This is a genomic window from Nocardioides sp. GY 10127 (assembly GCF_004919085.1).
In the GTDB taxonomy this organism is placed as follows: Bacteria; Actinomycetota; Actinomycetes; order Propionibacteriales; family Nocardioidaceae; genus Nocardioides.
In genome coordinates this window covers 227,456-285,126 of the sequence record NZ_STGL01000007.1, presented here as the reverse complement: position 1 = coordinate 285,126, position 57,671 = coordinate 227,456, and the positions used below count along the sequence as shown (strand labels likewise).

Annotated in this window: 50 protein-coding genes (1 of these 50 cut by a window edge); 14 read left to right on the top strand and 36 right to left on the bottom strand. The window is 73.7% G+C overall.

The genetic code is table 11. From position 1 onward, the window contains the following. Positions 1-535 carry the 5' end (the start) of a phosphoenolpyruvate--protein phosphotransferase gene (ptsP, locus tag E8D37_RS13745; protein ID WP_136570333.1) on the bottom strand. 1,133 nt of this gene lie to the left of the window's left edge, so only the first 535 of its 1,668 coding nucleotides appear in the window; its start codon is at positions 533-535; its stop codon lies off the left edge, out of view. Positions 536-685: 150 nt separating this feature from the next. Here ptsP and E8D37_RS13740 point away from each other — a divergent pair, with 150 nt between their 5' ends. The 4 genes from E8D37_RS13740 (at position 686) to E8D37_RS13725 (ending at position 4,852) form a co-directional block, all read left to right on the top strand. Continuing rightward, complete coding sequence (locus E8D37_RS13740) at positions 686-1,483, top strand: DeoR/GlpR family DNA-binding transcription regulator (RefSeq protein ID WP_240770421.1); 798 nt, start codon at positions 686-688, stop codon at positions 1,481-1,483. Continuing rightward, a complete protein-coding gene (locus E8D37_RS13735) occupies positions 1,480-2,448 on the top strand; it encodes a 1-phosphofructokinase family hexose kinase (RefSeq protein ID WP_136570332.1) in 969 nt (322 codons plus the stop codon). The genes E8D37_RS13740 and E8D37_RS13735 overlap by 4 nt, the downstream gene beginning before the upstream one ends. Then, positions 2,441-4,483, top strand: coding sequence for a fructose-specific PTS transporter subunit EIIC (locus tag E8D37_RS13730; RefSeq protein ID WP_136570331.1), 2,043 nt, complete (start codon positions 2,441-2,443; stop codon positions 4,481-4,483). The genes E8D37_RS13735 and E8D37_RS13730 overlap by 8 nt, the downstream gene beginning before the upstream one ends. Positions 4,484-4,594: 111 nt before the next feature. Then, the gene (locus E8D37_RS13725) at positions 4,595-4,852 is read left to right on the top strand and encodes an HPr family phosphocarrier protein (protein WP_136570330.1); all 258 of its coding nucleotides are present in this window, start codon (positions 4,595-4,597) and stop codon (positions 4,850-4,852) included. A 116-nt stretch (positions 4,853-4,968) separates the two neighbouring features. On the opposite strand, the gene E8D37_RS20125 is transcribed toward E8D37_RS13725, so the two are convergent. From E8D37_RS20125 to rimP, 11 genes are all read right to left on the bottom strand, one after another. Then, complete coding sequence (locus E8D37_RS20125; RefSeq protein ID WP_206055748.1) at positions 4,969-6,840, bottom strand: hypothetical protein; 1,872 nt, start codon at positions 6,838-6,840, stop codon at positions 4,969-4,971. After that, positions 6,837-7,796: a bifunctional riboflavin kinase/FAD synthetase gene (locus tag E8D37_RS13710; RefSeq protein ID WP_136570329.1), complete on the bottom strand. Its 960-nt coding sequence runs from the start codon at positions 7,794-7,796 to the stop codon at positions 6,837-6,839. Before E8D37_RS13710 ends, E8D37_RS20125 begins: the two co-directional genes overlap by 4 nt. Before the next feature lie 67 nt (positions 7,797-7,863). Beyond that, positions 7,864-8,043, bottom strand: a complete 180-nt coding sequence (locus E8D37_RS13705; protein ID WP_136570328.1) for a DUF1059 domain-containing protein — start codon at positions 8,041-8,043, stop codon at positions 7,864-7,866. Between the two features lie 41 nt (positions 8,044-8,084). Further along, entirely contained in the window at positions 8,085-8,984 is a 900-nt protein-coding gene (locus tag E8D37_RS13700; protein ID WP_136570327.1) for a HAMP domain-containing sensor histidine kinase, read from the bottom strand. A gap of 165 nt (positions 8,985-9,149) precedes the next feature. Continuing rightward, positions 9,150-10,055, bottom strand: a complete 906-nt coding sequence (gene truB / locus E8D37_RS13695) for a tRNA pseudouridine(55) synthase TruB (RefSeq protein ID WP_136570542.1) — start codon at positions 10,053-10,055, stop codon at positions 9,150-9,152. Positions 10,056-10,092: 37 nt separating this feature from the next. Beyond that, entirely contained in the window at positions 10,093-10,620 is a 528-nt protein-coding gene (gene rbfA, locus E8D37_RS13690; RefSeq protein ID WP_136570326.1) for a 30S ribosome-binding factor RbfA, read from the bottom strand. A 110-nt stretch (positions 10,621-10,730) separates the two neighbouring features. Further along, positions 10,731-13,703, bottom strand: a complete 2,973-nt coding sequence (gene infB, locus E8D37_RS13685) for a translation initiation factor IF-2 (RefSeq protein ID WP_136570325.1) — start codon at positions 13,701-13,703, stop codon at positions 10,731-10,733. 95 nt (positions 13,704-13,798) lie between these two features. Next, complete coding sequence (locus tag E8D37_RS13680) at positions 13,799-14,176, bottom strand: YlxR family protein (RefSeq protein ID WP_136570324.1); 378 nt, start codon at positions 14,174-14,176, stop codon at positions 13,799-13,801. A 221-nt stretch (positions 14,177-14,397) separates the two neighbouring features. After that, on the bottom strand, positions 14,398-16,062 hold the full coding sequence (locus E8D37_RS20580) for a trypsin-like peptidase domain-containing protein (protein WP_136570323.1): 1,665 nt from the start codon (positions 16,060-16,062) through the stop codon (positions 14,398-14,400). A 157-nt stretch (positions 16,063-16,219) separates the two neighbouring features. Then, positions 16,220-17,197 carry a transcription termination factor NusA gene (gene nusA / locus E8D37_RS13670; protein ID WP_136570322.1) on the bottom strand — a complete coding sequence of 326 codons (978 nt, stop codon included), beginning with the start codon at positions 17,195-17,197 and terminating at the stop codon, positions 16,220-16,222. Next, complete coding sequence (gene rimP / locus E8D37_RS13665) at positions 17,197-17,682, bottom strand: ribosome maturation factor RimP (protein WP_346763593.1); 486 nt, start codon at positions 17,680-17,682, stop codon at positions 17,197-17,199. The genes nusA and rimP overlap by 1 nt, the downstream gene beginning before the upstream one ends. A 154-nt stretch (positions 17,683-17,836) precedes the next feature. Here rimP and E8D37_RS13660 point away from each other — a divergent pair, with 154 nt between their 5' ends. Then, positions 17,837-18,895 (top strand): DUF4439 domain-containing protein, encoded by a 1,059-nt coding sequence (locus E8D37_RS13660; protein ID WP_136570321.1) that lies wholly within the window; start codon positions 17,837-17,839, stop codon positions 18,893-18,895. Between the two features lie 202 nt (positions 18,896-19,097). On the opposite strand, the gene E8D37_RS13655 is transcribed toward E8D37_RS13660, so the two are convergent. From E8D37_RS13655 to E8D37_RS13595, 13 genes are all read right to left on the bottom strand, one after another. After that, positions 19,098-19,841: an HAD family hydrolase gene (locus tag E8D37_RS13655; protein ID WP_136570320.1), complete on the bottom strand. Its 744-nt coding sequence runs from the start codon at positions 19,839-19,841 to the stop codon at positions 19,098-19,100. Continuing rightward, entirely contained in the window at positions 19,838-21,352 is a 1,515-nt protein-coding gene (locus E8D37_RS13650) for an acetyl-CoA hydrolase/transferase family protein (RefSeq protein WP_206055765.1), read from the bottom strand. Before E8D37_RS13650 ends, E8D37_RS13655 begins: the two co-directional genes overlap by 4 nt. A gap of 274 nt (positions 21,353-21,626) precedes the next feature. After that, a complete protein-coding gene (locus tag E8D37_RS13645; RefSeq protein ID WP_136570318.1) occupies positions 21,627-23,417 on the bottom strand; it encodes a proline--tRNA ligase in 1,791 nt (596 codons plus the stop codon). Positions 23,418-23,501: 84 nt separating this feature from the next. Further along, positions 23,502-23,873 carry a DoxX family protein gene (locus E8D37_RS13640; RefSeq protein WP_136570317.1) on the bottom strand — a complete coding sequence of 124 codons (372 nt, stop codon included), beginning with the start codon at positions 23,871-23,873 and terminating at the stop codon, positions 23,502-23,504. 76 nt (positions 23,874-23,949) lie between these two features. Next, the gene (locus E8D37_RS13635) at positions 23,950-24,795 is read right to left on the bottom strand and encodes a GNAT family N-acetyltransferase (RefSeq protein WP_136570316.1); all 846 of its coding nucleotides are present in this window, start codon (positions 24,793-24,795) and stop codon (positions 23,950-23,952) included. 137 nt (positions 24,796-24,932) lie between these two features. Next, on the bottom strand, positions 24,933-26,084 hold the full coding sequence (gene ispG / locus E8D37_RS13630) for a flavodoxin-dependent (E)-4-hydroxy-3-methylbut-2-enyl-diphosphate synthase (RefSeq protein ID WP_136570315.1): 1,152 nt from the start codon (positions 26,082-26,084) through the stop codon (positions 24,933-24,935). A 310-nt stretch (positions 26,085-26,394) separates the two neighbouring features. Then, positions 26,395-26,841 (bottom strand): DUF559 domain-containing protein, encoded by a 447-nt coding sequence (locus E8D37_RS19900; protein WP_240770460.1) that lies wholly within the window; start codon positions 26,839-26,841, stop codon positions 26,395-26,397. A 782-nt stretch (positions 26,842-27,623) separates the two neighbouring features. Continuing rightward, positions 27,624-29,003 (bottom strand): site-2 protease family protein, encoded by a 1,380-nt coding sequence (locus tag E8D37_RS13620; RefSeq protein ID WP_136570313.1) that lies wholly within the window; start codon positions 29,001-29,003, stop codon positions 27,624-27,626. After that, positions 29,003-30,115: a 1-deoxy-D-xylulose-5-phosphate reductoisomerase gene (locus E8D37_RS13615; protein WP_136570540.1), complete on the bottom strand. Its 1,113-nt coding sequence runs from the start codon at positions 30,113-30,115 to the stop codon at positions 29,003-29,005. The genes E8D37_RS13620 and E8D37_RS13615 overlap by 1 nt, the downstream gene beginning before the upstream one ends. Before the next feature lie 78 nt (positions 30,116-30,193). After that, a complete protein-coding gene (locus tag E8D37_RS13610) occupies positions 30,194-31,006 on the bottom strand; it encodes an ABC transporter permease (RefSeq protein WP_136570312.1) in 813 nt (270 codons plus the stop codon). Further along, positions 31,003-31,857: an ABC transporter permease gene (locus E8D37_RS13605; protein ID WP_276606495.1), complete on the bottom strand. Its 855-nt coding sequence runs from the start codon at positions 31,855-31,857 to the stop codon at positions 31,003-31,005. Before E8D37_RS13605 ends, E8D37_RS13610 begins: the two co-directional genes overlap by 4 nt. 2 nt (positions 31,858-31,859) lie before the next feature. Then, the gene (locus tag E8D37_RS13600) at positions 31,860-33,095 is read right to left on the bottom strand and encodes an ABC transporter substrate-binding protein (RefSeq protein ID WP_136570311.1); all 1,236 of its coding nucleotides are present in this window, start codon (positions 33,093-33,095) and stop codon (positions 31,860-31,862) included. Then, complete coding sequence (locus E8D37_RS13595; RefSeq protein WP_136570310.1) at positions 33,092-34,207, bottom strand: ABC transporter ATP-binding protein; 1,116 nt, start codon at positions 34,205-34,207, stop codon at positions 33,092-33,094. Before E8D37_RS13595 ends, E8D37_RS13600 begins: the two co-directional genes overlap by 4 nt. Before the next feature lie 273 nt (positions 34,208-34,480). Here E8D37_RS13595 and E8D37_RS13590 point away from each other — a divergent pair, with 273 nt between their 5' ends. From E8D37_RS13590 to E8D37_RS13580, 3 genes are all read left to right on the top strand, one after another. Further along, positions 34,481-35,227 (top strand): FCD domain-containing protein, encoded by a 747-nt coding sequence (locus E8D37_RS13590; protein ID WP_168929754.1) that lies wholly within the window; start codon positions 34,481-34,483, stop codon positions 35,225-35,227. Continuing rightward, complete coding sequence (locus E8D37_RS13585) at positions 35,224-35,943, top strand: cache domain-containing protein (RefSeq protein ID WP_136570308.1); 720 nt, start codon at positions 35,224-35,226, stop codon at positions 35,941-35,943. Before E8D37_RS13590 ends, E8D37_RS13585 begins: the two co-directional genes overlap by 4 nt. 80 nt (positions 35,944-36,023) lie before the next feature. Further along, positions 36,024-37,724, top strand: coding sequence for a cation:proton antiporter (locus E8D37_RS13580; RefSeq protein WP_168929753.1), 1,701 nt, complete (start codon positions 36,024-36,026; stop codon positions 37,722-37,724). Positions 37,725-37,800: 76 nt separating this feature from the next. Here E8D37_RS13580 and E8D37_RS13575 read toward each other — a convergent pair whose 3' ends face one another. Then, complete coding sequence (locus tag E8D37_RS13575) at positions 37,801-39,237, bottom strand: gamma-aminobutyraldehyde dehydrogenase (RefSeq protein ID WP_136570306.1); 1,437 nt, start codon at positions 39,235-39,237, stop codon at positions 37,801-37,803. A 110-nt stretch (positions 39,238-39,347) separates the two neighbouring features. Further along, on the bottom strand, positions 39,348-40,976 hold the full coding sequence (locus tag E8D37_RS13570) for an amidohydrolase (RefSeq protein ID WP_136570305.1): 1,629 nt from the start codon (positions 40,974-40,976) through the stop codon (positions 39,348-39,350). 167 nt (positions 40,977-41,143) lie between these two features. Here E8D37_RS13570 and E8D37_RS13565 point away from each other — a divergent pair, with 167 nt between their 5' ends. The 6 genes from E8D37_RS13565 to E8D37_RS13540 all read left to right on the top strand — a co-directional run bounded on the left by E8D37_RS13565 (position 41,144) and on the right by E8D37_RS13540 (position 47,822). Next, positions 41,144-42,532: an aspartate aminotransferase family protein gene (locus E8D37_RS13565; protein ID WP_136570304.1), complete on the top strand. Its 1,389-nt coding sequence runs from the start codon at positions 41,144-41,146 to the stop codon at positions 42,530-42,532. Positions 42,533-42,760: 228 nt separating this feature from the next. Continuing rightward, positions 42,761-43,249: an Lrp/AsnC family transcriptional regulator gene (locus E8D37_RS13560; protein WP_136570303.1), complete on the top strand. Its 489-nt coding sequence runs from the start codon at positions 42,761-42,763 to the stop codon at positions 43,247-43,249. Further along, entirely contained in the window at positions 43,246-44,637 is a 1,392-nt protein-coding gene (locus E8D37_RS13555; RefSeq protein WP_206055747.1) for an FAD-binding oxidoreductase, read from the top strand. The genes E8D37_RS13560 and E8D37_RS13555 overlap by 4 nt, the downstream gene beginning before the upstream one ends. A gap of 73 nt (positions 44,638-44,710) precedes the next feature. Beyond that, the gene (ddaH, locus tag E8D37_RS13550; RefSeq protein WP_136570302.1) at positions 44,711-45,475 is read left to right on the top strand and encodes a dimethylargininase; all 765 of its coding nucleotides are present in this window, start codon (positions 44,711-44,713) and stop codon (positions 45,473-45,475) included. A gap of 168 nt (positions 45,476-45,643) precedes the next feature. Next, the gene (locus tag E8D37_RS13545; protein ID WP_136570301.1) at positions 45,644-46,582 is read left to right on the top strand and encodes an RIO1 family regulatory kinase/ATPase; all 939 of its coding nucleotides are present in this window, start codon (positions 45,644-45,646) and stop codon (positions 46,580-46,582) included. A 64-nt stretch (positions 46,583-46,646) separates the two neighbouring features. After that, entirely contained in the window at positions 46,647-47,822 is a 1,176-nt protein-coding gene (locus tag E8D37_RS13540) for a Rossmann fold nucleotide-binding protein (protein ID WP_136570300.1), read from the top strand. On the opposite strand, the gene E8D37_RS13535 is transcribed toward E8D37_RS13540, so the two are convergent. The 9 genes from E8D37_RS13535 to pyrH all read right to left on the bottom strand — a co-directional run bounded on the left by E8D37_RS13535 (position 47,819) and on the right by pyrH (position 57,526). Next, complete coding sequence (locus E8D37_RS13535; RefSeq protein WP_136570299.1) at positions 47,819-49,057, bottom strand: glycosyltransferase family 1 protein; 1,239 nt, start codon at positions 49,055-49,057, stop codon at positions 47,819-47,821. The genes E8D37_RS13540 and E8D37_RS13535 overlap by 4 nt on opposite strands. A gap of 133 nt (positions 49,058-49,190) precedes the next feature. Beyond that, complete coding sequence (gene rlmN, locus E8D37_RS13530; protein ID WP_240770419.1) at positions 49,191-50,501, bottom strand: 23S rRNA (adenine(2503)-C(2))-methyltransferase RlmN; 1,311 nt, start codon at positions 50,499-50,501, stop codon at positions 49,191-49,193. A 67-nt stretch (positions 50,502-50,568) separates the two neighbouring features. Then, positions 50,569-52,287: a glycerol-3-phosphate dehydrogenase/oxidase gene (locus E8D37_RS13525; protein WP_136570298.1), complete on the bottom strand. Its 1,719-nt coding sequence runs from the start codon at positions 52,285-52,287 to the stop codon at positions 50,569-50,571. Positions 52,288-52,332: 45 nt separating this feature from the next. Then, complete coding sequence (glpK, locus tag E8D37_RS13520; protein WP_136570297.1) at positions 52,333-53,853, bottom strand: glycerol kinase GlpK; 1,521 nt, start codon at positions 53,851-53,853, stop codon at positions 52,333-52,335. Between the two features lie 165 nt (positions 53,854-54,018). Continuing rightward, positions 54,019-54,564: a hypothetical protein gene (locus tag E8D37_RS20120; RefSeq protein WP_206055746.1), complete on the bottom strand. Its 546-nt coding sequence runs from the start codon at positions 54,562-54,564 to the stop codon at positions 54,019-54,021. A 148-nt stretch (positions 54,565-54,712) separates the two neighbouring features. Then, the gene (locus E8D37_RS13510; RefSeq protein ID WP_168929752.1) at positions 54,713-55,249 is read right to left on the bottom strand and encodes a histidine phosphatase family protein; all 537 of its coding nucleotides are present in this window, start codon (positions 55,247-55,249) and stop codon (positions 54,713-54,715) included. A 17-nt stretch (positions 55,250-55,266) separates the two neighbouring features. Next, positions 55,267-56,142, bottom strand: coding sequence for a phosphatidate cytidylyltransferase (locus tag E8D37_RS13505; protein WP_240770418.1), 876 nt, complete (start codon positions 56,140-56,142; stop codon positions 55,267-55,269). Between the two features lie 21 nt (positions 56,143-56,163). After that, a complete protein-coding gene (gene frr, locus E8D37_RS13500; RefSeq protein ID WP_206055763.1) occupies positions 56,164-56,718 on the bottom strand; it encodes a ribosome recycling factor in 555 nt (184 codons plus the stop codon). A 94-nt stretch (positions 56,719-56,812) separates the two neighbouring features. Continuing rightward, positions 56,813-57,526, bottom strand: a complete 714-nt coding sequence (gene pyrH / locus E8D37_RS13495) for a UMP kinase (protein ID WP_136570293.1) — start codon at positions 57,524-57,526, stop codon at positions 56,813-56,815. Between the last annotated feature and the right edge of the window lie 145 nt (positions 57,527-57,671).

The following is a 57,671-nucleotide window of genomic DNA, read 5'->3' as shown; positions in this document are numbered from 1 at the left end:
CGAGGGCCACGACCAGGCGCGGGTCCAGGCCCGCGGTGTCGGCGGGCGCGAGGTCCTCGGCGACGAGCACCGAGGGCACGTCCGGCACGGGGACGCCGGGCTCCGACTCCCCCACCAGGCGGGCGGTCACGCGGCGCTCGATGTCGCGCAGGTCGGTGACCCGCTCGGCCATCAGCCCGCCCATCTGCTCGAAGACGCTGGCGAACTGCTCGATGGCGGCGTGGACGGCGGGGAGCAGCGACGTGCCGGCGCGCAGCTGCTTGCGGACGGCACCGCGCAGGCCCTTGTCGCGGGCCAGGCCGGCGCTCGCGGTGAGCACCTCGGCAGCAGCGCCCGAGCCCTCGGCCGCGCGCTTCTCGAACCCCTCGGCGACGAGGGAGGCGGCCTGGTCGTAGGCGGCCAGGGCGTCCTCCGGGTCGAGGGCGGGGGCCGCCTCGAAGGCGGCGACGGCAGCGGCGCTGATCTCCGTGCGGACGAGCAGGACCGGGCCGTGCGCCAGGCCGGGGACGACCGGGGTTCCGGTGACGGTGAGCATGCTCACAAGGTAGACCGCTCAGCACTTGACAGTCAAACAGACTCGGGCATAAAACAACACAAACACAGATGGTGACCGCGGCCACAGCAACCGGGTCCTCATCATCCCCCGGCCACGACCGGGGAACCCCGCCCGCACGTGCTCCGGCGCGTGCCCACACCGAACGAGGAGGAGACCGTCGTGTACGCCGAGGAGCGCCAGCAGGCCATGGCGCAGCTGGTCGCCGAACGCGGTCGGCTGTCCGTCGCGGCCCTTGCCGAGGCCTACGACGTGACCACGGAGACCGTCCGCCGCGACCTGTCCGCGCTCGAGCGCATGGGCCTGGTCCGACGGGTCCACGGGGGCGCCGTCCCGGCGACCTCGCTGGCGGTGATCGAGGCCGCGCTCTCGGAGCGCGACAACGCCAGCACCGACGAGAAGGACCGGATCGCCGCGGCGGCCGTGGACCTCCTGCCGCCCCCGGGCGGCACCGTCCTCGTCGACGCCGGCTCGACCACGGCCCGGATCGTCCAGCACATCCCCCGCGACCTGCCGATCTCCGTGTTCACGCACTCGGTCTCCGTCGCCTCGCGCCTCGCGAGCCACCCCTCGGTGGAGCTCCACCTCCTCCCGGGGCGCGTCCGCGGCACGACGCAGGCGGCCGTCGGCCCCGACACCGTGAGCTCCCTGGAGCGGCTGCGCGTCGACGTCGCCTTCATCGGCACCAACGGCCTCACCGTCGACCACGGTCTCTCCACCCCCGACCCGGAGGAGGCTGCGGCGAAGCGTGCGCTGGTCGCCGCGGCCCGCCGGGTCGTCGTCCTGGCCGACGCCAGCAAGCTCGGCGTCGAGGCCACCGTCCGGTTCGCGTCCCTCGAGGACGTGGACACCCTCGTCACCGACCAGGCAGCATCGGAGTCGTTCCTCGCGACCCTGGCGGAGACCGGCCTCGAGGTGGTGCGCGCATGATCGTGACCCTGACCCCCAACCCCAGCACCGACCGGACCGTGGTCCTGGCCGGCGAGCTCGAGCGCGGCGCCGTCCTGCGCCTGACCGGCTCCTCGTCCCAGGCCGGCGGCAAGGGCGTGAACATCTCCCGGGCCTGTGTGAGCGCCCAGGTGCCGACGGTCGCGGTGTTCCCGGCCCCGGCCGAGGACGCGTTCGTCACCGAGCTCCTGGCGGCCGGCATCGACGCCCGCCCGGTGCCCGGCCCGAGCCCGCGCGTGAACATCACCGTCACGGAGCCGGACGGGACCACCACCAAGCTCAACAGCCCCGGCTCGGCGTCCACCCCGGCGCTGCTCGAGGCGCTCGCCGCCCGGCTGGAGGAGGTCGCCGACCCCGCCGGCTGGGTGGTGCTGGCCGGTTCCCTGCCGCCGGGCACGCCCGCCGAGTGGTACGTCGGGCTCGTCGCCCGGCTGCACGCCGCCGGGCTGCGCGTCGCGGTCGACACCTCCGACGCGCCGCTCGTGGCGCTCGTCGAGGGGCTGGGCGCGACGACGGCCCCGGACCTGATGAAGCCCAACGGCGACGAGCTCGCCCAGTTCACCGGCGGCGACGCCGAGGAGCTCGAGGCCGACCCGGAGGCCGCCGCCAAGGCGGCCCGCACCCTGCTGGACGGCGGCGTGCACGCCGTCCTCGCGACGCTCGGCGGGAACGGCGCGGTGCTCGTCACCGGCGACGGCGCCTGGCACGCCTCTCCCCCGCCCACGACTGTCGTCTCGACGGTCGGTGCGGGAGACTCCAGCCTGTTCGGCTACCTGCTGGGCGACCTCCGCGGTCTCGACCCGGCCCACCGACTCGCGCTCGCCGTGGCCTACGGCAGCGCGGCAGCCGGCCTGCCCGGCACCACCATCCCGCGGCCGGACCAGGTCCATCCGGACCTGGTCGCCGTCCGCGAGCTGTCCCCCACCCAGGAGGGTGAAAATGTCTGACCTGATCACCCCGGCCCTGGTACGGCTCGACGCCGACCTGGGCTCGGACAAGACCGAAGTGATCCGGGCCCTGGCCCGCATCGTCGGTGAGGCCGGACGCGCGGTCGACGTGGACCAGCTGGCGGAGGACGCGCTGGCCCGGGAGTCGACCTCGCCGACGGGTCTCAACGGCGGGATCGCGATCCCCCACTGCCGGACCACCGGCGTCTCCGAGCCCACGCTCGCCTTCGCCCGCCTCTCCCCCACGGTGGAGTTCGGTGCCAAGGACGGCGCGGCCCAGCTCGTCTTCCTGATCAGCGCGCCGGACGGTGGCGAGGCCACCCACCTGCAGCTGCTCACCAAGCTCGCGCGCGCCCTGGTCCGCCCGGAGTTCACCGCCGCCCTGCGCGACGCCGCGACCCCCGAGGCCGCTGCCGCCGCGATCATGGACGTCGTCTCGCCCGCCCCGGCCGGTGGCGCTCCCGCCGCGGCCGCTGCTGCCGCCCCGGCCGCCCCGCGCAGCCTGGTCGCCGTGACGGCCTGCCCGACGGGCATCGCCCACACCTACATGGCGGCCGAGGCCCTCGAGGCGGCCGCCAAGAAGGCCGGCGTCCCGCTCGTGGTCGAGACCCAGGGCTCCGCCGGCACCACGCCGCTGGACCCGCAGGTCATCGAGCAGGCCTCCGCCGTCATCTTCGCCGTGGACGTCGGGGTGCGCGACCGCGCCCGCTTCGCCGGCAAGCCGGTCGTCTCCGCGGGCGTCAAGCGCGCGATCGACGACGCGGACGGCATGGTGGCCGAGGCGCTGCGCAACGCCGCCGACCCGCACGCCCCGCGCGTCGAGGGCTCCGTGGCGACCGGCTCGAGCTCGGCCGGCACCGACAACGAGACCTGGGGCCAGCGCACCCGCCGCGTCCTCATGACCGGCGTGTCCTACATGATCCCGTTCGTCTCCGCGGGCGGTCTCCTCATCGCGCTGGGCTTCCTGCTCGGCGGCTACGACATCACCAACGCCTACGGCACGATCATGGTGGACAACACCATCTTCAACCTGCCGGACCCGGCGTCCCTGGGCCTGACCCACGTCCTCTTCGACTCCGGCCTCATGGCCTACCTGGGCGCGATCTTCTTCGTCCTGGGCAAGACGGCGTTCGTCTTCTTCATCCCGGCCCTCGGCGGCTACATCGCCTACGCGATCGCCGACCGCCCGGGCATCGCCCCCGGCTTCGTCGCCGGCGGCCTGGCCATCAACGTCTTCGGCGTCGCCAACGCCGACGGCGTCTCGGCCCCGGCCTCGGGCTACCTCGGCGCCATCGTCGGCGGCGTGCTCGCCGGTGTGCTCGCCCTGTGGCTGGCCAACCTGCGCACCCCGAACTGGCTGCGCGGCCTCATGCCGGTCCTCATCATCCCGCTGGTCACCAGCCTGGTCATCGGCTTCGTGATGGTCGCGGTCGTGAACCGTCCGCTCGGCTGGGTCATGGACCGTCTCACCGACGGCCTCAACTCCATGGGCACCGGCTCCGCCGTGATCCTCGGCGTCGTGGTCGGCCTCATGATGGCCTTCGACATGGGCGGCCCGCTCAACAAGGTGGCCTACTCCGTCGCCGTCGCCGGCATCGGCTCCGCCGCCACCCTGGCCTCCGACGCCCCCGAGCTGCGCCTCATGGCCGCCGTCATGATCGCCGGCATGGTCCCGCCGCTGGGCCTCGCGCTCGCCACCGTCGTCCGCAAGAGCCTCTTCACCGTGGCCGAGCGCGAGAACGGCAAGGCGGCCTGGCTGCTGGGCGCCTCCTTCATCACCGAGGGTGCCATCCCGTTCGCCGCGGCCGACCCGCTGCGCGTCATCCCCTCGATCATGCTGGGCTCCGCGGTCGCGGGTGGCCTGTCCGAGGCTCTCGGCGTCGGCGTCCGTGCCCCGCACGGCGGCATCTTCGTCCTCTTCGCGGTGACGAACGTGTTCGGCTACATCCTCGCCATCGTCGTCGGCGCGATCGTGGCGGCCGCCGCGGTCATCGCGCTGAAGACCCTCTGGAAGCGGCCCGAGCCCGTCGCCTGAGCGACCCGCTCCCCGGTGGGGCGCCGACCCGGCGCCCCACCACCGCTCCACGGCCGGGCTCGCACAGCCGGCCGCACCGCACCTGCACCAGACCCGTTCAAGGAGATACCCATGGCCAGCACCACCGTCACCGTCGGCTCCCGCGTCGGCCTCCACGCCCGCCCCGCCGGCCTCATCGCCGAGGCCGCCGGCGAGCTCGACTCCGAGGTCCTCATCGGCGTGCCGGGCGACGAGCCCGTCGACGCCAGCTCCGCTCTCCTGATCATGACGCTCGGCGCCTCGTGCGGCGACACCGTCGAGGTCTCCGGCGAGAACGAGGCCGACGTGGCCGCCATCGCCGCGATGGTCGCCAAGGACCTCGACGCCTGAACCACCCCGTGGGCCGTCCCGGCCCACCGCGGTGCCGCCCCGACCGGCCCCCGCAGCAGCACCCCTGAGCCACGCCGGCTCCCGAGGCGATCCCCCGGGAGTCGGCGTGCTGCGTCTCAGGCGAGGCCGGGCTCCGTGGGCGTCACGTCCGTGGACGACGCCGCGTCGCGGTCCGGCGCGGTGCCCCGCGCCCGCAGGGCCAGGTAGACCGCGCGCATGCCCACGGCACGCTCCAGCTCGCGCACCACGAGGCCCAGCAGCTGGCTGCGGTAGCTCTCGTCGGTCACCGTGGAGACCGCGAGGTAGAGGAACGAGAAGGCACCCAGGAAGAGGGACACCTTCACGAGCGGGACGCTGAGGTTGCTCAGCAGGGGGACCGCCGCGACGTCCGACTGGGTCCAGGCCGCCTGGACCGACGGGTCCATCGTGATCGCCCCGAAGAGGACGAAGAAGACGAAGACGAGCCCGGCCAGCAGCAGCAGCTGCCCCGCCTGGAGCACCACGAGGAACAGCACCAGGTTGGCCCGCTCGAAGCCGCTGACCTGGGCGTGCGCGACCGGGTCGCGCGGGCTGCCCGGCTCCCGCTCGGCGAGGAGCTCCGCGCACGGCTCGGCCAGGGGCGTCCCGGTGCAGGCCCGGGAGAGGAAGCGCTCGTCCACGGCGTCGTCCAGGCGGTCGACCTCCTCCGGGAGTCGGACCGCGAGGAAGCCCACTGCCAGGACGACGAAGAGCACCACCGTCAGCCACAGCGCACCCCCGGACAGGGCCGCCGAGAGCTGCCAGACCTCCGCGTTGATGAACAGGAACGTCACGAAGACGAGGAGCAGCGGGAGCGCGCGGGTCAGCTGCGGCAGCAGGTGCCGCACGTTGCCGACCGTCCGCCGTCCGGCCCAGCGCACGACCGGACCGGCGTGGAGCACGGTGAGCGTGTACCAGAGCGCCCCGGCGCCGACCCCGGCCACCAGCACCGCCGGGGCGGTGCTCGCCTGGTCGGTCAGGGACGCGAGGCCGACACCGACGACGGCCGAGACCAGGACGGCCACGACGAGCCGCAGCAGCACCGTGCGGCGCTGCAGCCCGGCCCGGACCTGGGCCCGCCGCTCCGGGACGAAGTAGGGCAGCCCGTGGGCCTCGAACCACCGGTCCGCGGCCGCCAGCGGTCCCTTGAGCGCCGGGTCGGTCCACGCGGGCTGCTCCGGGGCAGCGCCGGAGGTGCGGCGGCGGGCACCCGCGGCGGCGGCCGAGGTCGCCGCGGAGGCCGCCGCCGCGGCACGGCCCACGCCCTGCCCCACCCGCTCCTGGGAGTGCTTGAGGCCGGCGCGGACCGACTGCCACGCCGGGCCCACCGAGCCCGCCACCGAGCCGGCCACTGCGGCCGCGCCGGCGGCGGCACCGGCTGCGGCACCGGCTGCAGCGCCGGTGCCGGGCTCCGCGGCCCGGCGCCCGGAGGCTCCGGTGGGGCTCCCGGCCCGGGGCAGGTCCGGGACCGCCGGGGGGCCGCTCGGGGCGTCGGGCTGTGCGGGCGCCGGCTCGGGCGGCACCGCGCGCGGCGCGGCGCCCAGCGAGCTGACCGCGCCCGTCGTGGGCAGGGGCTCGGTGCGTCCCGCGTCGGGCATCGCGGCGGTGGTCGCCGCGGGGTCGCTGCGCGGATCAGTCAGCGGATCACTCAGGGGATCACTCAGCGGATCGCTCAGCGGATCACTCAGGGGCTCGGCCTGCGCTGCCGGCAGCGGGTCGGTGAGCGGGTCCGGGGTGGTGACGGTCTCCGTCGGCTCCTCGACGGCGACCGGCTCGTCGGAGCCGACCGGTTCGGCCGGGGTGACCGGCAGCTGGGCGGTCGGCGCCTCCTCGGCGGGCCGGTCGTCGGCCGTGTCGCTCGCCTCCTCCGGCTCGGGAGCCCGGTCGGGCAGGGGCCCGTCGAGGAGCTCGTCGAGGGAGGACAGGCCGCCGCGGTCGGGTCGGTCGTCGTGGGAAGGAGAGGGAGTCACCCCTCCTGCGTACCCAGGATCTGCCTCGTCCGAACCACGTCGTCACGCATCTGCTCGATCAGGGACTCGACCGTCGTGAACGCCACCATCCCCCGCAGGCGCTCCACGAAGCCCACCTCGACCTCGAGGCCGTACAGGTCCAGGTCGGTCCGGTCCAGGACGTAGGACTCCACACGTCGCTCGCGCACCCCGGCGAAGGTGGGGTTCGTCCCGACCGAGATCGCGACGGGCCAGGGCGCCCGGTCGCCGTCCAGGGCCCTCATCCAGCCCGCGTAGACCCCGTCCGGCGGCACCGCGATGGTGGCCGGCACGGGCACGTTCGCCGTGGGGAACCCGAGCTCGCGACCGCGCTGGTCGCCGCGCACCACGACGCCGCGGACGCCGTGCGGGCGGCCGAGGGCCTCCGCCGCGCCCGCCACGTCCCCCGCGGCCAGGCAGGTGCGCACGTACGTGGACGACCACACCTGCGGGCCGCCGTCCAGCGCGATGCCCTCGGCGGTGAACCGCGCGTCCGCCTCCAGCCCGGCCCCGTAGGCGGCGAGCAGGGCGACGTCGCCGGCGGCCCGCCTGCCGAAGCGGAAGTTGGCCCCCACCACGACCGCGGCCGCGCGCAGGGCGTCGACGAGGACCCGCTGCACGAACTCCTCGGGCGACCAGGACGCGGTGTCGCGGGTGAACGGCAGGGCCACCACGTCGTCGGCCCCGGCGGCCTCGAGGAGCTCGGCGCGCTGGGCGAGGTCCGTGAGGGCCACCGGCGTGTGCTCGGGCCTGAGGACGGCCATGGGGTGCGGGTCGAAGGTCAGGGCCACCAGGCGCAGGCCCCGTTCGTCCGCCACCCGCCGGGCACGCGCCAGCACCTGGCGGTGGCCCAGGTGGACCCCGTCGAAGTTGCCGATGACGACGGCGGTGCGCCCCAGGTCGGCGGGCAGGTCGTCAGGGGATCGCCACAGCGTCACGCCCGCCACCCTACTGCCCGTGCAGGTGGGGGCAGGTGTCGGCGGGTGTCGCCAGGGCGCCGGGGGCTCAGCCGGCGCGACGGACCTTCGCGCCCACGGCCTCGGCGACCTCCGGGGTGATGGTCGTGATCCCGTGGGCCGCGGCCGCGTGCGCGGCGACCTCACCGAGCAGCGCGTCCTCGGTCTCCTCGCTGAAGGTGGCGGGGCAGCCGGGCATGACGTCTCCGCAGGCGAGCTCGAACTTCATGGTGTCTCCTCGGTGGGGGTCGAGTGGGGTCCAGATGTCGGTCAGCTGTCGGTCCGCGCGCGGTGCCGCTGGGCGGCCGCGTCGTCCGTCCCTGCGACCGTAGGCCGCGCGGCGGGCAGGCGCACCCAGAACACGGCTCTTTCGTCGTCCTGCTCCAGACCCAGCGTGCCCCCGTGGACGACGGTGAGGGCGCGCGCGAGGTAGAGACCGACCGTGAGACCGGCCTCGCCGTGCCCGGTGCTGAACGGCTCGAAGAGGGATCGCGCGGTGTCGGGGTCGATGGGGTCGCCCGTGCGCACGACGCGCAGCTCGACCCAGCCCGCGGGCGTGCCCGACTCCAGGTGCACCCGGTCCGGGATCGGCTGGGTGGTGGCGGCCGCGGACCAGAGGTCACGCAGGACGCGCATCACCAGGACCGGGTCGCCGTGGACCCGGGGCCAGGGCCCCTCGCCGCCGACGTCGTCGGGGCGGGTCACGCAGGTGGCCAGGTGACCCACGGAGACCTCGCGCGGGTCGAGGTCCAGCCTGCCCAGCATCGCTGCGGTGAGGAGCTCGACCTCCGCCACCCGGTCGGCCAGCGCGTCGAGGGCCAGCTGGAGCCGTTCGACCGCACGCACCCGCGTCCCCGGGTCGACAGAGAGGTCGCCGAGCAGCCCGACCCACGCCTGCGCGACGGCCAGCGGCGAGCGCAGCCCGTGGGTGAAGACGGTGAGGAACCGGTCCCGCTGACGGGCGGCCTCGCCCTGCGGCCGGTTGGTGACCTGGGCGGTGCCGGCCTCGACGAACGCGGTGACCCACCGGTCGAGGAGCGCCCGCTCCACCCCGTACCGCTCGGCGACGTGCAGGCGAGGCTCACCCGCGAGGACCTCGAGGACGGCCTGGACGCGCGCGTCGACACCCACCGGCACCCCGGTGGGGACGGGCACTCCGCTCGCCGACATGGGACCTCCCTCTCCAGCCCCCGTCGCAATGTAGACAACGCGGGGCCCGTGTGGGGACACCTCGACGGAGGTCGCGCCGAGAAGCCCGGTCGGGTGGCCCGATCGGGCCACGGGCACCCGCCCGGACGCTCGATGCCGGCGCGGGCGGTGACGTGCCTGCTGGGCTCAGACGAACACGGCAGCGGCCCGGGCCGTCCCGGGCTCCCCCGAGGGCTCGTACAGCGCGAGGAACTGCCCGTCCGGGGCGAACACGGCCGTGAGGCCGCCCAGCTCCAGGGGCAGGCGCCGGCCCACACGCACCGAGGCCGCGGAGTCCTCGTCCAGGTCCCGCCCGGGGAAAGCGGCGCGGGCAGCCTCCGCGATGGGCAGGACGACGGCCGACGGGCCGCCCTCCTCGGCCGCTGCCGTGAGCTCCTCCAGCGTGCGTGCGCTCGCGAGGTCGTAGGGGCCGACCGCCGTGCGCCGCAGGGCGGTGAGGTGCCCGCCCACCCCGAGGGCACGGCCGGCGTCGCGGGCGATGGCCCGCACGTAGGTCCCCGACGAGCAGCGCAGCGCCACGTCGACGTCCAGCACCTCGGTGCCGTCCTCGGCCCGGGTGCGCACGGCGGGGCCGGTCGTGAGCTCGTGCACCGTCACCGGACGAGCCTTCAGCTCGACGTCCTCACCGTCGCGGACCCGCTGGTAGGCGCGCTTGCCGTCGACCTTGATGGCGGACACCGCAGTGGGCACCTGGAGCAGCTCGCCCTGCTGGGCCTCCAGGGCGGCCCGCGCCGCCGCCTCGTCGAGGCCGCCCGCGCCGGCCGCGTCGGTGACCTCGCCCTCGGCGTCGTCGGTCGTGGTGGCCACGCCGAGCCGCACGGTGGCCGTGTAGCCCTTCTCGGTCAGCATGAGGTGGCCGAGCAGGCGGGTGGCGCGGTCGACGCCGAGCACGAGCACCCCGGTCGCCATCGGGTCGAGCGTCCCGGCGTGCCCGACCTTGCGGGTGCCGACCAGTCGGCGCACCCGCGAGACGACCGCGTGGGAGGTGAGGCCTGCGGGCTTGTCGACCACGACGAGCCCGGGGACGGGCACGGGACGCCCGCCCGCGGCGGTGTGCGTCTCGGCCACGTCAGTCCTCGTCGTCCGACTCGTCCTCGTCGTCCCAGTCGTCGTCGTCCTCGTCGTCGAGGTCGTCGTCGAGGTCGTCGCCGTCCAGGTCCTCGTCCTCGAGGACCCGGGGCTTCTTGTACGGGTCCGACTCCCCCGCGTAGGTGTCGCCACGCAGGGCGGCGACCTCCTCGTCCTGCTGCTTGGCGCGCGCGAGGACCTCGTCGAGCTGGCGGGCGGTCTCGGGCAGCGCGTCGGCGACGAACGTCAGCGTCGGGACGTGACGGGTGCCGAGCTGCTTGCCGACCTCGGAGCGGATGAGGCCCTTCGCGGACTCCAGGGCCTGGGCGCTCGAGGCCATCTGGGCCTGCTGGTCCTCGGCGCTGCCGAGGACGGTGTAGAAGATCGTGGCCTGCTGGCTGTCACCGGAGACGCGGACGTCGGTCACGGTGACGAAGCCCAGGCGGGGGTCCTTGATGCGACGCTCCAGCATCTCGGCCACCACGACCTGGATGCGGTCGGCGATCCGGCGGACGCGGGGGTTGCTCATGGGTTCTTCCTCTCAGGGCGGTGACGCCGCATCGTCTCAGGGAGCGGTGCGGACGCGCCGGCGGCCCGACCCGTGGGGGCCGGGCCGCCGGACGCGGGGTGGTGCGTGGTTCAGCTGCGCGGGATCTCGCGCATCTCGAAGGCCTCGACGACGTCGCCTTCCTTGATGTCGCCGAAGTTCTTCAGGACGAGACCGCACTCGAAGCCCTCGCGGACCTCGGACGCGTCGTCCTTCTCGCGCCGCAGCGACGCCAGGTCGGTCGACTCGACCACGACGGCACCGTCGCGGATGAGGCGGACCTTGGCGTTGCGTCGGATGACACCGCTGGTGACCATGCAGCCGGCGATGTTGCCGATCTTGGAGCTGCGGAAGATCGCGCGGATCTCGGCCTGGCCGAGCGCGACCTCCTCGTACTCCGGCTTGAGCATGCCCTTGAGGGCCGCCTCGATCTCCTCGATCGCCTGGTAGATGACCGAGTAGTAGCGGATCTCCACGCCCTCCTTGTCGGCCATCTCCGTCACCTTGCCCTGCGGGCGGACGTTGAAGCCGATGATGATGGCGTCGGAGGCGCTCGCCAGGTCGACGTTGGTCTCGGTGATCGCGCCGACACCGCGGTCGATGACCCGGATGCCGACCTCGTCGCCGACGTCGATCTTGGCGAGGGCGTCCTCGAGGGCCTCGACCGAACCGGACACGTCGCCCTTGAGGATGAGGTTGAGCTCCTGGCTCTCGCCCTTCTCCATGGAGGCCATGAAGTCCTCGAGGGTGCGACGGACGCGACGCTTGGCCTGCATGGCCGCACGCTCGCGCGCCTCGCGCTTCTCGGCGATCTGGCGGGCCATGCGGTCGTCCTCGACCACGATGAAGTTCTGGCCGGCGCCGGGGACCGCGTTGAGGCCGAGCACCATCGCGGGGCGCGACGGGTCCGCTTCCTCGATGTTCTCGCCGTACTCGTCGAGCATGGCGCGGACGCGGCCGTGGGCCGGACCGGCGACGATCGAGTCGCCGACCCGCAGGGTGCCGCGCTGGACGAGGACGGTGGCCGTCGGACCACGACCGCGGTCGAGGTGCGCCTCGACCACGAGGCCCTGGGCGTCCTGCGTCGGGTTGGCGCGCAGGTCGAGCGAGGCGTCGGCCGTGAGGACGACGGCCTCGAGCAGCCCGTCGAGGTTCAGCTGGGACTTCGCGGAGACGTCGACGAACATCGTGTCGCCGCCGTACTCCTCGGGCACCAGGCCGTACTCGGTGAGCTGACCGCGGACCTTGGTCGGGTCCGCCTCGGGCTTGTCGATCTTGTTGACCGCGACCACGATCGGGACACCGGCGGCCTTGGCGTGGTTGAGCGCCTCGACCGTCTGCGGCATGACGCCGTCGTCCGCCGCGACCACGAGGATCGCGATGTCGGTCGCCTGGGCACCACGGGCACGCATGGCGGTGAACGCCTCGTGACCCGGGGTGTCGATGAAGGTGATGCGACGCTCGGAGCCGTCGACCTCGGTCGTGACCTGGTAGGCACCGATGTGCTGCGTGATGCCACCGGCCTCCTTGGCGACGACGTTGGCGTTGCGCAGCGCGTCGAGGAGCTTGGTCTTTCCGTGGTCGACGTGACCCATGACGGTGACGACCGGCGGGCGGACCACCAGGTCGTCCTCGTCGCCCTCGTCCTCGCCGAACTCGAGGTCGAACGACTCGAGCAGCTCGCGGTCCTCGTCCTCGGGGGAGACGACCTGGACGTTGTAGTTGAGCTCCTCACCGAGCAGCTCGAGGGTCTCGTCGTTGACGGACTCGGTCGCGGTGACCATCTCGCCCAGGCTGAAGAGCATCTGGACGAGCTGGGCGGCGTCGACGTTGATCTTCTCCGCGAAGTCGGTCAGCGAGGCGCCGCGGGCGAGACGCACGGTCTCCCCGTTGCCCTTGCGGACGCGCACGCCGCCGATCGTCGGGGCCTCCATGGCCTCGAACTCCTGACGACGCGCCCGCTTCGACTTGCGACCACGACGCGACGGACCACCGGGACGACCGAACGCACCCTGGGTCTGACCGCGACCGCCGGGACGGTTGCCACCGCCGCCGGGACGACCGGCGAAGCCACCGCGGGCCGGAGCACCGGCACCCGCGCCGGCACCGGCGCCGGGACGACCCGGGGCACCGCCGCGACCCGGGGCACCGCCGCGACCCGGGGCACCGCCACGGCCGGGGGCCGGACGGGCGCCGGGGCCGGAGCCGAAGGCAGCCGGGGACTTGGGCATCATCGCCGGGTTCGGGCGCGGCATGCCCGGGGCACCGCCCGGACGGGGCGCGGAGCCGTCACGACCGGCCGGCGGCCGCGGGGGACGCTGCTGGTCGCCGGCACCGGCGGAGCCGCCCGGGCGCGGGGCGGGCCGCTGGCCCATCCCCTGGCTCGAGGCGAAGGGGTTGTTGCCGGGGCGCGGAGCACCCGGGCGACCGACCGGACGCGGGGCCGGCTTGCCGGCACCGCCGGCGCTGCCGCCACCGCGCTGGGCGGGGGTGGACGGAGCCGGACGCGGGCCCGGACGGGGGCCACCGGGGCGCGGGGCGTCGCCGCCACGCGCGGCCGGGGCCTGGCCAGCCGAAGAACCGCTCTGAGCGGAACCGCCCTGGGCACCACCCGCGGGGCGGGGCGAGGCGGGGCGGGGACCCGCGCTGCGCGGGGCCGGGGACGCCGCGGGAGCGGCGGACGCGGCCGGGGCGGCGGGGGTCTCGGCAGCGGCCGGGGCGGGAGCCTCGGCAGCGGGCGCGCTGGTCTCAGCGGCGGGCGCGCTGGTCTCAGCGGCCGCGGGACGCGGAGCGGGCTTCGGCGCGGCCGGGGCCGGCGTCGAGGCAGCCGGCTTGGGGCCGGGCTTGGGCGCCGCCGGGCGGGCGGCGGGGGCGGACGAGGCCGCCGGGGCGGAACCGCCCTTCAGCTTGTCGCCGAACTCCTTGCGGAAGCGCATCTCGGCGGGGAGCTCGACGGTCGAGCTCGCCGACTTGACGAACTCACCCATCTCCTTGAACTTCTCGAGAACGAACTTGCTCTCGACTCCGAACTCCTTGGCGAGCTCGTGAACTCGGGTCTTGGCCACGTTTCTCCTCCTGGCCTCGAGCCCGGGTTCTCCGGAGGTTCTGCTCGAGACCGTCAGTGGGTGTGCAAACTCATCGTGAGGTACTCATCGAGTGCTCATGAGCTGCTGCTCCAGTTCCTGGTCGTGCGACCGGCCTGGTCGGCCGTGTCGGTGTCGGTCGGGACACGCTCGAGGTACTCCCCCACCGCACCCGCGCTCAGCGCTCCCCCGGCTGCGTGTCGCAGCGCTCGGGGGAAGGCCTTGCGGCGGACGGCGAGCTCGTAGCACGCGGTCGTGGGGTGCAGGTGCGCCCCTCGGCCGGCTGCGGAGCCGCGGGGGTCGGGGACCACGGCCGGCATGCCGGCGTCGTCCTTGCCCACCACGGTGCGCAGCAAGTCGCGTCTCGGTGCCCGCGCCCGGCAGCCAATGCAGGTCCTGACCGGGCCGTCGGTGGACGGGCCGGCCGGATCAGCAGGGACGACTGAGCGGGACACCGTCGATCACCTTACCCCTTGCCCCCACGAGGAAACGAACCGGTGAGGTCCTCGCCACGGTGGGGAGCGGCGCGGGACGGCGGGTGCCCCACAAGCACGACACGCCCGACGTCGGGGGCGTCGGGCGTGCGATGCCGCCGCGCGCCCCCGGGGGACCGGTCCGGGGGCTGCGCGACGGGGCTGGTGAGCGCCTCGCGCGCGACGTGCGCGAGGCGGTCGGGTCAGTTGATGGGCGAGGAGCCGAGCGTCACGGTGGCGCTGTGCTGCTTGCCGTTGGCGTCGGTCCACACGACCTTCACCGAGTCGCCCGGGTCGAGGGAGTCCATGACCTTGGCCAGGGCGTCGTAGCTGCCGACCTTGGTGCCGTCGACCTTGGTGATCGTGGACCCGGCGGTGATGCCGGCCTTGGAGGCCGCGGTGTCGTCCTCGACCTCGGCGACGTAGGCGCCACCGGAGACGCTGGAGTCGATCGAGACGCCGAGGTAGGCCGACGCGCCGATCTGCACCGACCCGGACTCCTGGCCCGACTCGATGACGCTCACGACGGACAGGGCGTCGGCGATCGGGATGTAGTAGGAGTCGGCCTCGGTGTCGCTGCTGCTGGCGGCGGTCGTCATGCCCACGACCTCGCCGTCGGAGTCGAGCATGGCGCCGCCGGAGTAGCCCCCGACCACCGCGACGTCGGTCTCGGTGAGCCCGGTGAGGTCCTCGGCCGAGATGCCGTACTCGCTGGAGGTGGTGATCTCCTGGTCGGTGGCGGTGACCGTGCCCTCGCTGGCCGAGAGGTAGCCCTGGCCCTCGGCGTTGCCGACCGCGGTGACGTCGTCGCCGACGGACGCCTCGTCGGTGGAGTCGATGTCGGCCACGGTGAGGCCCGAGGCGTCCTTCAGCTGAAGGAGCGCCACGTCGGCCTCGGCGTCGTGGCCCACGACGGTCGCGGTGTAGGTGTCGCCGGTGCTGGCGATCTCGACCTTGATCGAGGTCGAGTCCTCGACCACGTGGTAGTTCGTGAGGATGAGACCGTCCGAGGAGAGGACCATGCCGGTGCCGGCCGCCTCACCGTCGGTGAGGGTGGTCTCGATGATGACGAGGCCCTGGGACTGGGCGTCGGTCGCGTCGTTGGCGGTGGCCTCGGCCTCCACCGACGAGCTCGACCCGCTGCTGCCGTTGCTGTCCGAGCTCGACCCGTCCGAGCCCGGCATCTCGCCGTACCCGAACTGGGAGCCGTCGCTGCTGGAGCCGTCTCCGTAGCCGTACTCGCTGGAGCCGTCCGAGGTCGAGCCGTCCGAGGTCGAGCCGTCGGTGCTCGAGCCGCTGTCGGTGCTGGAGTCGCCCGGCGTGGCGCTGGAGGCGGCGGCCGTCGTGTCGCTGTTGTCCGAGACGACGCGACCGGCGGCGAAGCCGAGGCCGGCCGCGACCACGCCCGCGACGGCGAGGGCCGCGATGGCCTGGCGTGCGCGGCGCTTGCGGGGGCGCGGCTGAGGTGCGACGGCGACCGGGGCGCCCCAGACGTTGCTGGTGGCCATGTCGATGTGGGGGGCGCCGGCCGGCTGCTGCGCGCCCTGCGGGGCCTGCGCGAAGGGAGCCTGGCCGTACTGGCCGTAGGGCGCCTGCCCGTACGGCGCCTGCCCGTACGGCGCCTGGCCGTACTGGCCGGCCTGCCCGTAAGGAGCCTGGCCGTAGGGAGCCTGGCCGTACGGCGCCTGGCCGTACGGCTCCTGGCCGTAGGGGGCCTGCCCGTACTGGCCGGCCTGGCCGTACGGGTTCTGCTGGGGGTGGCCGGCCGCCGAGGCGTCCTGGCCCGGGGTGGCGGAGCCCTGCGACTCGCCGGTGGTGTGGTCCCCGCCCGCGTCGCCGCTCGGCGTGGTGTTCCGCTCGTTGTCCATGGCCCCAAGGAAACGCGAGGCGTCTGCGCTTCTGCTGCGTGGTGCCTAGGAGAATCCTGTGTTCCTCGCGGACGGCGTTCCTCGCCGCCCGGGAGGGAGAGGCCGAGCCACGGCGACCCCGGCGGCGGGGCCGGGGTCACCGTGGCTCAGCGCCCGCTCACTCGCCCGCGGGCGTCTCGTCCGAGCGGATGTCGATGCGCCAGCCGGTGAGACGGGCGGCCAGGCGGGCGTTCTGCCCCTCCTTGCCGATCGCCAGCGACAGCTGGAAGTCCGGCACCACGACGCGGGCGGACTTGGTCGCGGCGTCCACGACCTCCACCGACGTCACGCGCGCCGGGGAGAGGGCGGAGGCCACGAACCGTGCGGGGTCGGCGGAGTGGTCGACGATGTCGATCTTCTCCCCGCCGAGCTCCGCCATCACGTTGCGCACGCGCTGGCCCATGGGGCCGATGCAGGCGCCCTTGGGGTTGACGCCGGAGACCTCGCTGCTGACGGCGATCTTCGTCCGGTGGCCGGCCTCCCGGGCGATCGCGGCGATCTCGACGGTGCCGTCGGCGATCTCGGGCACCTCGAGGGCGAACAGCTTCTTGACCAGGTTCGGGTGCGAGCGCGACAGGGTGACCTGCGGGCCCCGCATGCCCTTGCGGACGCTCACCACGAGGCACTTGATGCGGTCGCCGTGGCGGTAGGTCTCGCCGGGCACCCGCTCACCCAGGGGGAGGACGGCCTCGAGGCGGCCGAGGTCGACCATCACGTCGTCGGGGTTGCGTCCCTGCTGGATGATGCCCGAGACGATGTCGCCCTCCTTGCCGGAGAACTCACCGAACTTGATGTCGTCCTCGGCGTCGCGCAGGCGCTGCATCATGATCTGCTTCGCCGTCGTCGCCGCGATCCGGCCGAAGCCGTCCGGGGTGTCGTCGAACTCGCCGATCTTGTTGTCGTCGTTGTCGTACTCGACGGCCAGGACGGCGACGCGGCCGCTCTTGCGGTCGAGCTCGACCCGGGCGTCCTCGTAGGACCCCGGCGTCTTGTGGTACGCGGTGAGCAGGGCCTGCTCGATCGCCTCCACGAGGACGTCGAGCGGGATCTCCTTCTCCCGCTCCAGCGTCCGCAGGATGCTCATGTCGATGTCCATCAGGCCTCCTCCTCGCTGCGGTTGAACTCGATCTGGACGAGGGCCTTGGCGACCTCGTCGTAGGCGACGGAGCGGGCGCTGCCCGAGACCTCGAGCTCGGCCCGCTCGTCGTCGCTGCCCGTCAGCCGGCCGGTGACGCTGGTGCCGTCGACGAGCGTGACCTTGACCAGGCGCCCCGCGTTGCGGCGCCAGTGGCGCGGCAGGCTGAGCGGCCGGTCGACGCCGCGCGAGGTCACCTCGAGCGTGTACGCCTGCTCGCCCATGACGTCGGAGTCCTCGGCGTCCAGGACGGCCGAGACCGCCCGCGTCGCGTCGGCCACGTCGTCGAGCGTGAGCCCGCCGTCCTTGTCGACGGCGACGCGCAGCAGCCGGCGCTTGCCGGCCGGCGACACCTCGACGGCCTCGACGTCCATCCCGAGCTCGGCCAGCGGAGCGGTGATCGCGGCCTCCACCCTGTCCCTCGTGGTGTCCTGACGGTTGCTCACGATCGGGCGACCTCCGCGTCTTCTCTTGTACTGGCTCGTGCGGGGGCGGCGTCGACCGGACGTGCCGGGGCACCGCCCGCGACGCCAGCCTAACGCCTCCGCGCGCACCGACCACGTCGCCGAGCAGCAGGGGCCCCGCCGGTACCCTCCCCGGGTGCCCCGACCGACGCCGACGACCCGCCGATCGCTCCTCCTGGGCGGACTCACGCTCACCGGGCTCGCCCTCGGCGGGTGCTCGCGCCTGTCCGCGCTGACCGACGGGTCGGGCGGGTCGTCCCCGTCCGGCACCACGACCGACACCACCTCCTCCCCCACCTCCGCGTCCTCCTCCGCGTCCGCGTCGGTCGACGCCTCCAGCACGGACGCCGACGCCGCGCTCGTCGAGGAGTGCCACACGCTCCTGCTCGAGCTGGCGGCGCTCGCCGCGGCCGTGGCCGCGCGGCTGGACGGCGCGCAGGCCGCCGCGGCCCGTCGCCTCGCCCGGCTGCACCGGTCGCAGGCGGCCCTGCTCGCCGGCGCCACGAGCGACTCGGCCGTCCCCACGGTCCGGGCCCCGGCGTCCGCGTCGAAGGCGCTGACCCGCCTGCGCGGCGACGAGACCGCGGCCCGCCGACGCCTCACGGCCGCCGCGGTGGCGGCCGACTCGGGCGCGCTCGCCAGGCTCCTCGCCGGGCTGGCCGCGGGGCTGTCGCAGGCCGCCGTCCTGGCGCCCCTCGGGTCGGGGGCCGACACCCTCCTGCGCGCGCCCGCGGTGGCGGACCTCGGCACGCCGATCGACGCCCAGCTCGCCACGGAGGGCGTCACCGCGCTCCAGGACGCGCTGGCCGCCGAGCACGCCGCCTGCTGGGTCTACGCCTCGCTCGGCGCCGCGACGTCGGCCAGCACCCAGACCGTCCAGTACGAGGCGGTGACCGCCGCGGAGGCGACCCATCGCGCCCGGCGCGACGTCCTCGAGGCCGCGCTGCGCGGCGCGGGCGAGGACCCTGTCGGCTCGGCGGCCGCCTACGACCTGCCGTCCCTGCGGACCACCGCCCGCGTACGCGCCGAGGCGGTGGACCTCGAGACCGGCTGCGCCGAGGCCCTCGGCTACGTGGTCGCGACCACCACGGGAGCGCTACGCCGCTGGGCGGTCGGCGAGGCCGGCGGCTGCAGCCGAGCCGCCCTCGGCTTCAGCGACCCCGCCCGCGCCGCCGCCACCGGCCTGCTCTCCTGACCGCTCGCCCGGCTCTGCTCCGCTGAGGGCCGGCGCGGCACCGCCCGCGCCACCCCGCTCAGCGCGACCGCGGCCGGGCAGGGAGCCCCCGAGATCCTCCCCCGCCCGCACCGCGGCCGCGGGTCGCTCCTGCCCGCCGCGAGCGTGGGTCAATCCACCCCGTCCGCCGGCTGTGGACGGGCGGGACGAGCCGCAGCCCGGCTCAGGCCCAGCGCGCCACGACGTCCCGCAGCTCCCCCAGCGTCCGCACGACGGCGTCCGGGGTGCCCTCGGTGTGCCCGACCTGCTCGGCCGGGATCGTGCTGTGCGGCACGTGGACGGCGCGCATCCCGGCCTGCTGGCTGCCCCACACGTCGTCGAAGAGCCGGTCGCCGACGTAGACGCAGCGGGCCGGGTCGGTGGCGCCCACGGCGTCCATCGCCGCCCGGAAGGCGTGCGGCGACGGCTTCGTCCACGGCAGCTCGCTGGAGTAGACGTCTCCGTCGAGGAGGTCCAGCACGCCGTCGCGCGCGAAGAAGCCGCGGTGCCACTCGCGCGGCCAGATCGTGTTGGAGAGCACCCCGACCGCGATGCCCTGCGAGCGCAGCCACTCCCACAGCGGCCCGACCTCGGGGTCGGTGAGCGTGTGCGGCTCCCAGAAGTCGTAGTAGGCGTCGAGGAGCGCCGGGTCGTGGTCGAGCCCCGCCTCCGTGAACAGGTCGGCGACCGTCGCCGAGCGCTGCTCGTCGCGGCTGCGCCCCCAGACCACGCCGCCGGCGGCGTGCAGGCGTGCGGCCGCCGCGTCGTGTGCGGCCAGGGCGCCCGGCGACCCCGGGCCGTGGTCGTGGGCGTGCCGGACCGCCTCTGCCAGGGCCAGCGACTCCGCGTGGAAGTCCACGTCGTGCCAGGCCGTGAGCGTGCCGCCCCAGTCGAAGACGACCGCCTCGATCCGGCTGGTGCCGCTCACCCGCGGCCTTCTTCCGGGGTCGGGGCGGCCTGCATCGAGCCGGTGTCCAGGTAGCGCTGGTGCCAGCTGAGCGCCTCGGCGAGCAGGTGGGGCGTGTGCCGGGCGTGCGGACGCTCCCGGCGGGCCCGGCCGACGTAGTCCCGGAGCTGGTCGCGGAAGGCCGGGTGGGCGCAGCGGTCGATGACGACGTCCGCCCGGGCCGACGGCGAGAGACCACGCAGGTCCGCCAGGCCCTGCTCGGTGACGAGGACCTGGACGTCGTGCTCGGTGTGGTCCACGTGGCTGGCGAACGGGACGATCGAGGAGATGGCCCCGCCCTTGGCCGTGGACGGGCTGACGAAGAAGTTGAGGTAGGCGTTGCGGGCGAAGTCGCCGGAGCCGCCGATGCCGTTCATGATGCTCGAGCCCATCACGTGGGTGGAGTTCACGTTGCCGTAGACGTCCGCCTCGATCATCCCGTTGATGGCGATGACGCCGAGCCGCCGGACGAGCTCGGGGTGGTTGGAGATCTCCTCGCTGCGCAGCAGGATGCGGCCCTTGTAGGAGCCCACGTCGTCCATGAACCGCCGGACACCGGTGGGCGAGAGCCCGAAGGACGTGGCGGACACGCCGACGAGCTTCCCGGCGTCCAGGAGGTCGAGCAGCCCGTCCTGGATCACCTCGGTGAAGGACGTGAGCTGCTCGAACTCGCTGTCGAGCAGGCCCGCCATCACCGCGTTCGCGACGTTGCCGACGCCCGACTGGAGCGGCAGCAGGTTCGCGGGCATCCGCCCCCGGGCCACCTCGTGGCGCAGGAAGTCCACCAGGTGGGCGGCCATGGCCCGGGCGTCGTCGTCGGGCGCGGCCAGCGGGCTGTTGCGGTCGGGGGCGTCGGTCTCGACGATCGCGACGACCTTCGCCGGGTCGACGCGCAGGTACGGCTCGCCGATGCGCTGGAGGGGGTCGGTGAGCTGGATCGGCGCTCGGAAGGGCGGCAGCCGGGTGCCGTGGTAGACGTCGTGGAACCCCTCGAGCTCGCGCGGCTGCCAGTGGTTGACCTCGAGGATCACCTTGTCGGCGCGGTCGAGCCAGGTCTTGTTGTTGCCGACCGACGAGGACGGCACGAGCAGCCCGTTGGGGAGGACGGCGGTGACCTCGACGACGGCCACGTCGAGGTGGCCGTAGAAGCCGAACCACATGTGCTGGGCCGAGTGCGAGAGGTGCGCGTCGACGTACTCGACCTCGCCGTCGTTGATCTCGCGGCGCAGGGTCGGGTCCGAGCTGTAGGGCAGCCGCTTGGAGATGCCGTGGGCCTCCGCAAGCACGCCGTCGGCCTCGGGGGCGGTGGACGCCCCCGACCAGAGCCCCACCCGGAACTGCTCGCCGCGCTCGTGGGCCGCCCGCATCCGCGCGGCCAGGGCCGTCGGGAGCGCCTTCGGGTAGCCCGCCCCGGTGAAGCCGGAGATGCCGACGTTGTCCCCGTCGCGCACGAGCGCGGCCGCCTCCTCGGCGGTCGTCACCCGGGCGGCCAGCCGCGGGCAGGTGACACGGGAGCTCCGAGGCGTGGCGGTCTGGGGCGTCGGGGGCGTCGGGGGCTCGGCGGGGAGGGTGACGGACGGCACGTGCCGAGTCTCCTCCCCCGCACCGACAGCGTCCCGGCGGGGTGGCCCGGGCTCGCCGGGGTGCGCGCCGAGCGCGAGGAGTGGTCGCCGAGGACGACGAACGGCCCGCCCGCCGCGCCGGGTGGCGGGCGGACGGGCCGCGTGTGGGCGCCGGGGCCAGCGCCGGAGGGTCGGCGCCAGAGGGTCAGTGCCGGCGGACGAGGTCCACGAGCTGCCCGACGACGTGGTCGACGGCGACCTGCTGCTTCTCGCCGCTGGCGCGGTCCCGGACCTCGACGGTGCCGTCCGTGGCGAGGTTGCGGCCCACGACCACGATCGTCGGCACGCCGATGAGCTCGGCGTCCTTGAACTTCACTCCGGGGCTGATCTTGCCGGTGCGGTCGTCGTAGAGGACCTCGACGCCCGCCTCAGAGAGCTCCGCGGCGATCCGGTCGGCGGCCGCGAAGATCTCCTCGTCCTTGCCGGCGGCGACCAGGTGGACGTCGGCCGGGGCGACGTGGCGGGGCCAGCACAGCCCGATCTCGTCGAGGGTGCCCTCCGCGATGGCGGCGACCGCGCGGGTCACGCCGATGCCGTAGGAGCCCATGGTGACCGTGACGAGCTTGCCGTTCTCGTCGAGCACCTTGAGGTCGAGGGCCTCGGCGTACTTGCGGCCGAGCTGGAAGACGTGGCCCATCTCGATGCCGCGGGCGGTCTCGAGCGTCCCGCCCTCGCAGCGGGGGCAGGCGTCGCCGTCGCGGACCTCGGCGGCCTCGATGGTGCCGTCGGCGGTGAAGTCACGGCCGGCCACCAGGTCGAGCACGTGCTGGCCGGCGACGTTGGCCCCGGTGACCCAGGCGGTGCCCTCGACGACCCGGGGGTCGACGACGTAGCGGATGCCCGACTCGGACTCCTCGCCCAGGATCGTCCGCCCGGCGTGGGCGGGGCCGATGTAGCCCTTCACCAGCGCCGGGAACGCCTTGAGCTCCTCCTCGGTCATGGGCTCGACGTCCAGGGGCTCGATCTGGCCGCCGAGGCGCTTGAGGTCGACCTCGCGGTCGCCGGGCAGGCCGATGGCCAGCGGGGTGCGCTCGCCGGTGGGGCTGACCAGCATGACCAGGACGTTCTTGAGCGTGTCGCCCGCGACCCAGGGGCGGTCGGCCCGGGGGTGCTCGGCGTTGAGGACGGCCACGAGGCTGTCGATCGTGGGGGTGTCGGGGGTGTCCTCGGCGTGGGCAGCGGGCACGCCGTCGAACGGCTGGGCCGCGGGCACCCGGGTCTCGACGGCCTCCACGTTGGCGGCGTAGTCGCAGTGCGTGCAGCGGACGTAGGTGTCCTCCCCGACGTCCGCCCGGGCCAGGAACTCCTCCGAGCGCGAGCCGCCCATGGCGCCCGAGGTCGCCTTGACGATCACGTACTCGAAGCCGAGGCGGTCGAAGATCCGCACGTAGGCGTCGCGGTGCTTGGCGTAGGACTCCTCCAGGCCGGCGTCGTCGACGTCGAAGGAGTAGGAGTCCTTCATGATGAACTCGCGGCCGCGCAGCAGGCCCGCGCGGGGGCGTGCCTCGTCGCGGTACTTGTTCTGGATCTGGTAGATCGAGAGCGGCAGGTCCTTGTACGAGGAGTACAGGTCCTTCACGACGAGGGTGAACATCTCCTCGTGCGTGGGGCCGAGGAGGTAGTCGGCGTCCTTGCGGTCCTTGAGCCGGAAGATGCCGTCGCCGTACTCGGTCCAGCGGTTCGTGGCCTCGTAGGGCTCGCGGGGCAGCAGGGCCGGGAACGTCAGCTCCTGGGCGCCGATGGCGTCCATCTCCTGGCGGACGATGCCCTCGACCTTGCGCAGCACCTTCAGGCCCAGGGGCAGCCACGTGTAGATGCCGGGGGCCGCGCGGCGGATGTAGCCGGCGCGCACGAGCAGCTTGTGGCTCGGCACCTCCGCGTCCGCCGGGTCCTCCCGGAGGGTCCGCAGGAACAGGCTCGACATCCGCATGATCATGCGGCTGAGACTACGGCCAGCGGCGTCCGCGTTCCCACTCGGTTCCGCCTGCGGGGGCGGGCGCCGGGGGCCGGGGCCGCGTCCTCAGCCGTCGAGGCCGCGGAACGTGCGCCACGTGGACCGGACCATCGGCCACTGGAGCGGCAGCCGCGCGAGGGTGGCCGCCTGCATCCGACGGTCGCTGCGTCGCAGCGCGTCCTTGGCCATCTTCACGTTGGCCGGGTAGACGGCGACGAGCAGGACGGTGCTGGCCAGCGCGGCCGGCCGGCGGGTGGCCGGGAGCGCCATGCCCGCCGCGCACGCGAGCTCGGCGACGCCGCTGCCCACGATGACCTCGCGGTGCCGCGGCACCCAGGACGGCATGACCGGGGCGAACACCTCGGGGCGTCGCACGTGCAGGTAGCCGCTCACGGTGAAGGCCGCGGCGACGACGGCGGAGGATCGACTCAGGCGCATGCCCTGACCCTACTCGCCGGTAGCCTCGTCCGCCCGGGGCGAGGGTCACCTCGGCGCCCTTGTCCAGCGTGCCGCGTCAGAACATGACGGTCGAGAAGCGCCGCGTCTCGCGGAACCCGACCCGGTCGTAGGCGGCTCGCGCGGGGGCGTTCCACTCGTTGACGTAGAGCGAGACCACGGGCGCGATGTCGGCCCGCACGTGCTCGACGACGGCGGCCATGCCCCGCGTCGCGAGGCCCTCCCCGCGGCGGGAGGGGTCGACCCAGACGCCCTGCACCTGGGCGGCGCCGGCGGTGGCGCAGGCCACCTCCGCCTTGAAGACCAGCTTCCCGCCCTCGAACGCGGCGAACGACCAGCCGCGGCCCACGAGCTGGGCGACGCGCGCCCGGTAGAGCTCCGAGCCGCCGCCGGCCTCCGGGGAGACCCCGACCTCCTCGGTGTACATGGCCACGCAGGCCGGGTACAGGCGGTCCATGTCGTGCCGGGTCGTGCGACGGACGCCGGCCAGCGGCTCCACGTGCGGCGTGCCGGCGATCTCCAGGTGCGGCTGCATCCAGCGCAGCTCGCGCGGCCGGCCCCAGGCGGGGGCCACTCCGCGCCAGAACAGGTCGACGGCCTCGTGGGGCCCGACGATGGTGGAGACGGTGCGGGTGCGGGCCGCAGCACGCTGGGCGAAGGCCCGGACGTCGTCCGGACCCGCCTGCACCGGCACCAGGTTGGCGCCGACGTGGCACGCGGCGACCAGGTCTCCGTCCAGGAAGCGACCCCAGACCTCACCGCCCAGCCAGCGCGGCTCGAGGTTGGTGGTGCGGGCGCGGTACTCGGCGAACACGTTGACGACCGGGTCCCGGGCGACCAGCGCCAGGAACTCCTCGAGGTCGGCGGGTCCGAGGGGTCGGATCCCGTGACGGGTCGTCAGCACGCGGACACCCTAGTCGTAGGAGAGGGGTGCCGGACGCGGGGTGCGGCGGGTCCGCGCGGCGGGCCGACCCGCCGGCAGCGCGCGGGGCAGGACGTCGGCGCGGCACGGCGCCGCGGCCGGCGTCCTGGATGCCGGTGTCACCCGACGGTGACCTCGGCCGAGGAGCCGTCCACGCTCTCCATGCCCTCGGCGATGCGCATGGCCTCCTCGATGAGGGTCTCGACGATCTTCGACTCCGGGACGGTCTTGATGACCTCACCCTTGACGAAGATCTGGCCCTTGCCGTTGCCGGAGGCGACGCCGAGGTCGGCCTCGCGGGCCTCGCCCGGACCGTTGACGACGCAGCCCATGACAGCGACGCGCAGCGGGACCTCCATGCCCTCCAGGCCGGCGGTGACCTGCTCGGCGAGGGTGTAGACGTCGACCTGGGCGCGGCCGCAGGAGGGGCACGAGACGATCTCGAGGCGGCGGGGGCGCAGGTTGAGGGACTCCAGGATCTGCAGGCCCACCTTCACCTCCTCCACCGGCGGGGCGGAGAGGCTGACGCGGATGGTGTCGCCGATGCCCTGGGAGAGCAGCGCGCCGAAGGCGGTGGCGGACTTGATGGTGCCCTGGAACGCCGGACCGGCCTCGGTGACGCCGAGGTGCAGCGGCCAGTCACCCTCGGCGGCCAGCAGCTCGTAGGCGCGGACCATCACGACGGGGTCGTTGTGCTTGACCGAGATCTTGAAGTCGCGGAAGCCGTGCTCCTCGAAGAGGCTCGCCTCCCACTTCGCGCTCTCCACGAGCGCCTCCGGGGTGGCCTTGCCGTACTTCTCGAGCAGGCGCTTGTCGAGCGACCCGGCGTTCACGCCGATGCGGATCGACGTGCCGTGGTCCTTCGCCGCCTGGGCGATCTCCTTGACCTGGTCGTCGAACTTGCGGATGTTGCCCGGGTTCACCCGGACCGCCGCGCAGCCCGCCTCGATCGCCGCGAAGACGTACTTCGGCTGGAAGTGGATGTCCGCGATCACCGGGATCTGGGACTTGGCGGCGATCGCCGGCAGGGCGTCCGCGTCGTCCTGGCTCGGGCACGCGACCCGGACGATGTCGCAGCCCGACGCCGTGAGCTCGGCGATCTGCTGCAGGGTGCTGTTGATGTCGGAGGTGAGCGTCGTCGTCATCGACTGCACCGAGATCGGGTGGTCGGAGCCGACCCCGACCTTCCCGACCTGGATCTGGCGGGTCTGGCGGCGGGGGGCCAGCGTCGGCGGCGGTGCCGACGGCATTCCGAGGCTGACTGCGGTCATGGGACCCAATCTACTGGCCCTCCCCCGGTCCCCCTGCACCCCGTCGGCGTGCTGTGGCTGGGTGGGTGCCGGTGGCTGGTCGCCGCGGCTGCTGCTGGTTGCGTTCTCCGGTGGCTGCGGCTGACGTCATACGAACCGGCCGAGGAACGGACCGCGGTGCATGACGTCCCACCCCGACCCACCGGACGTCATACGAACGGGCCCTAGAACGCGCCCCGATGCATGACGTCCCACCCCGACCCACCGGACGTCATACGAACCGGCCCTAGAACACACCCCGATGACTGACGTCCCACGCGCCGGCTCGGGGTCAAGCAGCCATGCTCGACTGTCGGGAACGGATGGCCCGGGCGATCTGCGCGAAGAAGTCGTCCGGGGCCAGACGGAGACCGAGCAGCGGGAGTCTGAGGACCACGTCCCCGCTCAGGGCGATGTCGTTCTGCCTCAGCGCGTCGTCCACGACGTTCTCGGCCCAGGCATGGTGGATGCCGTCCACCTCGACGACCAGCCGTAGCTCGGGCCAGTAGAGGTCGAGGTAGTAGCGACCACGCCGGTCCTGCCGGAGCGCCTGGCGGGAGGGAGCGGGGAGGCCGCGTCGCCTCAGCTCTCGCGCGACGTCCAGCTCACCCAGGGCTCGCGCCCCGTCGAGCAGCTCGTTCACCACCTCATGCAGGAGCGTGCGCCGCTTGTCCCTGCGGACTCGCAACAGCTCCTGACCGATGGCCGGCGGCGCCGCCAGCCCCTGCTGGACCGCCATGCTCAGCACCAGCACCGCCTCCCGGTCGCTCCGCGCCCAGAGAGCAGCCCGCACCGCGGCGACCGCCGGACGAGTGCGTGGGACACCTGCGCCATGCTGACGGTCGGTCCGGTCCCATCGCCGCGTCTGGCGGATGTCGTAGCGCGGCGTCCGCCTGACCCTCGCGCCCCGTGGTACGGAGACTCGGACGCGGTCCGGCTCAAAGCGGACGAGCCCGGCGGCCACGAGAGCGGAGGCACCGTCCAGCAGCGCCCGTGGCCCACCCGAGAAGACCGCCGCCCAGTGGTGGGCCATCGTGGGCAGCGGCCCCGTGTGAACGGCGACCACCTGGTTGCCGATCCGGCGCCATCGCCGCTGCCGCACCTCCCGTCGCAGCACCCACCGCGGCAGTCCAAGCTCATAGGCCTGCCGGCGGCTGAGCACCCCGCCCTGCTCTCGAGCGAGTGCGAGCGCTGCCACGAACCCCGGGTCGTCCCCCGTCCATCTACGCATGGGGAAGACCGTCCCCTGGGCTGGGTCAACGGCGCTGACGCCACCGACCACCTGGGGAGAAGCCTCCTCGTCCATCTGCTTGTGGATGCCCGACGGCCCCCACGGACGGCCCCCATGGACGTCATGCGAACCGGCCGTGGATCGCACCCGGATGTATGACGTCCCGGCTCACCGACCCCGGACGTCATACGAACCGGACGTCCATCCCCTCAGACGTATGACGTCCGCGGCGAAGCCGGACTCCCAGCCCGCACGCCGAGCAGCGCCTGGCGCCAGGAGAGCAGCGAGGGTCAGGACGTCTGCACCGGCGCGACGATGTCGCCGACGATCAGGACCAGACCCATCACCAGGATCACGGACCCGACGACGTAGGCGACGGGGAGGAGCCGGGCGGCGTCGACGTAGCCGGGGTCGGGGCGCTTGAGCAGGCGCGCGAGGCCGCGGCGCAGGCCCTCCCACAGGGCGGAGGCGATGTGGCCGCCGTCGAGGGGCAGCAGCGGGATGAAGTTGAACAGCCCGATGAAGAAGTTGAACAGCGCCACGAGGGTGACGAGGGAGGCGAGGCGGTCGACGACCGGCACCGAGGTCTCCGAGGACACCTCGCCGGCGATGCGGCCGCCGCCGACGATGGAGACGGGGCTGTCGGCGGCGCGGTCCTCGGCGCCCACGATCGCCTCGGCCACGCCCCACACCTTGACGGGCAGGGTGACGAGGGCCTGGGCGACGTCGACGGCCATCACGCGCATCTGGCCGAGGGTGAACAGCACCCCGCCGGTGGTCACCTCGAGGTGGGTGGTGGGCGTGACGCCCAGGAAGCCGACCTGGGTGAGGGTCTCGTCGCTGTCGGAGGTGGGTCGGGCCTGGACGGTGGTGCTCGTCGTCCCGGTGTACTCCTTGCCGTCCCGCTCGTAGCCGATGACGGCGTCGCCCGCGGAGTTCTCGCGGATGAGGGTGCGCAGCTGGTCCCACGAGGTGATCGCGGTGCCGTTGAACGAGGTGATGGTGTCGCCGGGCTCGAGGCCGGCCTCGGCGGCGGGGCTCTCCGGGTCGGAGCTGGTGCAGGCGCGGTCGCCGTCGGCGTAGGGGATGACGCACTGGCTGACGCTGGCGACGGTCGGCGCGCCGGCGTCCACCTCGTAGGACCGCACCCCGTAGGTGGAGAAGACGAGCAGCAGCAGCACGAAGGCGATGAGGACGTTGACGGTCGGCCCGCCCGCCATCACGACGACCTTCTTCCACCACGGCAGCCGGTAGAAGAGCCGGTCGACGTCCTCGGGCTGCACGAGCTCCCACTCGGCGGCCCGCGCGTCGGAGATGAGCTGGGTGAACATGCCGGTGTTCGACTTGCGCACGCGCACGGCGGTCTCGCCCGAGGGCAGCGTCTCGATGCTCTCCCCGTTGCCGAGGCGGTCGCCGAGCTCCTGGTCGGCGCCCGGGGGCAGCATCCCGACGATCTTCACGTACCCGCCGAGCGGCACGGCCTTGACGCCGTACTCGGTCTCACCGATCCGCTTGCTCCACACCGTCGGCCCGAACCCGATGAAGTACTGCGACACCTTGCAGCCGAACAGCTTCGCCGGCGTCAGGTGACCGAGCTCGTGCAGCCCGATCGAGACGAGGATGGAGACGACGAACGCCACCACCCCCAGGGTGTAGAGCAGGGCGGTCATCAGGGAGCAGGGTTCCTCTCGATGCGGGTGCGGGCCTCGCCACGCGCCCAGGAGTCGGCGGCCAGGACGTCGTCCAGGCCGGGGCTCTTCGAGAGTACGCGGTGGGTTCCCATGACATCGGCGACGACGTCGACGATCTGCGGGAACGACAGCCGGCCGGCGTGGAACGCCGCGACGCACTCCTCGTTGGCGGCGTTGTAGACGGCGGGCGCGGTACCGCCCGCGGTCCCCGCGGCCCGGGCCAGCGAGACGGCGGGGAAGGCCTCGTCGTCGAGCGGCTCGAAGCGCCAGTCGGACGCCTGGGTCCAGTCGATCGGGGTCTCGGCGTCCGGCACCCGGTCCGGCCAGCCCAGGCCCAACGAGATCGGCACCAGCATCGTCGGCAGGCCGAGCTGGGCGACCACCGCGCCGTCGGTGAACTCCACCATCGAGTGGATGTACTGCTGCGGGTGCACCACCACGTCGATCGCGTCGAAGGCGACGTCGAAGAGCAGGTGCGCCTCGATCACCTCCAGCCCCTTGTTCACCAGGGTGGCGGAGTTCGTGGTGATGACCGTCCCCATCGCGAAGTTGGGGTGGGCCAGCGCCTGGGCCGGGGTGACGTCGGCCAGCTCGGCGCGGGTGCGCCCACGGAAGGGCCCGCCGGACGCCGTGAGCACCAGCCGTCGCACCTCGCCGGCCGTGCCCGCCCGCAACGACTGGGCGATCGCGGAGTGCTCGGAGTCGACGGGCACGATCTGCCCCGGGCGGGCCCGCTCCTTGACCAGCGGGCCGCCGATGATGAGGGACTCCTTGTTCGCCAGGGCCAGCGTGTTCCCGGCGTCCAGCGCCGCGAGCGTGGGCCGCAGCCCGACGGCGCCCGTGATCCCGTTGAGCACGACGTCGCACGCTAGGCCGGCGGCCTCCACCGACGCCTCCTCCCCCAGCCCCGAGAAGACCCCGGGGTACCGGGCGGCGCACTCCTCGACCTGGCGCTCGAAGAGGTCCTTCTGGGACCCGCCGGCGGTGAGCCCGACCACCCGGAAGCGGTCCGGGTTGGCCCGGACCAGGTCGAGGGCCTGGGTCCCGATGGACCCGGTCGAGCCGAGGATGACGACGTCGCGGCGCTGCAGGGTGCTCACGCAGGCATCCTCCCAGGCCGGACGGCCGAGGAGGATGCCCGGGGAGGACGCCTGGGGAGGAGGACCGGCTCAGCGCGCCCCGGCCGCCGCGCCGGCGGTGTCGCCGGACAGCTTCTGGGCCAGGTAGATCGGCACCACGGAGAGCACGACCAGCACCGCGGCGACGACGTTGACCACGGGCGCCTGGTTGGGCCGGAACAGGTTGCCGAAGATCCAGATCGGCAGCGTCTGCACCGTGTCCGGCGCGGTGAACGTGGTCACCACGATCTCGTCGAAGCTGAGCCCGAAGGAGAGCAGCGCCCCCGCCAGCAGCGCCGAGCGCAGCATCGGCAGCGTGACCAGGCGGAACGTCGTCCAGGGGCCGGCGCCGAGGTCCATCGAGGCCTGCTCGAGGGAGCCGCCGAGCCGCTGGAAGCGGGCCTGGACGTTGTTGAACACCGTGACGATGCAGAACGTCGCGTGCGCCACGACCAGCGTGAACAGGCTCAGCTGCACCCCCAGCATCGTGCCGAAGGCGTTCTGCAGCGCGATGCCGGTGACGATGCCGGGCAGCGCGATCGGCAGGATCACCAGCAGGGAGACGACGTTGCGGCCGAAGAACCGCGTGTGCCGCAGGCCCATCGCTGCCAGGGTGCCGAGCACCAGCGCGAGGACCGTGGCGAGCGCCGCCACCTCGAGGCTGGTGAGCAGCGCGTCGCGGGCGCCCTCGCTCTCCCCCGCCATCCGCCACCACTCCAGCGTGAAGCCGGTGGGCGGCCAGCCGAACGTCTTGTCGGCGTTGAACGAGTTCAGCAGCACCAGCGCCAGCGGCGCGTAGACGACCGCGAGCACGACCGCCGTGGCCAGGCCCAGCAGGAACCGGGCGCGTCGGGACAATTTCACAGCTGCTCCAGGGCTCCGGTCCGGCGGACGACGGTGAGGTACACGAGCATGAGGACGATCGGCACCGTGGCCACCGCCGCGGCGAACGGCAGGTTGTTGGCCGCGCCGGAGTTGTCGTAGACGACGTTGCCGAGCATCTGCGTGGTCCCGCCGACGATCTTCACCGCGATGTAGTCGCCCATGGAGAGCGAGAAGGTGAAGATCGAGCCGGCCACGAAGGACGGGAACAGCATCGGCGCCACGACCCGGCGCAGGGTCAGCCCCACGCCGGCCCCGAGGTCGGCCGAGGCCTCGAACAGCGAGTCGGGGACCCGCTCCAGGCCCGCGTACAGCGGCAGCACCATGTAGGGCAGCCACAGGTAGGCCAGGGTGACGATCGTGGCCGGCAGGCCGTACCCGGGCGTGCCCAGGCCGAACAGGTGGCCGAGCTCGTCCAGGGGGCCGCCGGTGGCGAACACGACCCGCCACGCGTAGGCCTTGACCAGGTAGGACGCCCACAGCGGGGTCAGCACGGCGATGACCATGACCCGCTGGAGCCGGGGGCTCGCCGCCTTCGCCATGAAGAGGGCGACGGGGAAGGCCAGCAGCGCGTCGATGACGGTCACGGCCGCGGCCACGCCGATCGTGCGCAGCGTGATGGTGCGGTAGACCTCGACCCCGAGGAGGGTCTGGAAGTTCTCGAGGGTCCAGATCCGCTCCACCTGACCGGTGAAGTCGTTCTGGGTCCACAGTGCGGTGACGAGCAGCGCCGCCAGGGCGCCCAGGTAGGCCACGCCGAGCCACAGCATCGGTGGCGCGAGCAGGAGGCCGACCCGGACGCCCGGGCGACGGAGCAGGGAGGAAGCAGGCAAGGTCAGCCCTTGACCTCGGTCCAGGCGGTCACCCAGTCGCCGTAGTCGGTGCACTCGGTGTCGGTGCGGCCGTCCAGGCACTCGGAGATCGGCGTGGTCCAGTACCAGATCTTCGACGCGTAGTCGGAGTCGGTGACGTGGTAGTCGTCGCAGAAGCCCTTGGCGGTGTAGTCGCAGGCCGCGGTGTTGGCCGGGGCCTCACCGAAGTACTGCGCGACCTCGGCCTGGACCTCGGCGCTGGTGATCCAGTTCATCCACTCGTAGGCGCAGTTGGGGTGCTCGGCCTGCGAGGAGATCATCCAGGTGTCGGACCAGCCGGTGGAGCCCTCGTCGGGCAGCACGGTCTCGACCGGCACGTCCTCGCTCTGGGCGACCTGGGCGATGACCTCCCAGCTGGTGCCGATGACGGAGTCGCCGGTCTTGAAGGCCTGCACCTCCTTGAGGTAGTCGCTCCAGTACTCCGAGAGCGACTCCTTCTGCGTCTTCAGCAGGTCGACCGCCGCGGCGAGCTGGTCGGTGTCGAGCGCGTAGGGGTTCTCGATGCCCAGGTCGGGCTGGGTGGCCATGAGGTAGAGCGCCGCGTCCGCGATGTAGATCGGGGAGTCGTAGGCGGTCACCTTGCCGGAGTACTCCGAGGCGTCGTCGAACACGGCGCCCCAGGACGTCGGGGCGGGCGTGACCTCGTCGGCGTTGTACATGAGGAGGTTGGCGCCCCAGCCGTGCGGGACGCCGTACATCTGGCCGTCGACGGAGTTCCAGGCCTGGTCCTTGAGGAAGTCCGCGATGTCGTCGTAGCTCGTGAGCAGGTCCGTGTTGACCGGCGCGACGTCGCCGGAGGCGATGAGGCGCAGCGAGGCGTCACCGGAGGCCGACACGACGTCGTACTGCCCGGACTGCATGAGCTTCACAGCCTCGTCGGAGGTGCCGAACACCTTGATGTTGGCGGTGCAGCCGGTCTGCTCCTCGAAGGGCGTCACCCAGTCGTAGGCCTTGTAGGTCGAGCCGTCCTCGGCGTAGCCGGGCCACGCGAGGATCGACACCTCCCCCTCGTCCTCGCCGAGCGACTCCGTCATCGGGACGTCGGGGGCCGTGAAGCCCGAGCCGCCCTCGCTGCTCGACGACGAACCGCTCCCGGAGCTCGTGCCGCAGCTCGTGGCTGCGAGCGCGAGCACACCGACGGCGGCGACGGCGCCCACGCGCCGCGCGCGGGACGCGCGGGTGGTCGTGCGTGAGGTCATCGTGACTCCTCCTCGTGCGCGGTGCCGGCCAGCGGCACCAGGTGGTCGCGCCGCCAGGAGAGGCGGACGCGCTGGTCGCGCCGCGCGTGCGCGGCGCCGTTCGCGGGGTCGCCGGACGGGGCGGCGACGGTCTCGTCGTTGTGGTCGGCCACGGTCATCCGCACGCCTGCGTCGAGCCGGACGACGGTGTGGGTGGTGGCGCCGAGGTAGACGACCTCGAGGACGGTGCCCTCGCCGGCGCACCAGCCGGGCTCGAGGCCTTCGGCGGGCTCGCCGAGCCGCACCTTCTCCGGTCGCACGACGAACGGCCCGGACTCGCCGACGAGGGTGCGGGCCACGTCCCCCTCGAGGAGGTTGGACGTGCCGACGAACCCGGCCACGAACGCGCTGGCGGGGCGCTCGTAGAGCTCGTGCGGCGTGGCGAGCTGCTCGATCCGACCCTGGTTGAAGACCGCGATGCGGTCGCTCATCGTCAGGGCCTCCTCCTGGTCGTGGGTGACGAAGACGAAGGTGATCCCGACGTCGCGCTGGATCTGCTTGAGCTCGACCTGCATCTCGCGGCGCAGCTGGAGGTCCAGGGCGCCCAGGGGCTCGTCGAGGAGCAGCACGCGGGGGCGGTTGACCAGGGCGCGGGCGAGCGCGACGCGCTGGCGCTGGCCACCGGAGAGCTCGTGGGGCTTGCGGGAGGCGTAGCCGTCGAGGCGCACGGTCTCCAGGGCCTCGGCCGCACGCCGGCGACGCTCGGCCCGCGGGACCTTCTTGACCCGCAGCCCGTACTCGACGTTCGCCTGCACGTCGAGGTGCGGGAAGATCGCGTAGTCCTGGAAGACGGTGTTGACCTCGCGCGCGTACGGCGGCGCCGCGGTGACGTCCTGGCCGCCGAGCAGGACGGTGCCCTCGGTGGCCTCCTCGAACCCGGCGACGAGGCGCAGGACGGTCGTCTTGCCCGAGCCCGAGGGCCCGAGCATGGAGAAGAACTCCCCCTCCGCGACGTCCAGGTCGAGCGACTCCACGGCGGTGACCGCGCCGTAGCGCTTGGTCAGGCCGCGCAGGGAGATGGCGGGCCCGGCGGTGCCGGCTCCGGGCCGGGGCGCCTCGGGGGCGAGCGTCATGCGGTGTCTCCTGGTGCTGGGTGGATCGGCTGGGGCCTCCGTCCGGTCGCGACCGGACGCGTCGAGGTCCCCTGGACGCACCCCTGGCGAAGCGCGTCGTCGGCCCATAACCTATGGAAGCGGTCATTAAACGAATAGAGCTGTCTGATAACACTTCGGTGACGACCTGGCAGCGCGACCGCCCCCGTCCGCCCGCACCACCAGCAGCCCGACCCGCCCGAGCCACCAGCCACCCGAGCCACCAGCCACCCGAGCCACCCGAGAGGGGTGAGCGTGTCCGGCCCCACCAGCCACCACGCACGGCGAGCCGTCCTCGCGCCGCTCGGTGACGTCTCGCGCGCGGCCCAGGTGGAGGAGCGCCTGGGCGCCGCGATCCGCGCCGGGCTCCTCGCCCGCGGCGAGCGGCTGCCGTCGGAGCCCGAGATGGCCGGCATGCTGGGCGTCGCCGTCGTGACCGTCCGCGAGGCCCTCACGGCGCTGCGCGGCCAGGGCCTGGTCCGCACCACCCGAGGGCGGGGCGGCGGGACGTTCGTGGCGCTCGAGACGCCGGGCGGCGACGCCGGGGCGCACGGCCGGCTGGCGTCGATGACCCGCGCCGACCTGCACGACCGCGGCACCGAGCTCACCCTGCTCCTCGCCGGCTGCGCCGAGCTCGCGGCCGAGCGCGCGGCCCCCGAGGAGGCCCGGGCACTGGCCGACCTCGTCCCGCACGGCGAGGAGCCGGGTCTGTGGCGCCAGGCCGACGCCGAGCTGTCCCTCTCCGTCGCCTCCCTCACCCGCTCCGCCCGGCTCACCCGCCAGGTGCTCGCCCTCGAGGCCGACTTCGGGCCGCTCGCCCGCCTGCCACTGGCCGACCCGGAGGTCCTCGGGCTCACCCGCGCCCACCACGAGCGGCTGGTCGACGCCCTCGCGGCCGGCGACCCGGACGCCGCCCGGCGCTGCACCCGCGCGCACTGGCGCGAGGTCCTCGCCCGGCTCGCGCGCCTCCACGCCGACGCCACCGAGCGGAGCGCCTCGTGAGGGCGGGCACCCTGGCGTCCTCCCCCGGCACCGCCGAGCGCGGCGAGGCCGTGGAGGCCTGCGTGGCGGCGACGCTGGGCTACCTCGAGGGGGTCTTCGCCCGCCTGGACGACGTCCGCACCGCCGTCCTGGACGCGGTGGCCGAGGGCACGCGCACGACCGGCGCGCTGGACCGGGCCGTCCGCCCGGCCATCGACGCCGTCATCGACGCCCGGCCGGTGGCCGGCGCCGGGTTCGTGGCCGCCCCCGGCCTCCTCCGCGACGCCGACCTGCACCTGGCCTGGCGGATGCGCGGCCCTTCCGGGCCGATGCCCTCGCGGGGCATGCCGCTGGGCCGCGACCGCTTCGACTACCGCCGCCACGAGTGGTTCCGGGTCCCCACGGCCACCGGCCGCCGGCACGTGACCGGCCCCTACGTCGACTACGTCTGCACCGACGCGCTGGTCGTCACCACGACCGCCCCCGTCCACATGGACGGGCAGGTGGTGGGGCTGGTGGGGGCCGACACCCTCTTCGACACCGTCGAGCGGCTGCTGCTGCCCTCGGTGCGGGCCGCCGGCGCGGTGCTCGCGACCGACTCCGGCCAGGTCGTCCTGGCCGCCGATCCCGTCCTCGCCTCGGGCGACCGGCTGCCGCGCGGCCTCGACGAGGCTCCCGCCGTCCGCGTCGGCGACCTCCCCCTGCGCCTCCTGTCCCCGGAGCACCGGCCGGCCTGAGCCTGCGGGAGTCCTGAGAACTCCCCGCCCGCGCCGCGTCCGCCCGGGGTGCCGACGGCCGACCCGGCATGATCGGGCACGTGGAACCGGTGCTGGTGGTCGTGTGCTTCGTCGTGGTCGTCGCGGTCAGCGCGGTCGCGCCCCGCATCGGGGTGACCGCTCCCCTGGCCCTGGTCGCCGCCGGGGTGGCGATCAGCTTCGCCCCCGGCGTGGACGTGGTGGCGATCGACCCGGACGTCGTCCTGGCCGGCGTCCTCCCGCCCCTGCTCTACGCCTCGGCGGTCAACATGCCGACCCTCGACTTCCGCCGTGAGCTCCGCTCGATCACGTGGCTCTCGGTGGCGGTGGTCGTCGTCTCGGCGCTGCTGTGCGGGCTCGTGGTCTCCACCCTGGTGCCGGGCGTCGGCTTCGCGGCAGGCGTGGCGCTCGGCGCGGTCATCAGCCCGACCGACGCGGTGGCCACCACGGTGGTGAAGAAGGCGGGCGTGGCCCCCCGGGTCGTCACGGTGCTGGACGGCGAGTCCCTGCTCAACGACGCCACGGCGCTCGTCCTGCTGCGCTCGGCCGTGGCGGGCAGCGCCCTCACGGTGGGCGGCGTCGCGGGCGACCTCGCCCGCTCCCTCGTGGTCGCGGTGCTGGTCGGCGCCGTCATCGGCTGGCTGACCCTCCAGGTCCGCAGCCGGATCTCCGACGACACCCTCAACGTCGCCACGTCGTTCGTCGTGCCCTACCTGGCCTACTTCCCCGCCGAGGAGCTCGGGGCCTCCGGGCTCGTGGCCGCCGTCATCGCGGGCCTGGTGGTGAGCGCCCGCCGCGTCCACCTCCTCCCCGCCGCCGTGCGCCGGGCCGAGTCGACCAACTGGCACTCCCTGTCGTTCCTGCTGGAGGCCGGGGTCTTCCTGGTGATGGGGCTCCAGACCCGCGGGCTGGTCGAGGACTTCGCCGACGACCCGCGCCCCTGGGCCGACGTGCTGCTGGTGGGCGGGCTGTGCCTGCTCGTCCTGTGGGGCGTCCGCGCCGCCTTCGTCGCCACGCTGGTCGCCCGCGCCCGGACCGAGCACGCCCGCGGCCGGGCCCGGACCGAGGCGGTGCGCCGACGCTGGGAGCGCCGGCTCGGGCCCCACTTCCGGGCCCAGACCTCCGAGCACCGCCGCCAGCGGCTCCAGCAGGAGCTCGAGCGGCGCGAGGCGGACCTGCGCTTCTACGCCGACGAGCGGATGACCAAGCGGGACGGCGGGGTGATCTTCTGGGCCGGCCTGCGCGGCTCGGTCACGCTGGCCGCGGCGCAGACGCTGCCCTCGTCCACGGCGCACCGACCCCTGCTCGTCCTCACCGCCTTCGCCGTGGCCGTCGCCACCCTGGTCCTCCAGGGCGGCACGCTGGCGTGGGTGGTCCGCTGGCTGGGGGCGCAGGTCGACCGCCGCGACGTCGAGCGCGAGCACCGGCACAGCCTGGCCACGCTGCTCAGCGACGTGGCCGACTCGACCACCAACGACATCGCCGAGCACGGGCTGGATGGCCGGCGGGTCGAGCTCATCGTCCTCGACGAGGCCCGGGAGGCCTCCCACCCCGACCGGCACGTGCTGTGGGCCGGGGAGGACGACGCGGAGCGGGCACGCCGGGTCGCGGAGTACCGGCGCGTGCGGCAGGCCGTCATCGACGACCAGCGCGAGGCCCTGCTCGAGGCGCGCGCCACCGGCCGCTACGACTCCGCGGCCATCCGCGAGATGCTGCTGCGCCTCGACGCCGGCGAGCTCGCCGTGGGGGGCCTGCGGGCCTGAGCCCGGGACACGAGCAGGCCGGGACGCACGACGGCCCCGGGGCGTGCGCCCCGGGGCCGTGCGGCGAGCGCCGGGGTCACTCCCCGTAGTAGCTCATCACGTGCTTGATGCGGGTGTAGTCCTCGAAGCCGTACATCGAGAGGTCCTTGCCGTACCCGGAGTGCTTGAACCCGCCGTGGGGCATCTCGGAGAGGAACGGGATGTGGGTGTTGATCCACACCGCACCGAAGTCCAGCCGACGCGAGACCCGCATGGCGCGGCCGTGGTCGGAGGTCCACACGCTGGAGGCGAGGCCGTACTTGACCCCGTTGGCCCAGCGCAGCGCCTCGGCCTCGTCGGTGAACTTCTGCACCGTCATGACCGGGCCGAAGATCTCGTTCTGCACCTGCTCGTCGTCCTGGCGCAGGCCGGAGACGACGGTGGGCTCGTAGAAGTAGCCCTGGTCGAACTTGCGGGCGCCGCCGGTGACGACCTCGGCGTGGTCGGGCAGCCGGTCGACCATCCCGGTGACGTGGGCGAGCTGGTTGGCGTTGTTGAGCGGGCCGTAGTAGGTCGAGGCGTCGTCCGGCATGCCGGTGGGCAGGCCCTTGGCGGCCTCGGCGAGCGCCGCCACGAGCTCGTCGTGGATGCCGGGGGCGGCGAGGACGCGGGTGGCCGCAGTGCAGTCCTGACCACCGTTGAACAGGCCGGCGCCGGCGATGCCCGCCGCGGCCTTCTCCACGTCGGCGTCGTCGAAGACGATGACGGGAGCCTTGCCGCCCAGCTCCAGGTGGACGCGCTTGAGGTCCGCCGAGGCGGCCTCGGCGACCTGCATGCCGGCGCGCACCGAGCCGGTGATGGCGACCATCTGGGGGGTGGGGTGCGAGACGAGCGTCCGCCCGGTGTCGCGGTCGCCGCACACGATGTTGAGCACGCCCGGCGGGAGGAACTCCTGCGCGATCTCGGCCAGGAAGGTCGAGGACGCCGGGGTGGTGTCGCTGGGCTTGAGGACGATCGTGTTGCCCGCGGCCAGGGCCGGGGCGATCTTCCAGATCATCATCATGAGCGGGTAGTTCCACGGCGTGACCTGGCCGACCACGCCGATGGGCTCGCGGCGCACGTAGGAGGTGTGGTCGGTCATGTACTCCCCGGCCGACTTGCCCTCGAGGATGCGCGCGGCCCCGGCGAAGAAGCGGAAGTGGTCGTGGGCGTAGCCCATCTCCTCGTCCATCGTGAGCTGGAAGGGCTTGCCGGTGTCCTCGCACTCGACGCGGCAGATCTCCTCCGCCCGCTCCTCGATGGCGTCGGCGAGCTTGAGCAGGGCGCGGGCGCGCACCTGGGGGGTGGTCCCCCAGCCCCAGCCCTCGAAGGCCGCGTCGGCGGCGGCGTAGGCGCGGTCGACGTCCTCCGCCCCCGACAGCGGCGCCTGGGCGTAGACACCGCCCGTGGTCGGGTCGATCACGTCGTAGGTCTGCCCGGAGGCAGCCTGGACGAGCTCGCCGTTGATGACGTTGGAGAAGGTCTTGTCGGCCATGCTGGCGACCCTAACGGGGGAAAAGCGCTGCCGACAACGGGTGCGACGACTGATTCCCTACTTGTAACGTCGCCGCAATACGAAATCCGAAGCCGTCACCCCACCGGACCTCAGCCGTGGACCCGCACGCCCTCCACCCAGGTGCCCACGACCCCGGTCGCGCCGATCTCCTCGACGGGCCCCACGAACGGGTCACGGTCGAGCAGGACGAGGTCCGCGACCGCCCCGGCGGCGACCCGACCGGCGTCCGGCCGGCCGTTGAGCGCGGCGCTGCCCGAGGTGTAGGCGGCCAACGCGGTCGCCAGGTCCAGCGCCTGCTCGGGCAGGAACGGCTCGCTGCCCGCCGGCCCCTCCTCGCCGTGGGCCCAGCGGTTGACCGCCACGTGCGTGGCGGCCCACGGGTCTGGGCTGGAGACGGGCCAGTCGGACCCCGCGGCCAGCGCGGTGCCCGCCGCCAGCAGGGAGGCCCACGGGTACTGCCACCGGCTGCGCTCCGAGCCGAGCACGGGCAGCGTCAGGTCGACCATCTGCTCGTCCAGGCACGCCCAGAGCGACTGCATGTTGGCGGTGACGTCGAGCGCGGCGAACCGCGGGACATCGTCGGGGTGGACCAGCTGGAGGTGGGCCATGTGGTGCCCGAGCGCCCGCCCCGCGTCGTCCAGGCCGGCGAAGGCGTCCAGCGCCTCGCGCACCCCGCGGTCGCCGATGGCGTGGACGTGGACCTGGAAGCCGGCCTCGGCCAGCACCGGCACGGCGGTGGCCAGGACGTGCGGGTCCACGAAGGAGTGGCCAGAGCCGGACGTCGGGTGGCCGCACCGGTCCAGGTACGGCTCGAGCATGGCGGCGGTGCCGTTCTCGGCCACGCCGTCCTGCATCACCTTGACCGTCGTGGCGCGGAAGCGGCCGTGGGTGAGCTCGGACCGGCGGGCGACGAGCTCGGGGACCTGCTCCACGCCGCGCTCGCGGTCCCACCACAGGGCGCCGACGACGTGGGCGGTCAGCGTGCCCGCGCGCGCCGCGCGGAGGTAGGCCGGGCCAGGGTCGTCCATCCCGGCGTAGGCGCCGACGATGGCGTCCTGCCAGCCGGTGACGCCCAGGGAGTGCAGGTAGCGCTGCGCCTCGGCGAGCGCGGCGTCGTGCTCCTCCGGCGTCGTCACGGGCAGGTGGCGGGCCACGAGGTCCATGGCACCCTCGTGCAGGGTGCCGGTGGGGCGACCCTCGGCGTCCCGCTCGATGCGCCCGTCGGACGGGTCGGGGGTGTCCGCGTCGATCCCGGCGATCTCGAGGGCGCGGCTGTTGACCCAGGCGCCGTGGTGGTCCCGGTTGGGCAGGAAGACCGGCCGGTCGGAGACGACCGTGTCGAGGTCGGCCGCCGTGGGCGTGCCGCCGGGGAACGCCGCCATCGCCCAGCCCCCGCCGAGCACCCACGGCAGGTCCGGGTTCGCCTCCGCGTAGGCCGACACGAGGGCGAGGTAGCCGTCGCGCGTGGACGCCTCGGTGAGGTCGCACCGGATGCGCTCGAGCCCGCCCTGCACGGCGTGGACGTGGGCGTCGGTGAAGCCCGGGCAGACCAGGCCGCCCGCGGCGTCCACCACGACGGCGTCCTGCTCGGACCCCCCGCCCAGGACCCCGGGGGCCGTCACCGCGGCCACCCGCCCGTCGACCACCAGCACGTCCCGCGGGCCCAGGTAGCGGTGCCCGTCGAACACGGACCCACCGATCAGCATCGTCGTCGCCATGGCCTGATTCCTACCACCGCGAGACCACGGATCGGCCACACGAAGCCACTCATAACGTCCGCGTAACGCGATTGTCACAACGGAATCCGTCTTCCAGGAGATCAGATGCCACGAAATCAGTAGCCGAGGGCTTGCCTTGCCCGCGGGTGTCGGGTCAGGATGGGCGCATGAGCCCGGACTACGACCACCTGCAGCGCGCTGCCAAGGACCACCTGTGGATGCACTTCACCCAGCACGGGCGGTACGCGAGCGAGGACGTCCCCGTCATCGTCCGCGGTGAGGGCGCCTACATCTACGACATCCAGGGCCGTCGCTACCTCGACGGTCTCGCGGGCCTGTTCGTGAACCAGCTCGGCCACGGCCGCACCGAGCTCGCCGAGGCCGCCGCCGCGCAGGCCAAGGAGCTCGCCTTCCACCCGCTGTGGTCCTACGCCCACCCGGCCGCCATCGAGCTGGCCGAGAAGGTGGCGTCCTACGCGCCGGGCGACCTCAACCGCGTGTTCTTCACCAGCGGTGGCGGCGAGGCCGTCGAGTCCGCCTGGAAGCTCGCCAAGAACTACTTCAAGCTCACCGGCAAGCCGATGAAGCACAAGGTCATCAGCCGCGCGGTCGCCTACCACGGCACCACGCAGGGCGCGCTGTCCATCACCGGCCTCCCGGGCCTCAAGGCGCAGTTCGAGCCCCTGGTGCCCTCCACCTTCCGGGTGCCCAACACGAACGTCTACCGCGCCTCCGAGATCACCTCGGGCCTGCTGGACTCCTCCGACCCCGAGGCCTTCGGCCGCTGGGCCGCGGACCAGGTGGGCATCGCGATCGAGAACGAGGGCGCCGACACCGTCGCCGCCGTGTTCCTCGAGCCGGTGCAGAACGCCGGCGGCTGCTTCCCCCCGCCCCCGGGCTACTGGGAGCGCGTGCGCGAGATCTGCGACGAGCACGACGTGCTGCTGGTCTCGGACGAGGTCATCTGCGCCTACGGCCGCCTCGGCCACATGTTCGGCGCCGAGCGTTACGGCTACCAGCCCGACATCATCACCTCCGCCAAGGGCCTCACCTCCGGATACTCCCCGCTGGGCGCGATGATCGCCTCCGACCGGCTCATGGAGCCGTTCCTCCAGGGCACCGAGTCCTTCCTGCACGGCTACACGTTCGGTGGCCACCCGGTCTCCGCCGCCGTCGGCCTGCGCAACCTCCAGCTGTTCGAGGAGGAGAACGTCCTCGAGCACGTCCGCGAGAACGAGGCCACCTTCCGCGCCACGCTGGAGCGGCTGCGCGACCTGCCGATCGTCGGCGACGTCCGCGGTGACGGGTTCTTCTACGGCATCGAGCTCGTGAAGGACCAGGCCACCAAGGAGTCGTTCAGCGACGAGGAGTGCGAGCGCATCCTCTACGGCTTCGTCTCCAAGGAGCTCTACAACCAGGGCCTCTACTGCCGCGCCGACGACCGTGGCGACCCGGTCATCCAGCTCTCGCCGCCGCTCATCTGCGGCCCGGAGCAGTTCGACGAGATGGAGCAGATCCTGCGCTCCGTCCTCGACAAGGCCGGCTCGATGCTCTGAGCAGCCTCCCCGCCGCACGGCGGCCAGCACCACCCGGCGAGGGCCGGCCGCACCCGCGGCCGGCCCTCGCGGCGTCCACGGACCCCTGCACCGCGGCGCGCCACCTGAGGATCTGGGAAGCCTGGAGCGTCCGAAACTGAAGAAACCGCAGATCGGAAACACGATTGCAACGAAATCAGCACCCAGAGCCGTGGACTTCCTGCGATCCCGGCTGACAGACTCACCGCGATGACACGCCAGCCTCGCCACCCGGACCGGGCCGAGAAGACGCACGCCCTCGACGACGTCTCCAAGGCCATCATCGAGCAGCTCCAGCAGGACGGACGCCGCTCCTACGCCGCGATCGGCAAGGTCGTCGGGCTCTCGGAGGCTGCCGTCCGCCAGCGGGTGCAGCGGCTCGTCGAGTCCGGCGTCATGCAGGTCGTGGCCGTCACGGACCCCCTCCAGCTGGGCTTCGCCCGCACCGCCATGGTCGGCATCCGCTGCCAGGGCGCCCTCGAACCAGTGGCCGACGCGCTGGCCGAGATCGACGCGGTCGACTACGTCGTCATCACCGCCGGTTCCTTCGACCTGCTCGCCGAGGTCGTGGCCGAGAGCGACGAGGGCCTGCTGGACCTCGTCTCCCACGAGATCCGGTCCATCCCCGGCGTCACCTCCACGGAGACCTTCATGTACCTCCAGCTGCGCAAGCAGACCTACTCCTGGGGCGTCCGGTGAGCGCCACGGCGGCCACCACCGGCTACGCCGGGCTCTCGCTGTGGCACGACACCGCGGACGACGACTTCGCCCCGCGCCCTGGCCTGCCCGGCAACACCCAGGTCGACGTCGCGATCGTCGGCGGCGGCCTCACCGGCCTGTGGACGGCCTACTACCTGGCCGAGGCGGACCCGACCCTGCGGATCGTCGTGCTGGAGCGGGAGGTCACCGGGTTCGGCGCCTCCGGCCGCAACGGCGGCTGGTGCTCGGCACTCTTCCCGGCGTCCCTGGACTCCCTGGCGCGCTCCGCCGGCCGTGAGGCCGCCCTCGCCCAGCACCGCGCGATGCGCGCGACGGTGGACGAGGTGCTGCGCGTGGCCGAGGTCGAGGGGATCGACGCCCAGGCCACCAAGGGCGGGACGATCTCGCTGGTGCGCAACGCCGCCCAGCTCGCCCGCGCCCGCGCGGAGGTCGAGCACGCCCGCACCTGGCGCCGCGGCGAGGACGACGTCCGCCTGCTCGACGCGGCCGAGGCCACGTCCGTGCTGGCGGCGACCCACACCCTCGGCGCGACCTACACCCCCGACTGCGCCGTGCTGCACCCCGCCCGTCTCGTCCGCGGCCTGGCCCGCGCCGTGGAGGCCCGGGGCGTGACGATCCACGAGGGCACCGAGGCGCTCGCGATCGAGCAGGGCAAGGTCCGGACGAACCGGGGCACCGTGGCCGCCGACGTCGTCGTGCGCGCCACCGAGGCGTGGACCTCGCAGCTGCCGGGCAGCCGCCGCGCGGTGATCCCCGTCTACTCGCTCGTGATCGGCACCGAGCCGCTCCCCCAGGAGGTCTGGGACCGCATCGGGCTGGCCCGCCGGGAGACCTTCTCCGACCACCGCCACCTCATCATCTACGGCCAGCGCACCGCGGACGACCGGCTGGTCTTCGGCGGCCGCGGCGCCCCGTACCACCTCGGCTCCTCCATCCGCCCCGCGTTCGACCGCGACGAGCGCACCTACGCCCGCCTGTGGTCGAGCCTGGTGGAGATGTTCCCGGTGCTGCGCGGCCACCGGGTCACCCACCGCTGGGGCGGACCGCTGGGCATCGCGCGCGACTGGTGCGCCTCGGCCTCCTACGACCGCCGCACCGGGCTGGCGCAGGCCGGCGGGTACGTCGGCGACGGCCTGAGCACGACCAACCTCGCCGGCCGGACGCTGCGCGACCTCGTCCTCCAGCGCGACACCGAGCTCACCTCGCTGCCCTGGACCGGCCACGGCTCCCCCGACTGGGAGCCGGAGCCGCTGCGCTGGCTGGGGGTCAACGCGGGCCTCAACGTGACCAACCTGGCCGACGCCGAGGAGGCGCTCACGGGTCGTCCGTCCCTGCTCGCGCGGGCCATGGCGCCCCTCCTCGGCTAGGAGTCGTCCCTACCGTGGTCGGATTCGGACCGGCGCTGCCCACGTCGTCAGGGGACCGGCTACGGTGCCCTTCATGAGAAAGCTGGCGCTCGTGCGCCGCCCGGGCCCCCTGCTGGCCGACGGGATCGTCACCCACCTGGAGCGGACCGCCGTCGACCTCGACCTGGCGCGCCACCAGTGGGACGGGTACGTCGCGGCGCTGCGCCGCGAGGGCTGGCAGACCATCGAGGTGCCGCCCGCCGACTCCTGCCCCGACGCCGTGTTCGTCGAGGACACCGTCGTCGCGTTCCGCGACACCGCGATCATCTGCCGCCCGGGCCACTCCGCCCGCCGCCCGGAGACCTCGGGGACGGAGTCGACCCTGCGCGACCTCGGCTACCGGATCGCCCGCATCGAGTCCCCGCACTCCCTCGACGGCGGCGACGTGCTCAAGCAGGGCGACAGGCTCTACGTCGGCATCAGCGGCCGCACGAGCCGCGGCGCCATGGAGCAGATCCGGGAGCACCTGGCCGGCGAGGGCGCCGAGGTGGTCGGCGTCCCCCTGTCCAAGGTGCTCCACCTGAAGTCCGCGCTCACCGCGCTGCCCGACGGCACCGTCGTGGCCTGGGAGGAGGCGGTCGACGACCCGGCCGCCTGGGAGCCCTTCGTGCGCGTCGCCGAGCCCCACGGCTCCGCCGTGGTCTGCCTGGACGACGACACCGTGCTCATGTCGGCGTCCGCACCGCGCAGCCAGGAGATCGTCGCGGCGCGGGGCCTGCGCGTCGTCTCCGTCGACATCTCCGAGTTCGAGAAGCTCGAGGGCTGCGTGACCTGCCTGTCCGTGCGCCTGCGGGGCTGAGCCGCCCGCCGAGCCGTAAATCGGTTGCCCGACCCGGGGCGCGTCCACCACAGTGGGCGCGCCCCGGGCGGCACACGGCCACCCGACCGCGAGAGGAGCGTGACATGTCCATGACTGTCTCCGGCCTGCCTTCGAGCCAGACCTCCCTCTCGCGAAAGAGCACCTGCGTTGAGCACTCCCTCCCCCTCCTGGGGCGCCGGGTACCCCGGCACTGACAGCACGACCCACCCCACCCCTGCCCGGCCGGGCAGGGGCACGTCGTCGGACGACCTCGACCCGTCCTTCGTCTTCGACTTCCACGCCTCCGACGAGGTCGGCGACGGCCAGCGGTTCTCCACCTGGCTCTCGGTCGAGCCCACCTGCCGCGGCCCGCAGCCGCGCCCGGAGTGGCTCGTGACCTCCCAGGCCGCCGTCGACACCGACCTCGGCGTCCTCAAGACCGGCAAGGAGGCCGACGCGTTCCTGCTCGAGCGCGCCGTCCCCGGGTCCGACGCCCTGGGCGAGTCCGTCGTCATGGTCGCCAAGCGCTACCGCGACTCCGACCACCGCTCGTTCCAGCGGGCATCGACCTACACCGAGGGCCGCACCGTGCGGAACACGCGCGACATGCGGGCGCTGGCCAAGAAGTCCGCGCACGGACGCTCGGTGGCGGCCGGGCAGTGGGCGATGGCGGAGTGGGACGCCCTCGTCCGGCTCACCGGCCTCGGCCTGCCGGTCCCCTACCCCGTCCAGGTCGACGGCACCGAGCTCCTCATGGAGTGGATCACGGTGGAGGGCGAGGACGGCCCGGAGACCGCGCCGCGGCTGCAGGCGTCCCGGCCCGACCGCAGGGTGCTCGACGGCTGGTACGAGCAGCTGCGCGAGGCGATGGCGACGATGGTCGGCGCGGGCCTCGTCCACGGCGACCTCTCGCCCTACAACACCCTCGCCGCCGGCGAGCGGCTCGTCATCATCGACCTCCCCCAGGTCGTCGACCTCGTCGCCAACCCGGCGGGGTTCGACTTCCTGCTGCGCGACTGCACCAACATGTGCCGCTGGTTCGCGTCCAAGGGGCTCGAGGTCGACGGGCAGGACCTGTTCGACGAGCTCATGGCCCACGCCTTCTAGGCGTCCCGCGGGCGTCGGTCGGCCACCCCGCGGGGTGGCCGACCGACGGGCTAGCGTCGCGCTCGTGAGGCACACCCGCGGACGCACCGTCGACGTCACGTCCACCCACGACCTCCGGCGCCGGCTCGACGGCGGGGCACGCACGCTGTCGGGCTGGCGGCTCCGCGGGCTCGACCTCACCGGCCTCGGCCACCGCCTGCGGCGCGCGGACGTCGCGGGCGCCACCTTCCTCGGCTGCACCTTCGCCGAGGGCGACGCCGAGCACGTGGACGCCGCGGGCGCGCTGGTGCTCCCGGCCCTGCCGGACGTCCCGGTCGACGTGTACCGGGCCGGGCTCTACTCCGCCGACGAGCTCTACGACGCGCCGACCTGGGCCGACTCGCTCGACGGCCGGGCCTACGCCTGGAGCCAGGAGCAGGACCCGGCGGTGCTGCCCGAGGGCGCCACCACGCCACCGACGCTGGCGCGGGCCCTGCACGACCACGCCATCGACCTGGCGCTCGGCCGCTGGCGCGAGGGGCGCAGCCTCGTCGGCGTCATGGGCGGCCACCAGGCGACCCGCACCGACGAGCAGTACGCGGCCGCCGCCCGGCTGGGCCTGCTGCTCGCCACGGAGGGGGCGGACGAGGGTCACCCGCTGTCGGTCACCACCGGCGGCGGCCCGGGCGCGATGGAGGCGGCCAACCTGGGCGCGCGGCTCTCGGGCGGCGGGCGGGCGGCCGGGGAGGACGCACTGGCCGCGGCGCTCGGTCGGCTGGCCGTCGTCCCCACCTACCGGCCCTCCATCGACGCCTGGGCGATGGCGGCCCGCGACGTCCTGGCCGAGGCGCCCCCGGCGCCCGACGCCGGCACCCTCGGCATCCCGACCTGGCACTACGGCCACGAGCCGCCCAACCTGTTCGCCACCGCGATCGCCAAGTACTTCCGGAACGCCACCCGCGAGGCGATCCTGCTGGAGGTCTGCGACGCCGGGATCGTCTTCCTCCAGGGTGCCGGCGGCACGGTCCAGGAGGTCTTCCAGGACGCGTGCGAGAACTACTACGCCGACGAGGAGTCGGTCGCGCCGATGGTGCTCGTCGGGAGGCGCTACTGGACCGAGGAGCTGCCCGCGTGGCCGCTCCTGGCCGCGCTGGCCCGCGGGCGGGCGATGGAGGAGCACGTGCACCTCGTCGACGACGTCGAGGAGGCCGCGGCGATCGTCACCGGGGCGGGCCCCGGGGGCAGGGGAAGCGAGGGCTAGGCAGCCGCGCGCACGCGCCGCTCGGCGGCGGCCCGGGCGGTGACGACGGCCCGGTAGTGGCCCACGAGCGCCTCGTTCACCGCGCGCCACGTGCGGCCCTCGACGGCCCGCCGCGCCTGGGCCCCCAGGCGCGCCCGGAGCCCGGGGTCGTCGAGCAGCCGCCCGACGTGCGCGGCCAGCTCGTCGGCGTCCCCGGGGGTGAACAGGTAGCCGCCGACGCCGTCGGGGACGACGTCCACGGGCCCGCCCTGCCGGGGGGCGACCACGGGCACCCCCGAGGCGAGCGCCTCCTGCGCGGACTGGCAGTAGGTCTCGTGTCGGCCGGTGTGGACGAACACGTCGAGGCTCGCGTGCGCCCGGGAGAGGTCCGCACCGTGCAGGACGCCGAGGAAGCGGGCGTCCGGCAGCAGGCCGCGCAGGCGCTCCTCGTCCGGGCCTCCCCCGACGATCACGAGCCGCACCCGCGGGTCGGCGTGCAGCCCCACGAGCAGGTCGAGCTCCTTCTCCGAGGCCAGCCGGCCGACGTAGCCGACCAGCGCCCGGCCGTCGGGGGCGAGCTCGCGGCGCCAGGCCGCGTCCCGGTGGCCGGGGTGGAAGGAGACGGCGTCGACGCCGCGCGGCCAGCGGTAGGTCTCGGGCACGTCGAGCGCTTCCAGCTGGGCCAGCGAGGCCGTGGAGGGTGCCAGCGTGCGGTCGACGCGCGTGTGGATGCGCCGGGTCAGGGCCGCCATCGCGCGGCCGCCGGCGCCCTTCACGTAGCGGTCGGCGAAGCTGACCATGTCCGTCTGGTAGATCGCCACCGACGGGATGCCCATCTGGGCCGCCGCCAGCGCGGCCTGGTGGCCGAGGGTGGCGGGCGAGGCGATGTGGACGACGTCCGGCCGGAACCGCGCCATCACCTGGCGCAGGCGGCGGCGTGTCTCCAGCCCCAGCCGGAACGACGGGTACCAGGGCAGCGCGGTGGAGAACGCCTGGGTCACCGGGAAGCCCGCGTACGTCGCGGGGCCGCTGGGCGCGACGAGCTCGGCGACGTGACCCTCCTCCGCGAGGTGCTCCAGCACCCGGCGGACGGAGTTCGTGACGCCGTTGACCGCCGGCAGGAAGGACTCGGTCACGACCAGGACCCGGAGGCGGTCCGTGGCGGCCGGCGGGGTGACGGGGGCCAGGGGGTGGCCGGGGGTGTGGTCCAGGGGGTGGCCGGGGTGCGAGGGCTGGTGCGCCGTCAGCAGGCTCATGTGGCTCAGCCTGGGACGCCCGGCGTACGGGCCGAGGAAGGCCGGGGGCGGAGTCGCCGACGGGTGGGTGAACAGCGTCCGAACCGGTTCGCCGGGCCGGGTCGGGCAGGTCGATCGGGTCAGGCCGGGCGAGTCAGGCCTCGGAGGCGGCCAGCTGGCCGCAGGCGCCGTCGATCTCCTGCCCACGGGTGTCGCGGACGGTCGCGGGGATGCCGCGGGCCTCGAGGCGACGCACGAACTCGGCCTCGTCCTTCGGGTCCGAGGCCGTCCACTTCGAGCCGGGCGTCGGGTTGAGCGGGATGAGGTTGACGTGCACCCAGCCCCAGTCGCGCTCGCCCGTGTCCCCGTAGAGGACGTCGGCCAGCAGGTCGGCCCGCCAGGCCTGGTCGTTGATGCCGGCCATCATCGCGTACTCGATGGAGACGCGGCGCTTGGTGGCCTGGGCGTACTCCCAGGCGGCCTGGACGGTCTCGGCCACGGAGAAGCGGGTGTTGATCGGGACGAGCTCGTTGCGCAGCTCGTCGTCCGGCGCGTGCAGGCTGAGCGCGAGGGTGACGGGCACGCCCTCGTCCTTGAGCTGGCGGATCCGCGGGACGAGGCCGACCGTGGAGACCGTGACGCCGCGGGCGGACATGCCGAGGCCGTCGGGGGCGGGGTCGGTGAGGCGGCGGACGGCGCCGACGACGGCCTTGTAGTTGGCCAGCGGCTCGCCCATGCCCATGAACACGACGTTGTTGACCCGGCCGGGGCCGCCCGGCACCTCGCCGCGCGCCAGGCTGCGGGCGCCCGCCATGACCTGCTCGACGATCTCGGCGGTCGACATGTTGCGCTGGAGACCGCCCTGGCCGGTGGCGCAGAACGGGCAGGCCATGCCGCAGCCGGCCTGCGAGGAGACGCACATGGTGGTGCGGCCGGGGTAGCGCATGAGCACCGACTCCACGAGCGCGCCGTCGAAGAGCCGCCACAGCGTCTTGCGGGTGGTGCCCTTGTCGGCGGTCTGGGTGCGCAGGTTGGTCATCAGGCTCGGCAGCAGCGTGCTGACGAGCTGGTCGCGCTGGCCGGCGGGCAGGTCCGTCATCTCGGCGGGGTCGTCGACCAGCCGGGAGAAGTAGTGCGTGGAGAGCTGCTTTGCGCGGAAGCCGGGCAGGCCGTTGTCCTCGAGCAGCTTCTTGCGACCGGCGGGGTCGAGGTCGGCCAGGTGGGCCGGCGGCTTGCCCCGGCCCCGGGGCGCCTCGAAGACCAGCGGCAGCGCCTTCTCCCCACCCGTGGGCTGGGGCGGCAGCTTCGCGGCGATCTCGGCGTCGATCGCCGCCTCCCGCTGGGCCTCGCTCTGGGCCTCGCTCAGGGCCTCGCTCTGGGCGTCCGTGCGCGGCAGGGCCGCCAGGTCGGCGTTCTCGTCCGGGGAGTCCTGGGCGTCGGTGGCGACGGGCTGCTGGTCAGTCATGGCCCGTCCAGTCTGGCACCGCGTGACGGTGCTGGCGAAACCCCCGCCGGGGCGGGGGCGTCCCCGCTCAGGTCAGCGGGACGACGTCGGCCGCGCCGAGCCGGGCCGCGTCGGCCGTGGCGTCGTCCGGCATGGTCTGGCTCTCCCGCTCCGCCGCCACCCGCTTGAGGTAGTGCTCGATCTCCAGCGCCGTCTGCTCCTCGCTCCAGCCGAGCACCGGCGCGACCAGCGCGGCGGCCTCCTGGGCGACCCCCGTGCCGCGGTCGAACGTCTCGATGGAGATCCGGGTGCGCCGGGTGAGCAGGTCGTCCAGGTGACGCGCGCCCTCGTGGCTGGCCGCGTAGACGATCTCGGCGCGCAGGTAGTCGCCCGTGCCGCCGAGGGGGCGGCCCAGGTCGGCGTCGGCGTCGACCAGCGCGAGCACCTCGTGGACCAGCGAGCCGTACCGCTTCAGCAGGTGCTCGATCCACACCTCGTGCAGCCCGTGGCGCCGCGCCAGCACGTGCCGGGAGTTCCACAGCGCCCGGTAGCCCTCGGCCCCCAGCAGCGGGACGTCCTCGGTGGTCGAGCGCGGGACGCTGCGGTCGAAGTGGTCGGCGAGGCCGAAGACGGCCTCGTCCACGGCGTCCTTCGCCATCACGCGGTAGGTCGTGTACTTGCCCCCCGCCACCACGACCAGGCCGGGCACGGGGTGGCCGACGGCGTGCTCGCGGGAGAGCTGGGACGTGGCCTCGGACTCCCCCTTGAGCAGCGGGCGCAGCCCGGCGTAGACGCCCTCGACGTCCTCCCTGGTCAGGGGCGTCTCGAGGACCTCGTTGACGTGCTCGAGCAGGTAGTCGATGTCCGCCTGGGACGCCGCGGGGTGGGACTTGTCGAGCGTCCAGTCGGTGTCCGTCGTCCCGATGATCCAGTGCCGGCCCCACGGGATGACGAAGAGCACCGACTTCTCGGTGCGCAGGATGAGGCCGACCTCGGAGCGGATGCGGTCCTTGGGGACGACGAGGTGGATGCCCTTCGACGCGCGGACGTGGAACTGCCCGCGCGCCCCGCCGAGGGACTGCGTCTCGTCGGTCCACACCCCCGTGGCGTTGAGCACCTGTCGGGCCCGGATGGTGAGGTCCTCCCCCGACTCCAGGTCCCGGACCACCGCGCCGGTGACCCGCTCGCCCTCCCGCAGCAGCTCCACCACGCGCGCCCGGGAGGCCACGTCGGCGCCGTAGGAGGCGGCGGTGCGGGCCAGGAACATCGTGTGCCGGGCGTCGTCGACCTGGGCGTCGTAGTACTGCAGCGCGCCGACCAGGGCGTCCTTGCGCAGGGACGGCACCTTCTTCAGCGCCCCCCGCCGGGTCAGGTGCTGGTGCACGGGGACGCCCGTGCGACCCGCGGCCCGCGCCATCACGTCGTAGAGGAGCACGCCGGTGCCCGCGTAGAGCCGCTCCCAGCCCTTGCCCTGCAGCGGGTAGAGGAACGGGACGGGGTGCACCAGGTGGGGAGCGAGCTTCTGCAGCAGCAGGCCGCGCTCCTTCAGCGCCTCCGCCACCAGCCGGAAGTCGAGCATCTCCAGGTAGCGCAGACCGCCGTGGACGAGCTTGGAGGAGCGGCTGGACGTGCCCGAGGCGAAGTCGCGCGCCTCGACCAGGCCGACGCGCAGGCCGCGGGTCGCGGCGTCCAGGGCCGAGCCGGCGCCCACCACCCCGCCGCCGATCACGAGGATGTCCAGCTCCTCGGAGGCCATCGCTCGCAGCGACTGGGCGCGGTGCTCGGGGGACAGCGCTAGGGCTCGCATGGGTTCACTCTCTCTCGCAGGGTCGGGGTGGCTGCGGGCGGGTGGTCAGTCCTCGATCTCGACCCAGTCGAGCGTGCGACGGACGGCCTTGCCCCACTGACGGTAGCCGCGTTCGCGTCGCTCCTCGTCCCAGGCGGGGCTCCAGCGCCGTCCCTCCGCCCAGTTGGCGCGCAGCTCGTCGGTCGAGGACCAGAAGCCGACCGCCAGGCCCGCCGCGTACGCCGCGCCCAGGCAGGTCGTCTCGGCCACGACGGGCCGCACGACGTCCACGCCCAGGACGTCCGCCTGGATCTGCATGCACAGCTCGTTGGCCGTGACGCCGCCGTCGACCTTGAGCACCTCCAGCGGGACGCCGGAGTCCTTCGCCATCGCGTCGGCGACGTCGCGCGACTGGTAGCAGATCGCCTCGAGCGTGGCCCGCGCGACGTGGGCGTTGGTGTTGTAGCGGGAGAGGCCGACGATCGCGCCGCGGGCGTCCGAGCGCCAGTACGGCGCGAAGAGGCCGGAGAACGCGGGGACGAAGTAGACCCCGCCGTTGTCCTCCACCTGCCGCGCCAGCGCCTCGGACTGCGCCGCTCCCGAGATGATGCCGAGCTGGTCGCGCAGCCACTGCACGGCCGAGCCGGTGACGGCGATGGAGCCCTCGAGCGCGTAGACGGTGGGGGCGTCGCCGAAGCGGTAGGCCACCGTCGTGAGCAGCCCGGAGGTCGAGCGGACGATCTCGGTACCCGTGTTGAGGAGCATGAAGTTGCCCGTGCCGTAGGTGTTCTTGGCCTCCCCCGGCTCGAAGCAGACCTGCCCGACGGTGGCCGCCTGCTGGTCGCCCAGGATGCCGGTGATCGGCACCTCCCCCGCGAACGGCCCGTGGGCGTCGGTGACGCCGTAGCCGCCCGGCTCGGAGGAGGACCGGATCTCGGGCAGCATCCGGCGGGGCACGCCGAGGACCTCGAGCAGCTCGTCGTCCCAGGCGCACGTCTCGAGGTCCATGAGCATGGTGCGGCTGGCGTTGGTGACGTCCGTGACGTGGACGCCGCCCTCGGGGCCGCCCGTGAGGTTCCAGATCAGCCAGGAGTCCGTCGTCCCGAAGAGGGCGTCCCCGGCCTCCGCCGCCTCGCGCAGGCCCTCGACGTGGTCCAGCAGCCAGCGGATCTTGCCGCCGGAGAAGTAGGGGCTCGGGGTGAGACCGGTGCGGTGGCGGATCAGGTCGCCGTGGCCGTCGCGCTCGAGCCGCTGGGCGAGGGCGTCGGTGCGCGTGTCCTGCCAGACGATCGCGTTGTGGAACGGGCGGCCCGTGCGGCGGTCCCAGACCACGGTGGTCTCCCGCTGGTTGGTCACGCCGACGGCGGCCAGGTCGGCAGCGGTGATGCCCGCCCGGCTCATCGCCGTCTGGATCACCGACCGGCTGCGCTCCCAGATCTCCACCGGGTCGTGCTCGACCCAGCCGGCGCGCGGCATGACCTGGGTGTGCTCCAGCTGGTGCCGGGCCACCTCGCGACCGTCGTGGTCGAAGATCATGAACCGGGTGCTCGTCGTGCCCTGGTCGACGGCTCCGACGTACCTCGTCACGGCGCTGCTCCTTCCCTCCGCCGGACGGCGTCGTCCGGCGTCGCGTGGCTGCGGTGCACGACCGCAGGGGTCAGCCACCGACTCTGGTGCACGCAGGCCCGGTTCGCCAGTACCCGGGGCGCCAGGAGCCGGAGCCCCGCGGGGAGCGCGCGACGCGCAGGCGGGTCAGAGACCGCGTTCGTAGAGGACGTAGAGGGTGACCCCGCCGGCGATCGCCACCACGAGCGCGGTGGAGAAGATGCCGAGCAGCATGTACCGGGCGAACCGGCGGGTGAGCCGCGGGACCAGGAGGCCGATCGGCACGACGAACGCCAGGAGCACGAACGGGAACGCGGACGCCGCGGTGGACCGGTCGGTGACCAGGGAGAGCACGCCCGCGTACGCGCCGGGGACGACGAGCACGAACACCAGGCCGGTGTAGAAGCCGACCAGGGCGGCGAACGTGGGGTGTCCGCGGCGCCACCAGCCGACGTGCGGGTCCTCCTCCGCCCCACCGGTGTCGTCCGGGGTCCGATCGTCGCTCGGGGTGAGGACCTCGGAGGACTCGTCCACCGCGGGCTGCTGGGAGGTCTCGGGCGCGCCCGCGTCCGTGTCGTCAGCCGTGGCGGCCGTGTCGGCCGTGTCGGGCCCGACGCTGCCGGCCTGCTCGGGGGTGACGGTGCCGGCGGCGTCGGCGGGGGGCTCGACGGGGGATGCCTCGGTCTGCGACATGGCGGCATTCTCCCACGCCGTGCCGCGCACCCACGGCGGCGCGACTGTCCGGAACCTGTGCAGCGAGCATGAGGTCGGTCTCGACTCGGCGAGTCTTTACGACAGATGTAGCGCTACCCGGCACGGGCGTGGCGCCGCGCGACCGTCCTCACGGCAGGGGGAGCGAGTGGACGTCCGGGAACCCCCACGCCCGCCACTCCCCCGGTGTCGGCTCGGTGCCCCGCACGGCCGCCTCGAGGACCGTCCACGCCAGGCCGTGCCCCACCAGCACCAGGTCGCGCCCCGGATGCTCGGCGCGCAGCGCGTCCACCGTCGCCACGAGCCGCGCGCGCAGGTCGGCCACCGGCTCCCAGCCGGGCCGGGCCGGCACGGACGGCCGGGCGAGCGCGTCGGCCACCGCGGCGTCCAGGCCCTCGGGGAGCCAGGTGCGGCCGCGCTGCTCGACGAGGGACGGCAGCACCCCGACGTCCCCGTCGGTGAGGAGCTGCGCCGTCTCCACCGCCTTCCGCTCGGGCGAGCACGCCCAGAACGCCCGGGATGACGCCCGGGGTGACGATCGGGGTGACAGGACGTCGCGCAGCGCCCAGACCTCGTCGAACGCGGCCGGGTCCAGCTCCCAGGCCGACGGCGGCAGCGCGGGGTCGACCAGCGGCCGGCCGTGCCGGACGAGCGTCAGCGTGACCACGGGCGACCGGCGCCGGCTCAGTGGAAGACGAGGTGGTGCAGGAGCAGCCAGATCGGGGCGATCGTGGCCAGCAGCGAGTCGAGGCGGTCCATCAGGCCGCCGTGACCCGGGATGACCTGGCTCATGTCCTTGATCCCCAGGTCCCGCTTCATCACCGACTCGCACAGGTCGCCGAGCGTGGCCATCACGGCCGCGATGACGCCCAGCGCGATGCCGACCCACCACGGGCCGTCCAGCAGCAGGACCACCAGCGCGATGCCGGAGCCGATCGTGAAGACCAGCGACCCGGCGAAGCCCTCCCACGACTTCTTGGGCGAGATGACCGGCGCCATGGGGTGACGCCCGAAGAGGACCCCCGCGGTGTAGCCGCCGATGTCGGAGGCGATCGTCACCAGGATGAACACGATGATCCCGCGGACACCCAGGTCGTCCAGCCCCCCGCCCGTGCGCCCGCCCTCGGAGAGCAGCAGGGCCACGAAGGAGCCGAGCAGCGGCACGTAGACCAGCGTGAACAGCGCCGCGGTGGCGTTGAGGACGTAGCCCTCGATCCCGCGGCGCAGCAGCCACAGCATGATCACCAGGCCGGTCACCGCGGTGGCGGTCACGAGGGCGTCGCTGCCCCACAGGTAGGCGACGAGGACCATCGCCCCGCCGCCGATCATGAGCGGCTCCTCGGGCAGGTCGATGCCCTTGACCGCGAACCCACGGCCCAGCTCCCACACCGCCACGACGACCGCCGCGACGACGATCAGCATGAACGCTGCCTTCCAGAACAGCAGCGTGACCGCGATCGCCGCCAGGAGGACCGCGGCGGAGGTGAACGCGGCCTTGAGGTCGCGTCCGGCGCGGCCGTGGTCCTTGGCGGGCGGTGCGGCGGGAGGAGTCTGAGCCATGAGCATCGGCTGGGGAGGTCCTCAGACCTCCAGCAGCTCGGCCTCCTTGGCCTTCAGCATCTCGTCGATGTGGTCGACGTGCTTCTTGGTGAGCGCGTCGAGCTGCTTCTCGGCGGCGGCCACCTCGTCGGCGCCGGCCTCGCCGTCCTTGTCGAGCTTCTCCAGGGCCTGCTTGGCCGAGCGCCGCGTGTTGCGGACGGCCACGCGGCCCTCCTCCGCCTTGGTGCGGGCGACCTTCACGTACTCCTTGCGGCGCTCCTCGGTGAGCTCCGGGAAGACGCAGCGGATGACCTTGCCGTCGTCGGCGGGGTTGACGCCGAGGTCGGACTCGCGGATGGCCTTCTCGATGTTCTTCATCGCGCCCTGGTCGAACGGGGAGATGAGGATGACGCGCGGCTCGGGCGCCGTGAAGGACGCGAGCTGCTGCAGCGGCGTGGGCGAGCCGTAGTACTCGACCACGATCTTGTTGAACATCGACGGGTGGGCGCGGCCGGCGCGGATGGCGGCGAACTCCTCGCGCGTCGCCCCGACGGACTTGTCCATCTTGTCCTCGGCCTCGAGGAGGGTCTCGTCGATCACGGGTGCTCCTTGTTCTCTCGCGGAGCCCTCGTGGGTCCTCCGCGTGGTGGTCTGGGTGCGGGTGCGGCGTGCCGTCGGGTGGGCGTCGGCCTCAGCCGGAGACGACCCGCGTCCCGATCCTCTCACCCTTGAGCACGCGGGGGATGTTGCCCTCCGGCTCCATGCCGAAGACCACCATCGGGAGGTCGTTCTCGGCGCACAGGGTGAAGGCGGTCTGGTCGACGACCGCGAGGCCGCGGGTGATGCACTCGTCGTAGGTGATCTCGTCGAACTTCTTCGCCTCGGGGTTGGTCCGCGGGTCGGCGTCGTAGACGCCGTCCACCCCGGACTTGGCGAAGAACACGGCGTCGCACTTGGACTCCAGCGCACGCTGGACGGCGACGGTGTCGGTGGAGAAGAACGGCATGCCCATGCCGGCGCCGAAGATGACGACGCGGCCCTTCTCCATGTGCCGGATGGCGCGGCGCGGGATGTAGGGCTCGGCGACCTGGCCCATGGTGATGGCCGTCTGGACGCGGGTCTCCACGCCCAGCTTCTCCAGGAAGTCCTGGAGGGCGAGGCAGTTCATGACGATGCCGAGCATGCCCATGTAGTCGGCACGCACGCGGTCCATGCCCCGGTGCTGGAGCTCGGCGCCTCGGAAGAAGTTGCCGCCGCCGGTGACCACGGCCACCTGGACACCGGAACGGGCTACCTCCGCCACGTCCCGGGCGATCGTGGCGACGACGTCGGGGTCGACGCCGACGCGGCCGCCGCCGAACACCTCGCCGGACAGCTTGAGAAGGACGCGCTGGTACTCGGGCAAGAAGGTCTCCAGGTCTCGCGAGTGGTGCTGGTGGGGGGCTGTCCACCGCCGCGGTCACGCCGGTGGCCCGGTCGCCCAACCTAGCCGATGAACGCCGCGAGCCGGCACTCCGGGGCGACTGCCCAGGGGTGCCGGCTCGCGGCTG

What these genes read in the sequence shown, in the direction of transcription:
- E8D37_RS13735 (WP_136570332.1), top strand. Translation starts at nt 1,480, where the DNA reads ATGATCGTGACCCTGACCCCCAACCCCAGCACCGACCGGACCGTGGTC.
- E8D37_RS13730 (WP_136570331.1), top strand. Translation starts at nt 2,441, where the DNA reads ATGTCTGACCTGATCACCCCGGCCCTGGTACGGCTCGACGCCGACCTG.
- E8D37_RS13725 (WP_136570330.1), top strand. Translation starts at nt 4,595, where the DNA reads ATGGCCAGCACCACCGTCACCGTCGGCTCCCGCGTCGGCCTCCACGCC.
- E8D37_RS13705 (WP_136570328.1), bottom strand. Translation starts at nt 8,043, where the DNA reads ATGAAGTTCGAGCTCGCCTGCGGAGACGTCATGCCCGGCTGCCCCGCC.
- E8D37_RS13700 (WP_136570327.1), bottom strand. Translation starts at nt 8,984, where the DNA reads ATGTCGGCGAGCGGAGTGCCCGTCCCCACCGGGGTGCCGGTGGGTGTC.
- rbfA (WP_136570326.1), bottom strand. Translation starts at nt 10,620, where the DNA reads ATGAGCAACCCCCGCGTCCGCCGGATCGCCGACCGCATCCAGGTCGTG.
- E8D37_RS20580 (WP_136570323.1), bottom strand. Translation starts at nt 16,062, where the DNA reads ATGGACAACGAGCGGAACACCACGCCGAGCGGCGACGCGGGCGGGGAC.
- nusA (WP_136570322.1), bottom strand. Translation starts at nt 17,197, where the DNA reads ATGGACATCGACATGAGCATCCTGCGGACGCTGGAGCGGGAGAAGGAG.
- E8D37_RS13645 (WP_136570318.1), bottom strand. Translation starts at nt 23,417, where the DNA reads ATGATCATGCGGATGTCGAGCCTGTTCCTGCGGACCCTCCGGGAGGAC.
- E8D37_RS13640 (WP_136570317.1), bottom strand. Translation starts at nt 23,873, where the DNA reads ATGCGCCTGAGTCGATCCTCCGCCGTCGTCGCCGCGGCCTTCACCGTG.
- ispG (WP_136570315.1), bottom strand. Translation starts at nt 26,084, where the DNA reads ATGACCGCAGTCAGCCTCGGAATGCCGTCGGCACCGCCGCCGACGCTG.
- E8D37_RS19900 (WP_240770460.1), bottom strand. Translation starts at nt 26,841, where the DNA reads ATGGCGGTCCAGCAGGGGCTGGCGGCGCCGCCGGCCATCGGTCAGGAG.
- E8D37_RS13620 (WP_136570313.1), bottom strand. Translation starts at nt 29,003, where the DNA reads ATGACCGCCCTGCTCTACACCCTGGGGGTGGTGGCGTTCGTCGTCTCC.
- E8D37_RS13600 (WP_136570311.1), bottom strand. Translation starts at nt 33,095, where the DNA reads ATGACCTCACGCACGACCACCCGCGCGTCCCGCGCGCGGCGCGTGGGC.
- E8D37_RS13595 (WP_136570310.1), bottom strand. Translation starts at nt 34,207, where the DNA reads ATGACGCTCGCCCCCGAGGCGCCCCGGCCCGGAGCCGGCACCGCCGGG.
- E8D37_RS13575 (WP_136570306.1), bottom strand. Translation starts at nt 39,237, where the DNA reads ATGGCCGACAAGACCTTCTCCAACGTCATCAACGGCGAGCTCGTCCAG.
- E8D37_RS13570 (WP_136570305.1), bottom strand. Translation starts at nt 40,976, where the DNA reads ATGGCGACGACGATGCTGATCGGTGGGTCCGTGTTCGACGGGCACCGC.
- E8D37_RS13565 (WP_136570304.1), top strand. Translation starts at nt 41,144, where the DNA reads ATGAGCCCGGACTACGACCACCTGCAGCGCGCTGCCAAGGACCACCTG.
- E8D37_RS13560 (WP_136570303.1), top strand. Translation starts at nt 42,761, where the DNA reads ATGACACGCCAGCCTCGCCACCCGGACCGGGCCGAGAAGACGCACGCC.
- ddaH (WP_136570302.1), top strand. Translation starts at nt 44,711, where the DNA reads ATGAGAAAGCTGGCGCTCGTGCGCCGCCCGGGCCCCCTGCTGGCCGAC.
- E8D37_RS13535 (WP_136570299.1), bottom strand. Translation starts at nt 49,057, where the DNA reads ATGAGCCTGCTGACGGCGCACCAGCCCTCGCACCCCGGCCACCCCCTG.
- rlmN (WP_240770419.1), bottom strand. Translation starts at nt 50,501, where the DNA reads ATGACTGACCAGCAGCCCGTCGCCACCGACGCCCAGGACTCCCCGGAC.
- E8D37_RS13525 (WP_136570298.1), bottom strand. Translation starts at nt 52,287, where the DNA reads ATGCGAGCCCTAGCGCTGTCCCCCGAGCACCGCGCCCAGTCGCTGCGA.
- E8D37_RS20120 (WP_206055746.1), bottom strand. Translation starts at nt 54,564, where the DNA reads ATGTCGCAGACCGAGGCATCCCCCGTCGAGCCCCCCGCCGACGCCGCC.
- E8D37_RS13505 (WP_240770418.1), bottom strand. Translation starts at nt 56,142, where the DNA reads ATGGCTCAGACTCCTCCCGCCGCACCGCCCGCCAAGGACCACGGCCGC.